Source organism: Rhodovarius lipocyclicus, assembly GCF_009900765.1.
Classification (GTDB): Bacteria; Pseudomonadota; Alphaproteobacteria; order Acetobacterales; family Acetobacteraceae; genus Rhodovarius; species Rhodovarius lipocyclicus.
The window spans coordinates 1-56,575 of the sequence record NZ_JAAABL010000005.1 but is presented as its reverse complement, the minus strand read 5'-3'; the positions used below and the strand labels follow the sequence as shown (position 1 = coordinate 56,575).

General features: G+C 72.0%; 49 protein-coding genes and 1 pseudogene (1 of these 50 cut by a window edge). 19 read left to right on the top strand and 31 right to left on the bottom strand.

The genetic code is table 11. The features are described from left to right. From GT007_RS07475 to GT007_RS07420, 12 genes are all read right to left on the bottom strand, one after another. Nucleotides 1-341 carry the start of an NAD(P)/FAD-dependent oxidoreductase gene (locus tag GT007_RS07475; protein WP_160120977.1) on the bottom strand. The gene continues 901 nt to the left of window position 1, outside the view, so 341 of the gene's 1,242 nt are visible here — the first part of the coding sequence; its start codon is at nt 339-341; the stop codon falls past the left edge of the window. Continuing rightward, on the bottom strand, nt 341-718 hold the full coding sequence (locus GT007_RS07470) for a RidA family protein (RefSeq protein ID WP_160120976.1): 378 nt from the start codon (nt 716-718) through the stop codon (nt 341-343). Before GT007_RS07470 ends, GT007_RS07475 begins: the two co-directional genes overlap by 1 nt. Before the next feature lie 11 nt (nt 719-729). Continuing rightward, entirely contained in the window at nt 730-1,869 is a 1,140-nt protein-coding gene (locus GT007_RS07465) for a M24 family metallopeptidase (protein ID WP_160120975.1), read from the bottom strand. Further along, nucleotides 1,869-3,206 (bottom strand): NAD(P)/FAD-dependent oxidoreductase, encoded by a 1,338-nt coding sequence (locus GT007_RS07460; RefSeq protein WP_160120974.1) that lies wholly within the window; start codon nt 3,204-3,206, stop codon nt 1,869-1,871. Before GT007_RS07460 ends, GT007_RS07465 begins: the two co-directional genes overlap by 1 nt. Before the next feature lie 77 nt (nt 3,207-3,283). Next, entirely contained in the window at nt 3,284-3,871 is a 588-nt protein-coding gene (locus tag GT007_RS07455; RefSeq protein WP_160120973.1) for a nitrile hydratase subunit alpha, read from the bottom strand. Next, entirely contained in the window at nt 3,868-4,152 is a 285-nt protein-coding gene (locus GT007_RS22770) for an SH3-like domain-containing protein (RefSeq protein ID WP_160120972.1), read from the bottom strand. The genes GT007_RS07455 and GT007_RS22770 overlap by 4 nt, the downstream gene beginning before the upstream one ends. After that, nucleotides 4,149-4,490, bottom strand: a complete 342-nt coding sequence (locus tag GT007_RS22765) for an SH3-like domain-containing protein (RefSeq protein ID WP_160120971.1) — start codon at nt 4,488-4,490, stop codon at nt 4,149-4,151. The genes GT007_RS22770 and GT007_RS22765 overlap by 4 nt, the downstream gene beginning before the upstream one ends. Before the next feature lie 41 nt (nt 4,491-4,531). Next, nucleotides 4,532-5,581, bottom strand: coding sequence for a sulfate/molybdate ABC transporter ATP-binding protein (locus GT007_RS07440; RefSeq protein ID WP_160120970.1), 1,050 nt, complete (start codon nt 5,579-5,581; stop codon nt 4,532-4,534). Beyond that, nucleotides 5,578-6,423, bottom strand: coding sequence for a sulfate ABC transporter permease subunit CysW (gene cysW, locus GT007_RS07435; RefSeq protein WP_160120969.1), 846 nt, complete (start codon nt 6,421-6,423; stop codon nt 5,578-5,580). The genes GT007_RS07440 and cysW overlap by 4 nt, the downstream gene beginning before the upstream one ends. Beyond that, on the bottom strand, nt 6,420-7,262 hold the full coding sequence (cysT, locus tag GT007_RS07430) for a sulfate ABC transporter permease subunit CysT (RefSeq protein WP_160120968.1): 843 nt from the start codon (nt 7,260-7,262) through the stop codon (nt 6,420-6,422). The genes cysW and cysT overlap by 4 nt, the downstream gene beginning before the upstream one ends. Then, nucleotides 7,259-8,290, bottom strand: a complete 1,032-nt coding sequence (locus tag GT007_RS07425) for a sulfate ABC transporter substrate-binding protein (protein WP_160120967.1) — start codon at nt 8,288-8,290, stop codon at nt 7,259-7,261. Before GT007_RS07425 ends, cysT begins: the two co-directional genes overlap by 4 nt. Next, complete coding sequence (locus GT007_RS07420; RefSeq protein ID WP_160120966.1) at nt 8,287-9,090, bottom strand: tripartite tricarboxylate transporter substrate-binding protein; 804 nt, start codon at nt 9,088-9,090, stop codon at nt 8,287-8,289. Before GT007_RS07420 ends, GT007_RS07425 begins: the two co-directional genes overlap by 4 nt. 692 nt (nt 9,091-9,782) lie before the next feature. On the opposite strand from GT007_RS07420, the gene GT007_RS07415 reads away from it, so the two are divergent. From GT007_RS07415 to GT007_RS07400, 4 genes are all read left to right on the top strand, one after another. Then, nucleotides 9,783-10,931, top strand: a complete 1,149-nt coding sequence (locus GT007_RS07415; RefSeq protein WP_160120965.1) for an acyl-CoA dehydrogenase family protein — start codon at nt 9,783-9,785, stop codon at nt 10,929-10,931. A gap of 76 nt (nt 10,932-11,007) precedes the next feature. Continuing rightward, entirely contained in the window at nt 11,008-11,466 is a 459-nt protein-coding gene (locus GT007_RS22925) for a Bug family tripartite tricarboxylate transporter substrate binding protein (protein WP_201451827.1), read from the top strand. Next, nucleotides 11,459-11,722, top strand: coding sequence for a hypothetical protein (locus GT007_RS07405; protein ID WP_160120963.1), 264 nt, complete (start codon nt 11,459-11,461; stop codon nt 11,720-11,722). Before GT007_RS22925 ends, GT007_RS07405 begins: the two co-directional genes overlap by 8 nt. Beyond that, entirely contained in the window at nt 11,719-12,552 is an 834-nt protein-coding gene (locus GT007_RS07400; RefSeq protein ID WP_160120962.1) for a TauD/TfdA dioxygenase family protein, read from the top strand. Before GT007_RS07405 ends, GT007_RS07400 begins: the two co-directional genes overlap by 4 nt. 79 nt (nt 12,553-12,631) lie before the next feature. On the opposite strand, the gene ggt is transcribed toward GT007_RS07400, so the two are convergent. Genes ggt through tpiA form a run of 3 tightly spaced genes read right to left on the bottom strand, consistent with a single transcriptional unit; the run spans nt 12,632 to nt 15,441 of the window. Then, a complete protein-coding gene (gene ggt / locus GT007_RS07395; protein ID WP_160120961.1) occupies nt 12,632-14,356 on the bottom strand; it encodes a gamma-glutamyltransferase in 1,725 nt (574 codons plus the stop codon). Between the two features lie 8 nt (nt 14,357-14,364). After that, nucleotides 14,365-14,685 carry a preprotein translocase subunit SecG gene (gene secG, locus GT007_RS07390; RefSeq protein ID WP_160120960.1) on the bottom strand — a complete coding sequence of 107 codons (321 nt, stop codon included), beginning with the start codon at nt 14,683-14,685 and terminating at the stop codon, nt 14,365-14,367. Nucleotides 14,686-14,694: 9 nt separating this feature from the next. Beyond that, nucleotides 14,695-15,441: a triose-phosphate isomerase gene (tpiA, locus tag GT007_RS07385; protein WP_201451829.1), complete on the bottom strand. Its 747-nt coding sequence runs from the start codon at nt 15,439-15,441 to the stop codon at nt 14,695-14,697. A gap of 147 nt (nt 15,442-15,588) precedes the next feature. Between tpiA and GT007_RS07380 the strand changes: the two genes are divergently transcribed. Continuing rightward, a complete protein-coding gene (locus GT007_RS07380; protein WP_160120958.1) occupies nt 15,589-17,505 on the top strand; it encodes a SurA N-terminal domain-containing protein in 1,917 nt (638 codons plus the stop codon). A 14-nt stretch (nt 17,506-17,519) separates the two neighbouring features. After that, nucleotides 17,520-19,001 (top strand): anthranilate synthase component I, encoded by a 1,482-nt coding sequence (trpE, locus tag GT007_RS07375; protein ID WP_160120957.1) that lies wholly within the window; start codon nt 17,520-17,522, stop codon nt 18,999-19,001. Between the two features lie 291 nt (nt 19,002-19,292). Here trpE and GT007_RS07370 read toward each other — a convergent pair whose 3' ends face one another. The 3 genes from GT007_RS07370 to GT007_RS07360 form a co-directional block, all read right to left on the bottom strand. Further along, the gene (locus GT007_RS07370; protein ID WP_160120956.1) at nt 19,293-21,230 is read right to left on the bottom strand and encodes a PhoX family protein; all 1,938 of its coding nucleotides are present in this window, start codon (nt 21,228-21,230) and stop codon (nt 19,293-19,295) included. 338 nt (nt 21,231-21,568) lie between these two features. Then, nucleotides 21,569-22,927: an alkaline phosphatase PhoX gene (locus GT007_RS07365; protein WP_160120955.1), complete on the bottom strand. Its 1,359-nt coding sequence runs from the start codon at nt 22,925-22,927 to the stop codon at nt 21,569-21,571. A 40-nt stretch (nt 22,928-22,967) separates the two neighbouring features. Further along, the gene (locus GT007_RS07360) at nt 22,968-25,247 is read right to left on the bottom strand and encodes a molybdopterin-dependent oxidoreductase (protein ID WP_160120954.1); all 2,280 of its coding nucleotides are present in this window, start codon (nt 25,245-25,247) and stop codon (nt 22,968-22,970) included. A gap of 121 nt (nt 25,248-25,368) precedes the next feature. Here GT007_RS07360 and GT007_RS07355 point away from each other — a divergent pair, with 121 nt between their 5' ends. Next, nucleotides 25,369-27,645 (top strand): heavy metal translocating P-type ATPase, encoded by a 2,277-nt coding sequence (locus tag GT007_RS07355; RefSeq protein WP_160120953.1) that lies wholly within the window; start codon nt 25,369-25,371, stop codon nt 27,643-27,645. Here the strand turns inward: GT007_RS07355 and GT007_RS07350 are convergent. Both GT007_RS07350 and GT007_RS07345 read right to left on the bottom strand, forming a co-directional pair. Next, the gene (locus GT007_RS07350) at nt 27,642-29,372 is read right to left on the bottom strand and encodes a glycosyltransferase family 4 protein (protein ID WP_160120952.1); all 1,731 of its coding nucleotides are present in this window, start codon (nt 29,370-29,372) and stop codon (nt 27,642-27,644) included. The genes GT007_RS07355 and GT007_RS07350 overlap by 4 nt on opposite strands. Nucleotide 29,373: 1 nt before the next feature. After that, a complete protein-coding gene (locus GT007_RS07345) occupies nt 29,374-30,804 on the bottom strand; it encodes a mannose-1-phosphate guanylyltransferase/mannose-6-phosphate isomerase (RefSeq protein ID WP_160120951.1) in 1,431 nt (476 codons plus the stop codon). A gap of 114 nt (nt 30,805-30,918) precedes the next feature. Here GT007_RS07345 and GT007_RS07340 point away from each other — a divergent pair, with 114 nt between their 5' ends. From GT007_RS07340 to GT007_RS07310, 7 genes are all read left to right on the top strand, one after another. Then, the gene (locus GT007_RS07340) at nt 30,919-32,187 is read left to right on the top strand and encodes a glycosyltransferase family 4 protein (RefSeq protein WP_160120950.1); all 1,269 of its coding nucleotides are present in this window, start codon (nt 30,919-30,921) and stop codon (nt 32,185-32,187) included. Between the two features lie 55 nt (nt 32,188-32,242). After that, on the top strand, nt 32,243-32,815 hold the full coding sequence (locus GT007_RS07335) for a DUF4214 domain-containing protein (RefSeq protein ID WP_160120949.1): 573 nt from the start codon (nt 32,243-32,245) through the stop codon (nt 32,813-32,815). Beyond that, nucleotides 32,812-33,876: a hypothetical protein gene (locus GT007_RS07330; protein WP_160120948.1), complete on the top strand. Its 1,065-nt coding sequence runs from the start codon at nt 32,812-32,814 to the stop codon at nt 33,874-33,876. Before GT007_RS07335 ends, GT007_RS07330 begins: the two co-directional genes overlap by 4 nt. A 7-nt stretch (nt 33,877-33,883) precedes the next feature. Continuing rightward, the gene (locus GT007_RS07325) at nt 33,884-34,465 is read left to right on the top strand and encodes a DnaJ domain-containing protein (RefSeq protein WP_160120947.1); all 582 of its coding nucleotides are present in this window, start codon (nt 33,884-33,886) and stop codon (nt 34,463-34,465) included. A 43-nt stretch (nt 34,466-34,508) separates the two neighbouring features. Beyond that, nucleotides 34,509-35,516: a cobaltochelatase subunit CobS gene (gene cobS, locus GT007_RS07320; RefSeq protein WP_160120946.1), complete on the top strand. Its 1,008-nt coding sequence runs from the start codon at nt 34,509-34,511 to the stop codon at nt 35,514-35,516. Nucleotides 35,517-35,617: 101 nt separating this feature from the next. Then, nucleotides 35,618-37,486 (top strand): cobaltochelatase subunit CobT, encoded by a 1,869-nt coding sequence (cobT, locus tag GT007_RS07315; protein WP_160120945.1) that lies wholly within the window; start codon nt 35,618-35,620, stop codon nt 37,484-37,486. Continuing rightward, nucleotides 37,483-38,427 carry an esterase-like activity of phytase family protein gene (locus GT007_RS07310; RefSeq protein ID WP_160120944.1) on the top strand — a complete coding sequence of 315 codons (945 nt, stop codon included), beginning with the start codon at nt 37,483-37,485 and terminating at the stop codon, nt 38,425-38,427. The genes cobT and GT007_RS07310 overlap by 4 nt, the downstream gene beginning before the upstream one ends. Nucleotides 38,428-38,671: 244 nt before the next feature. On the opposite strand, the gene upp is transcribed toward GT007_RS07310, so the two are convergent. From upp to GT007_RS07285, 5 genes are all read right to left on the bottom strand, one after another. Beyond that, nucleotides 38,672-39,289: a uracil phosphoribosyltransferase gene (upp, locus tag GT007_RS07305; RefSeq protein WP_236571552.1), complete on the bottom strand. Its 618-nt coding sequence runs from the start codon at nt 39,287-39,289 to the stop codon at nt 38,672-38,674. 103 nt (nt 39,290-39,392) lie between these two features. Further along, on the bottom strand, nt 39,393-39,821 hold the full coding sequence (locus GT007_RS07300) for a hypothetical protein (protein WP_160120942.1): 429 nt from the start codon (nt 39,819-39,821) through the stop codon (nt 39,393-39,395). Nucleotides 39,822-40,065: 244 nt separating this feature from the next. Then, nucleotides 40,066-41,781, bottom strand: a complete 1,716-nt coding sequence (locus tag GT007_RS07295; protein WP_160120941.1) for a peptidoglycan -binding protein — start codon at nt 41,779-41,781, stop codon at nt 40,066-40,068. Further along, nucleotides 41,781-42,923, bottom strand: coding sequence for a flagellar motor protein MotA (locus GT007_RS07290; protein WP_160120940.1), 1,143 nt, complete (start codon nt 42,921-42,923; stop codon nt 41,781-41,783). The genes GT007_RS07295 and GT007_RS07290 overlap by 1 nt, the downstream gene beginning before the upstream one ends. Before the next feature lie 77 nt (nt 42,924-43,000). Beyond that, the gene (locus GT007_RS07285) at nt 43,001-44,212 is read right to left on the bottom strand and encodes a TMEM43 family protein (RefSeq protein WP_160120939.1); all 1,212 of its coding nucleotides are present in this window, start codon (nt 44,210-44,212) and stop codon (nt 43,001-43,003) included. Between the two features lie 141 nt (nt 44,213-44,353). Here GT007_RS07285 and GT007_RS07280 point away from each other — a divergent pair, with 141 nt between their 5' ends. Both GT007_RS07280 and GT007_RS07275 read left to right on the top strand, forming a co-directional pair. Further along, on the top strand, nt 44,354-45,412 hold the full coding sequence (locus tag GT007_RS07280) for an alcohol dehydrogenase (protein WP_160120938.1): 1,059 nt from the start codon (nt 44,354-44,356) through the stop codon (nt 45,410-45,412). A gap of 136 nt (nt 45,413-45,548) precedes the next feature. Beyond that, nucleotides 45,549-46,706 (top strand): MFS transporter, encoded by a 1,158-nt coding sequence (locus GT007_RS07275; protein ID WP_160120937.1) that lies wholly within the window; start codon nt 45,549-45,551, stop codon nt 46,704-46,706. 26 nt (nt 46,707-46,732) lie between these two features. Here GT007_RS07275 and GT007_RS07270 read toward each other — a convergent pair whose 3' ends face one another. The 3 genes from GT007_RS07270 to secD all read right to left on the bottom strand — a co-directional run bounded on the left by GT007_RS07270 (nt 46,733) and on the right by secD (nt 51,528). Further along, the gene (locus GT007_RS07270) at nt 46,733-47,875 is read right to left on the bottom strand and encodes an EAL domain-containing protein (protein WP_160120936.1); all 1,143 of its coding nucleotides are present in this window, start codon (nt 47,873-47,875) and stop codon (nt 46,733-46,735) included. 135 nt (nt 47,876-48,010) lie between these two features. Beyond that, nucleotides 48,011-48,946: a tripartite tricarboxylate transporter substrate-binding protein gene (locus GT007_RS07265; protein ID WP_160120935.1), complete on the bottom strand. Its 936-nt coding sequence runs from the start codon at nt 48,944-48,946 to the stop codon at nt 48,011-48,013. Continuing rightward, nucleotides 48,943-51,528, bottom strand: a complete 2,586-nt coding sequence (gene secD, locus GT007_RS07260; RefSeq protein WP_160120934.1) for a protein translocase subunit SecD — start codon at nt 51,526-51,528, stop codon at nt 48,943-48,945. The genes GT007_RS07265 and secD overlap by 4 nt, the downstream gene beginning before the upstream one ends. Nucleotides 51,529-51,659: 131 nt before the next feature. Between secD and GT007_RS07255 the strand changes: the two genes are divergently transcribed. Beyond that, nucleotides 51,660-52,586, top strand: coding sequence for a Gfo/Idh/MocA family protein (locus tag GT007_RS07255; RefSeq protein ID WP_236571547.1), 927 nt, complete (start codon nt 51,660-51,662; stop codon nt 52,584-52,586). Here GT007_RS07255 and GT007_RS07250 read toward each other — a convergent pair whose 3' ends face one another. Continuing rightward, nucleotides 52,587-53,444 (bottom strand): metal ABC transporter permease, encoded by an 858-nt coding sequence (locus tag GT007_RS07250; RefSeq protein WP_328798939.1) that lies wholly within the window; start codon nt 53,442-53,444, stop codon nt 52,587-52,589. Between the two features lies 1 nt (nt 53,445). Continuing rightward, complete coding sequence (locus GT007_RS07245) at nt 53,446-54,183, bottom strand: metal ABC transporter ATP-binding protein (RefSeq protein WP_160120932.1); 738 nt, start codon at nt 54,181-54,183, stop codon at nt 53,446-53,448. Between the two features lie 201 nt (nt 54,184-54,384). Between GT007_RS07245 and GT007_RS07240 the strand changes: the two genes are divergently transcribed. Beyond that, nucleotides 54,385-55,653, top strand: coding sequence for a DUF445 domain-containing protein (locus GT007_RS07240; protein WP_160120931.1), 1,269 nt, complete (start codon nt 54,385-54,387; stop codon nt 55,651-55,653). Then, nucleotides 55,653-56,282 (top strand): acetyltransferase, encoded by a 630-nt coding sequence (locus GT007_RS07235; protein ID WP_160120930.1) that lies wholly within the window; start codon nt 55,653-55,655, stop codon nt 56,280-56,282. Before GT007_RS07240 ends, GT007_RS07235 begins: the two co-directional genes overlap by 1 nt. A gap of 155 nt (nt 56,283-56,437) precedes the next feature. On the opposite strand, the pseudogene GT007_RS07230 reads toward GT007_RS07235, so the two are convergent. Next, nucleotides 56,438-56,575 (bottom strand): annotated as a pseudogene (locus tag GT007_RS07230) (IS5/IS1182 family transposase); the annotation flags it as partial.

The window sequence follows — 56,575 nt, the reverse complement described above, 5'->3', positions numbered from 1 at the left end:
TGCAGGGCCCGCATGGCATCCGAGATGGCATGCACCCGGTCCATCCGCCCCGCGCGGATCCAGCGCAGCAGCCAGGGGGCGGCGCGCGGCAGATAGGCGGGGCGCACGGCCAGCGGCCCCAGCGGGTCCGTCAGCCAGCCCGGCACCTGACGCAGCATCCCCGGCAGGGCGATGGGCACCACCGTCTCCGCGCTCAGCAGCCCGGCATTGCCGAAGCTGGCCCCGCCCGCCGGCGGCAGCGGGTCGATCACCGTGACCGGAAGGCCCGCCCGGGCCAGCGGCAGCGCGGCCGACAGCCCCGCCACCCCGGCACCCAGGACGATGACGCGCGGCGCGCCCATCAGCCGAGCTGCGCCTGGGCGATGATCTCGATGCGCATGCCCGGCGCCAGCAGCTCCTTCACCACCACCGTGGCCCGGCAGGGGAAGGGGGCGCTGAAGGTCTCGGCATAGACGCGGTTCATCCCCGCGGCGTCGGCGGCGTCGATCAGGAAGACCTGCACCATCATCACATCGGCCAGCGTGCCGCCCGCCGCCTCGATGGCCAGCTTCAGGTTGGCCAGGGTGCGGCGGGTCTGCACCTCGATATCGCCGGGCACGATGGCGCCCGTTTCCGGGTCCTTCGGGATCTGGGCGGTCAGCACCAGCCCGCCCTTGCGGACCGTGCCGCTGATCGGGCCCTTGGAGGCGGCGAGCGGGGTCTGGACGACATCGAACATGGCGGGCTTCCTCAACAGGGGTTCACGAGCAGGCCGCGCGGCAGATGCGTCAGCAGCTCCGGCCCGGTCTCGGTGATCAGCACGGATTCACTCAGCGCGGCGCCGCCGGCCGAGGCATAGACGTGGAAGACCATGCCCGCCTCGAACCGCCATTCCGCGGCCGGGTGCAGGATGCGGGTGAAGTCGCTGGTGCGCGGCCCCGCATCGCCATACAGGCCGAGCGTATAGGCCGTGATGTTGTCGTAGCTGGGCCGCAGCCCGGCGCGCACCACGCCCTCGCGCAGGATGGCGTCCACCTCGGATGCCACAGCGCCGGGTTTCATGGCGGCGATCTGGGCATCCTGCAGTTCGGCCAGGATCTCGGCGGCGCGCTGGCGTTCGGGCTCGGGCTCACCAAGGACCACGCAGCGCATCACGCGGGAGGAATAGCCATGGATGCGTGGCGTCAGCTCGATATGCACCACATCGCCCCTGGCCAGCGGCGCGTCGCCCAGATGGCCGTGCAGGAAATCCCAGCCGCGCCCGCCGGTGATGGGGCCGGGGCGGTAGGGGTCGCCGCCCATCTCCACGAAGGTCATCTGCGCGCGCTTCGCGGCCTCCCGCTGGGTGCCGCCGGGCACGCACAGCGCCGCCGCGTCCAGCAGCGCCTGGTCGGCGATGGCCGCCGCCCGGCGCAGCAACTCGATCTCGGCCGGGGATTTGATCAGGCGCAGCTCGGCGATGGCCGGGCCCATATCCACGAACTGGGCTTGGGGCATGGCGCGGCGCATGGCCTCGAACCGCGCGACCGACATGCCATAGCTGTCGAAATCCACCCCGATGCGCGCGGCGGACAGGCCCCGCGCGGCCACGGCGCGGGCCAGGACGGGCACCGGGTCCTCCCAATCCGCGAAGGTCGGGATGTCAGTGATCCAGGTGCGCTGGGCGCAGACGCCCGCATCCAGCGCGCGGATCACGAAGAACGGCTCACCCTGGAGCGGGATGCCCACGCAGCGCCAGCGATTGGCCGAACTGCCGAAACCCGAGACCCAGGTCATCGCCTCGATCTCGTCGAACAGCGCCAGCTCCACGCCCGCTTCGCGCATGCGGGCCTGCAGCCGGGCCAAGCGCGCCTGGTATTCGGCCGGGGAGAAATACGGGTGCTGGCCCATCAGGCGGCCCCCCCGCCCAGGCGCCATCCGTCCAGCCGGTCCTTCAGCTGATAGGCGACACCGATGGCCGGCATGAACCAGGGGTTGCCGGTGTAGAAGGGCGCGGTGGGGAAGGGCAGCCGCGCGAAGGCGGAGGCGCTGTTGCTGCCGCCCAGCATCATCCGCGCGGCCACGCCGCCCAGATGCGTCATCGTCACCACGCCGCTGCCGTTGCAGGCCATGGCATAATACACGCCCTGGTCCTGACCCACATGCGGCATCATGTCGATGCCGAAGGCCACATTGCCCTTCCAGCTATGGGTGATGCGCACGCCCGCCAGGTCGGGGATCAGGTCCGTCATGAAGCGGTGCAGGGTGGCGGCGGAACGGCGCGTGTCCGCATCCAGGAAGCTGGCGCGGCCGCCGAACAGGATGCGTTTGTAATCGGGCGAGGGCCGGAAATAATACAGCACCTTCTTGGTGTCCCCGTAGACGCGCAACCGCGGCAGGGCCGCCTTCACCCGCTCCTCGCCGATCTCCTCGGTGGCGATCATGTAGCTGGCCACCGGCACCAGCCGGCGGCGGTGCCAGGGGGTGGCCTTTCCGGTATAGCCGTTGGTGGCGATCATCAGCTTGCCGGCGCGCAGCGGCCCCTGGCTGGTCTGCACCAGGAAGCCGCCATCCAGCGTGCGGGCATAGCCCAGCAGCTCCACCCCGCCCGCCAGCACCGCGCCCTGCGCCTGCGCCGCCCGCGCCAGGGAGCGCACGTATTTCCCCGGATGCAGCGAGCCCGCCCGCAGCATCACCAGCCCGCCATGGAAGCGGTCGGTGGCGATTTCCTCCCGCACGCGGGATTTCGGCAGCAGCCAGGCCTGCTCATCCTGGCTGGCATTGTTGATCATCTCGGCGCGGCGCTTCAGCGCGTCCATGGCCTTGGCGGCATGCGCGCCCACGAAGCGGCCGCAGCGCACATAGTCGCATTCCAGCGCCTCGCGCTTCACCAGCGCCTCGAAATCCTCGAAGGCCTGCTCGCCTTCCTCGGCCAGCTCGGCGAAGAACTTTTCGCCGAAGGCTTCCTTCAGGTCGGAACGGACCTTGCCCAGGCCGCCCGCACCCGACAGCGCGCCCCCGTTGCGGGATGACGCGCCCCAGCCGATCGGCTCGCGGTCCAGCACCAGCGGCTTCACGCCGTTGCGCGCCAGCTCCAGCGCGGTGGACAGCCCCGCGATGCCGCCGCCCACGATCACCACCGGCGCCTCGTCGGGCAAAGGGGTGGAGACGGGGGTGGGGGGCGCGGCCTCCCACCAGAAGGGGCGCTCCTGGAAACCGGGGGCGAAGGGGCTGGTTGTGTCGCTCATGTGACAGTCAGGCTGCCACGGGCGCGCGGGGCTGCCCCATACCAATCGGTTATGGGGTGCTCCGGTGGGTTATGCGTTCAGAGCACTTCTGGCAGCACCGTCACGCCGATCAGGTCGGTTTCGCGCACCAGCCCGGCCAGGCGCTCCTCGCTCCAGCCCTCGGTGCCCCGGGGGCGCTGGGGCAGCACCATCCAGCGGTAGTCGGCGGTGGAATCCAGCACCCGCACCTTCTTTTCGGGCGGGATCACGGTGCCCCATTCCTCCCGCACCAGCCCGCGCGGGTCGCGCACGGCGCGGGAGCGGTAGCCCGCCGATTTGTACCACAGCGGCGGATAGCCCAGCAGCATGCGCGGGTAGCAGCTGCACAGGGTGCAGACGATGATGTTGTGCACCGCCTCCGTATTCTCCAGCACGCCGAGCGGCGGGGAGCCCGTCAGGTAGATGCCCAGCTCCTCGATCGCGCTGGTCGCGTTGTCCAGCAGGCGGGCGCGATAGGCGGCATCCACCCAGGCGCGCGCCACCACCTGTCCCCCGCGCGCGGGCGAGGCCGCGTCCATCGCGGCGCCGCTGCGGGAGAGCTCCTCCTCGTTCAGCACGCCCTTGCCGATCAGCAGGCCGCGGAAGGCCGCCAGCAGCCGGTCGGAATCCAGTTCCGCGAGGTTCATGCCGCCTCCAGCCAATGTTCGTAGATCTCGATCAGGAATTCGTCGCCCGGGGCGTTCTCGGGCCAGATCTCCGCCTGCTCGAAGGCGACGTGATACAGCGGGATGGTCGCGGCCGGGCGGGCGAAGGCCAGGTCCTCCGGGTTGCGGAAGGCACCCAGGCGCCGCAGCACCGTGCCGGTGCGCCCGCGCACGTAATGGGGCGTGCGCACATGGGCGGGGCCTTCGAGTTCCGGCCAGGCGTCGCGCACGCGCACGCGGGTTCCGGGGGCGAAGCCACTCATGCGGCCAGGGCCTGTGCCAGCTCGGCCTCGGTGACGACGCCTTTTTCCAGCATCACCTTCACCATCGAATACAGCCAGCGTTGATAGTAGCTGGAGGCATCGTAGACATCGGGCGCCAGGGATTCGATGCCGCGCCGCATCTCGTCGGTGCTGAACAGGCCGTGCAGGGCCAGCACCTGCCGCAGCGCGTCCACCTGGCGGTCGAAGGGCGTCAGCTCATGCGCTTCCTTGTCGATCGGCGCGCAGAGGAACTGGGTGACCCCGCCCATGTCGTGGTGGGAGCGGCCCCGAGCGTTCTCAGGCAGGGCGTTCTCAGGCAAGGCGGTGTCAGGTGGCATGATCCGTCTCCTTCGCGGCGAGGCTACAGCACAGGCGCGCTTCAGGCCAAGCGCGCCCGGCTGCCATCCTCATGAAAGGCGGTGGCAGCCAGCGCGCGCAGGCCGCAGGGGCCGCCGCGTTCGGGCACCGGCAGGCCGGGCGGCACCACGCCTTCCAGCACATGGCCCTCAAGCTCCAGCACCACGCGCGTGCCGGCCCCCAGGGAGGGATGGACCATGCGCACCAGCCCGGGGCCGGGGCCGGCTTCCACCGCCACCTCATGCGGGCGCAGGAACAGGCGCAGCGCGCCGTCCGGCCAGGCGGGCGGGGCGGCCAGGCCGGGCAGGGGGCTTTCCAGCCGCCCGCCCGAAAGCCGCGCCGGGATGCAGCTCGCCTCCCCCAGGAAGCCCGCGACGAAGGCGGTGGCGGGGGCCTCCAGCAATGTCGCGGGGGGCGCGAACTGCGCCAGCCGGCCGCGGTCCAGCACCGCCACCCGGTCGGCCAGCTCCAGCGCTTCCTCCTGGTCATGGGTGACCAGGATGGTGGTGATGCCCAGCCGGTCATGCAGGCCGCGCACCCAGCGGCGCACATCCTTGCGCACCACGGCATCCAGCGCGGCGAAGGGCTCGTCCAGCAGCAGCAGCAGCGGCTCGATCGCCAGGGCGCGCGCCAGCGCGATGCGCTGGCGTTGCCCGCCCGAGCACTGGTCGGGGAAGCGCCCGGCGAGTTCGGGGATCTGCACCAGCTCCAGCAATTCGCGCACGCGGCGGTCGATCTCGGCGGCGGCGGGCCGTGTCGCGCGCGGGCGCACCCGCAGGCCGAAGGCCACATTCTCCGCCACGCTCATGTGCCGGAACAGGGCATAGTGCTGGAACACCACCCCCACCCGGCGCTCCCGCGCCGGCACCTGGCCCACATCGCGCCCGTCGATCTCCACCAGCCCGGCATCGGGGAAATCGAGCCCCGCCAGCACCCGCAGCAGGGTGGTCTTGCCCGAACCCGAAGGGCCGAGCAGCGCGGTGAATTCGCCCCGCGCGATCTCCAGGGAAACATCGTCCAGCGCGGCCTGCCCGTTGAAGCGGCGGGACAGGCCGGTGATCCGCACGCTCATGCGTGGCTCCCCATACGGCTGCGGGAGAGGATTTCCAGCGCCGTCTTGGCCCCCAGCGTGATCAGCCCCAGCAGCGCCAGCAGGGATGCCACGGCGAAGGCGCCCACGAACATGTATTCATTGTACAAAATCTCGACATGCAGCGGCATGGTGTTGGTCTGCCCCCGGATATGGCCCGACACGACGGCCACCGCGCCGAATTCCCCCATGGCGCGGGCGTTGCACAGAAGAATGCCCGCCAGCAGCGCCCAGCGGATTTTCGGCAGGGTGACGTGCCACAGGATCTGCCACGTGTTGGCGCCGAGCGTCAGCGCCGCTTCCTCCTCCGCCTGGCCCTGTTCCTGCATGAGCGGGATCAGCGTGCGGGCGACGAAGGGGAAGGTGACGAAGATGGTCGCCAGCACCAGCCCCGGCAGCGCGAACAGGATCTGGATGTCATGCGCGGCCAGCCAGGGCCCGAAATACCCCTGCGCGCCGAACAGCAGCACATAGACCAGGCCCGAGATGACCGGGGAGACCGAGAAGGGCAGCTCGATCAGCGTGACCAGCAGGCGCCGGCCGGGGAAGTCGCAGCGCGCGATGGCCCAGGCGGCGGCGATGCCGCCCAGCGTGTTTACCGGCACCGCGATGGCCGCCACCAGCAGCGTCAGTTGCATGGCGGAGACGGCGTCGGGCTCGATGATCGCCTCCCAAGCGACCTCCCAGCCGCGCCGCAAGGACTCAGTGAAGACGGCGGCGAGCGGCAGCACCAGCACCACGCCCGCGACCGCCAGCGCGGCCCCGATCAGCAGCCCCGCCAGCCAGGGCGGGTCGGCGGTGGCGGCGCGCGGGCGGGCCGTCATGGCTGCCCCCGGCGCAGCAGCAATTGCAGCAGGTTCAGCCCCAGCAGGATGACGAAGGCCAGCAGCAGCATGGCCAGCCCGATGGCGGCCGCCCCCGCGTAGTCGAACTGCTCCAGCTTCACCACGATCAGCAGCGGCAGGATCTCGCTGACCATAGGCATGTTGCCGGCGATGAAGATCACGCTGCCGTATTCGCCCACCGCGCGGGCGAAGCCCAGGCCGAAGCCGGTCAGCAGCGCGGGCGCCAGGGCGGGCAGCACCACGCGGGCGATGGTCTGCACCCGGGTGGCGCCGAGGGTGGCCGCCGCTTCCTCCGTCTCACGCGGGAGGTCGCGCAGCACGGGTTCCACGGTGCGGGCGATGAAGGGCAGGGCCACGAAGACCAGCGCCACCACCACCCCCGCGGGGCGGAAGGCGACGGTCCAGCCGAACCAGGCCGCGAGCGGTTCGCCCAGCCAGCCATTGTTGGCGAAGATGGCCGTCATCGCCAGGCCCGCCACCGCCGTGGGCAGGGCGAAGGGCAGGTCGATCAGCGCATCCAGCGCCCGCCGCCCCGGGAATTCATAGCGCGTGATGACCCAGGCCAGCAGCAGCCCCAGCGGCGCCGCGATCAGCGCCGCCAGCGCCGAGGCCCCGAAGGAGAGCCGGAACCCCGCCAGCACGCGCGGTTCCGTCAGCACCGCCCAGATGCCGCCCAGCCCCTTCTCCCACGGGCGCAGCGCGAGCGCCGCCAGCGGGATCAGGATGAAGCCGCCCAGCCAGACGAGCGTGACACCGAGTGCCAGGCCACGCCCGGGCAGGGCCTGCCGCCGGAGCCGGAACAGGGCGGTTCCGCTCATCGTCCGCCGGGGCGGTAGATGCGGTCGAACACGCCGCCATCGTCGAAATGGGTGGCCTGCGCCCGACGCCAGCCGCCGAACACCGTGTCCACCGTGGCGAATTCGATGTTGGGGAAGCGCGAGCCCGCTTCCCGCAGCACATCCGGGTTGCGGGGGCGGTAGAAGTGCTTGGCCGCGATCCGCTGCCCCTGGTCGGAATACAGGTGTTGCAGATAGGCCTCGGCCAGCGGCCGGGTGCCGCGCCGGTCCACATTGGCATCCACCACCGAGACCGGCGGCTCCGCCAGGATGGAGAAGGCGGGGTAGACGATCTCCAGCCCCGCCTGCGGGAATTCCTGCAAGGCCAGATGGGCCTCATTCTCCCAGGCGAGCAGCACATCGCCCTGGCCGCGCTGCACGAAGGTGGTGGTGGAGCCGCGCGCGCCGGTATCCAGCACCGGCACCTGGCGGAACAGTTGGGTCACGGCTTGCTCGGCCGTCGCCTCCGTGCCGCCCGGCTGGCGCAGCGCCCAGGCCCACAGCGCCAGGTAGTTCCAGCGCGCCCCCCCCGAGGTCTTCGGGTTGGGCGTGATGACGGAAACGCCCGCCTTCAGCAGGTCCGGCCAGTCGCGCAGCGCCTTGGGGTTCCCGCGCCGCACCAGGAACACGATAGTGCTGGTGTAGGGGGAGGCATTGTCCGGCAGGCGGGTCTGCCACTCCTTCGCCAGCAGGCCGCGATCGGCGATCGCGTCGATGTCATAGGCCAAAGCGAGGGTGACGACATCGGCCGCCAGCCCGTCGATCACGGCGCGCGCCTGCCGGCCCGAGCCGCCATGGGAGGCGCTGAGCCGCGGGCGCGGATGGCCCTGGCCGGCCCAGAACTCGGCGAAGGCGGTGTGGTATTCGCGGTAGAATTCCCGCGTCGGGTCGTAGCTGACGTTCAGCAGCTGCTGCGGGGCCTGGGGGGCTTGCGCCCGCGCCTGACTGTCGGCCGCGAACAGGGTGAGGCCGGCCAGGCTGGCGCGGCGGGAGATGGCCGAGGTGATCATGCGTCTTCTCTCCTCTGAGGGGGATGGTGGGCGCTGAGGGCGCCTTCGGTCAATCTTTGGTGCCGCGATGCAGCATGCGCGGTCATGCCTCCCCGGCGCATGGCGGTCAGCTCCGCGGCGCGGTGTTGGCCAGGCCGCGCACCACCGGCCCGAAGGCCTCGATGGAGGCGGCGGCGCGGGCGGCGAACTGGTCTGGCGGCAGGGCGGTGATGGCGAAGCCGAGGCCGGTCAGCCGGTCGGTCACCGCCGCGATAGGAGAGGTATTCCACCGGCAGCCCGCCCACGCGGCTCGCCAGCAGCTCATGCACCACCTGCGCGATGCCGCCGAGGGCCGGGATGCCGACATTCAGGCGGCCCGGCTGCGCCTTCACGGCGGCGACATAGCCCTGCACGTCCCGGAAGGGGGTGCCCGGATGGGTGACGAGGATCTGCGCGGCCTTCACCGCCTGCACCACCGGGGCGAAGGCCTCCTTGAAGGTCAGGCCCGGCTGGGGGGTCGCGATCTCGGCCAGCACGATCGCGTCGCCAGTGACGAGCAGCGTGGTGCCGTCGGGCTCGGCGCGGGCGACCTGCTGGGTGGCGATCAGGCCGTTCGCGCCGCCCTGGTTCTCCACCACCACCGGCTGGCCGATGCGGGCGGACACGGCGGGGGCGAGCACGCGGGCCAGCGTGTCGAGGCTGGCGCCCGCCGCCGAGGAGACGACGATGCGGATGGGGCGGCGGAAGGGGGAGGGGCCCTGCGCCCGGCCGGCGGCGGGGATCAGGGCGGGGGCGGCGAGCAGGAGGCGTCTGGTCAGCATGGGGCGAGTCCTTGGAGGGGGATGTTCAGGGGGCGGGCGTCGGGCGGGGACATCGCGTGGGGCGGGGCATGCTGGGGGATTCGGTTGGTCCACGTAGAATTGACGTGAATTACAGGCGTGAAAACCCCATTTTGCGTGCTTTCAGTGCTAATTTTCGGGCTGTCTTATTGAGCGATCTGCTGCGGACCGACAATAAAATCCATAAAATCAATCGACTGTGGTGCGACGATTAAAACTTTTAAAAAACGTATATATATTGACATACAAAAAATTACGTGTGAAACTCCGCCCATGCCGAGCCATCGAGCCCTCTCCCCGCCACCTTCCGCCCCGCGATGTCCGCGCGGGCGCTGAGCCTGGGCACACCCTCGGCCGCCTCCATACATTCCGCGCTATCCGCCGCACCCATCTCCGCTCGTCGCCGGCGGAGCGGCCCCGGGGCACCCCCTTGGCGCCGTTGCATGGCGACACCGTGACTGGCGTTACCTCCCAACACTCGGCCGGAGCTTCGGCTCCGGCCAATTTTTCCGAACTGACAGTGATTAACGATTTCCACGATCAGGATCGCAAGGAGCCTCGCATGCACCTCGCAGCCATCCGTACCCTTGTCCGTCGCATCCGGGGCCGGGGGTGTCGGGCCTGACACGCCCGCTTCCACCCCTTCCCGCCCTCTCCATGCCCGGATGCCCGCCATGCGCCGTTCCATTCCCATCACCGACCATGCCGCCCTGATCGCCATCGCCGCCGAGGCGCCCGCCCATGACCGCGACGGCACCTTCCCCTTCGCGGCGCTGGCGCGGCTGCATGAGGCGGGCGTGCTGGCCCTGACCGTGCCGCGCGCGCTGGGCGGCGGCGGGGCCGGGCTCGCGCAGGCCAGCGAGGCCATCCAGGCCCTGGGCGCCGCCTGCCCGGCGACCGCGCTAGTGGTGGCGATGCAGTTTTCCAAGCACGCGGCGCTGGCGCGCGGCGGCGCGGGCTATACCCCCGCGCTGCGCGAGGCCCTGGGCCGGCTGGCGGTGACCGAGGGCGCGCTGATCAACGCCGCCCGCGCGGAGCCCGAGCTCGGCTCCCCCACCCGGGGCGGGCTGCCCGGCACCATCGCCCGGCGCGGGCCCAAGGGCTGGCTGATCTCCGGCCACAAGCGCTACGTCACCGGCGCGCCCGGCCTGCGCTTCCTGGAGGTCGTGGCCCGCACCGATGAGGAGGAGCCGCGCATCGGCAGCTTCCTGGTGCCCGCCTCCGCCCCGGGGGTCGAGATCCGGGAAGCCTGGAACCATCTGGGCCTGCGCGGTTCCGGCAGCCATGACGTGGTGTTCCGGGATGTGGCGGTGCCGCCCGAGCACGCCGCGGGCCTGGCGCCGGCCGCCGTCTGGGGCGCGCGGGACGAGGTGCAGGCCGCCTGGAACGCCGTGATCGTCTCCGCCGTCTATCTGGGCGTGGCGGAGGCCGCGCGGGACTGGGTGCTGGGCTTCCTCAACAACCGCCAGCCTTCCGGCCTGCCGCAGCCGCTCTCGGCGCTGGCCACCGTGCAGCAGGCGGCGGGCGAGATCGAGTTGCGGCGCATCACCGCGCGCCGGGTCATCCGCTCCCTGGCCACGGACACCGATGCCGGCCGCGCGCCGGGGCCGGAGGAAAGCGGAGCGATCAAGGCGCAGCTGGCGCGGCTGGCGATCGGGATCGTGGACCGCGCGGCGGCGCTGGCGGGCAACCACGCGCTGGACCGCGCCAACCCGCTGGAGCGCCATTGGCGCGACGTGCAATGCGCCCGGGTGCATGTGCCCACCGCCGATGCCGCCGCCCAGGGCGCCGGCCGCGCGGCCCTGGCGAGGGCCGCGGCATGATCGCGCTGGCCTTCCGGGGCGCGCTGGCGCTGGCCCTCATCCTCACCCTCATCTCCCTGCTCGGATTGGTGCAGTCATGATCTTCCCGCGCCGCGCGCTGCTGGGCGCGCCCCTGCTCGCTTTTCCGGCCCTGGGCCCGGCCCTCGCGCAAGAGGGCTACCCGAGCAGGCCCATCCGGTACGTCAGCCCCTATCCGCCCGGGGCCACGAACGACAACACCTCCCGCCTCATGTCCCGCGCGCTGACCCAGCGCCTGGGCGTGCCGGTGGTGGTGGAGAACCGGGCGGGGGCGGGCGGTTCCGTGGGCTCGCGCCTGGTCTCGGGGGCCAACACCACCGCCCTGGTCGGCACGCCGGAGGAGGTGGCCGACGCCCTGGCCGACTATGCGGAGATCGGGGTCTCCACCTTCCTGATCCGCGGCTTCGACCCGCTGGAGGACGCGGTGGAATACGGCCATTCCCTGCTGCGCGCGACCCGGGCGGCCGTGCGGGCGCGCGGGCTGAAGCACGCGCTGGCGGATGCCAGCCATGGTTAGCGCCCGGCTGATCTGCCCCGGCCACATCCGCCCCGATGAGGGCGGGGCCGGCCAGGCCCTGCATCAGGCGCTGGCGGAGGCCGATGCCCGCGTGGCCGCCCTGCTGGCGCGCGAAACCTTGCCCCCCGCGCCGCCGAACCAGGGCCGGTGGCGGCGCCTGCTGACCCAGGCGCTGTTCGTGCTGATCGGCGCCGCGACCCTGTTGCAGGAAGATCCGCTCGACCTGCCGCCGCCCAAGAACGGAGAAACGCCTTGAGCTACACCGCCCTGAACCCCCGCCGGATCTCGCCGCATCTGGGCGCCGAGATCCGGGACATCGACATCACCCGCCCCCTGAGCAACAGCCAGGTGGAGGAGCTGCGTAGGGCGCTGGGCGAATTCGGCGTGCTGTTCTTCCGGGAGCAGCGCTTCGACCATGACAGCCAGAAGCGCTTCGGCCGCTATTTCGGGGAGCTGGACATCCACCCCAACACCCCGGGCCCGGATGGCCATCCGGAGATTCTGCCGATCCACGCCGATGCCAACAGCAAGGTCGTGGCGGGCGAGCGCTGGCACAGCGACGTCTCATGCCACCAGGAACCGCCGCTGGGCTCCGTCCTGCACCTGCATGTCACGCCGCCCCTGGGCGGGGACACGCTGTTCGCCAGCAACTACGCCGCCTATGAGGCGCTGTCGCCGCGCCTGAAGACCTATCTGGAAGGGCTGACCGCGCTGCATGCCGGTGAGCGCAACTATCGCCGCCGCAACGCGCTGAACGGCATCGACGACCGGGGCAAGGTTTTCCCGCGGGCGATCCACCCGGTGGTGATCCGCCACCCGATCTCGGGCCGCAAGGCGCTGTATGTGAACCGCCTGTTCACCTACCGCATCAACGAGGTGAGCGAGGAGGAGAGCGACGCCATCCTCGGCCACCTCTACGCGCATATCGAGAAGCCGGACTGGCAGGTCCGCTTCCAGTGGCAGCCGCAATCCGTGGCGTTCTGGGACAACCGGGCGGTGCAGCACCTGGCGATCTGGGACTACTTCCCGCATGTGCGCCGCGGCAGCCGCGTGACCATCAAGGGCGAGGCCTTGCAGACCGCCTGAACCAGGCATCGCCGGGCGGGCAGCCCGGCGGCGCAGGGGGCACGAAGGGCAATGCGGCACACACCCTTCGTGCTCCCGATCACTCGGTGAGCACCACGCCCTCACGCCGGGGGTCGGCGCCGCCCAGGATGCGCGTCTCGTTCCCCTCCCGCCGCACCCGCAGCAGGTTGAGGCCGGAGGGCATGCCCGTGACATGCAGCGGCAGGCCTCGGCCCTGCAGCGTGGGCGCCAGCCGCGCGATAGCGGTGCCTTCCTCCAGCTCCACCTGGGTGCTGGCCGGGCCCACATGCGGCAGGGCGGCCGCCGCCGCCGGGTCCAGGTTCCAGTCCAGCATCGCCACCAGCGCCTGCGCCACATAGCCTATGATGCGCGAGCCCCCCGGCGAGCCCGCCACCGCCACCAGCCGCCCCTGCCCATCGAAGACCAGCGCGGGCGCCATGGAGGAGCGCGGGCGCTTGCCCCCCGCCACCCGGTTGGCCACGGGCAGGTTGTCGATCTCCGGCCGGAAGGAGAAATCGGTCAGCTCATTGTTCAGTACGAAGCCGCCCACGGAGATGTGCGCGCCGAAGGGCCCCTCCACCGTCGTGGTCATGGCCACGGCATTGCCGTCGCCGTCGATGATGGACAGATGCGCGGTCCCGGCCTCGGGCTGCGGCGGCTGGGGGGCGGCGGGGATGCCGAAGCGCGGGTTGCCGTGGCGCGGATGCGCGATGGCCCGCAGCGGGTCCAGCGCCTGGGCGCGGGCGGTGACATAGGCGCCTTCCAGCAGCCCGGCGACGGGCACGGGCAGGTCCGCCGGGTCCGCCAGCCAGCGGTTGCGGTCGGCGAAGGCCAGCCGTCCGGCATCGGCCAGCAGCAGCGTGGCCTCGGCGCTGGCGGGGGCCAGCTGGGGCAGGGGGGTGTGTTCCAGCAGCGCCAGGATCTGCAGCACCACCAGCCCGCCCGAGGGCGGCGGCGGCACGCAGACGCGGAACTCCCGGTAGGGCCGGCACAGCGCCCCCGCCCGGCGGGGCGCGTAGCCCGCCAGGTCGTCGCCCGTCATCATGCCAGGGTTGGCGTGGCCGCGCACCACGCGGGCGATCTCGGCCGCGATCGGGCCGCGATGCAGGGCGTCCGCACCTTGTTCGGCCACGGCGCGCAGCGTGGCGGCCAAGGCGGGGTTCTTCAGCGTGGCACCCTCGGCCAGGGGCGTGCCGTCGCGGGCGAACAGCATCGCGGCCAGCCCTGGGTCCTGGCGCAGGGGCTCGGCCTCCGCCGCGATGGCCTGGGCGAGGCGGGCGGAGACAGGGAAGCCTTCCTCCGCGCGCTGGATGGCCGGGGCGAACAGCTGGGCCCAGGGCAGGCGGCCGTGCTGGCGGTGGGCGGCCTCCAGCATGCGCATCACGCCGGGCACGCCCACGCTGCGGCCGCCGATCACGGCCTGGCGGAAGGGCATGGGCTCCCCATTCACCAGGAACAGGTCGCCGCGCGCGGCGGCGGGCGCGGTTTCCCGCCCGTCCCAGGCCTGGGTCGTGCGCGTGGCGGCGTCGAAATGCAGCAGGAAGGCGCCGCCGCCGATGCCCGAGGATTGCGGCTCCACCAGCGTCAGCATGGCCTGGATAGCGATGGCCGCGTCTAGTGCGTTGCCACCGGCGCGCAGCATGGCCATGCCGGCCTCGGCGGCCAGCGGGTGCGGGGCGGCGATGGCCGCGGGCGAGCGGCGCGGGGCGTCCTGCGCCGAGGCCGGCGCATGCAGGAAAAGGCATAGCCCCAGCGCCGCCACGGCGCGCCGGAGGATGAACCGGCGCGGGGCGGGGTGGGGCATGGGCAGCCTCAGTTGGTGGCGGGGGCCGGGATGGCGGGGGCGGCCGGCGCCGTGGGTGCGGCGGCGGGGGCCGGGGCATCCAGGATGGAGGCGCGGCGCGCCGTGCCCCGGTCCAGCACCGCCAGCATCAGCGCCAGCACGAAGAAGGCCGTGCCCAGGATGGCGGTGGCGCGCGTCAGCAGGTTGGCCGTGCCGCGCCCGCCCATGAAGGAGCCCATCCCCTGGGAGGAGCCGATGCCGAGGCCGCCACCCTCACTGCGCTGGATCAGCACGAGGCCGATGAGCGCAATGGTGACGAAGATGTGCAGGACGAGCAGAACGGTGGACATGGGCCGCCTTTACTCTTGCGGGACGGCGCGGGCAATGGCCAGGAAGTCGGCCGCGACCAGCGAGGCACCGCCGACCAGCGCGCCATCCACATCCGGCAGGGCCAGGATGGCCGCCGCGTTGGAGGGTTTCACCGACCCGCCATACAGCAGCCGGGTGATCTGCGCCGTGGGGCCCCAGCTGTTCACCAGCGCATGGCGCATGAAGCGATGCATGGCGGCGATGTCGTCCTCGGTGGGGGTGCGGCCGGTGCCGATCGCCCAGACCGGCTCATAGGCCACGATCCCGCCGGAGGTGATGAAGCCCAGCGGCAGGCTTTCCTCCAGCTGGCGGCCGACCACGGCCTCATGCTCGCCGGCCAGGCGCTCGGCCTCCGTCTCACCCACGCAGACCACGGGGGTGAGGCCGGCGGCGAGTGCCGCCTCGGTCTTGGCGCGGACCTGGGCGCTCGACTCCGCGTGGTCCGCCCGGCGCTCGGAATGGCCAAGGATGACATGGGTGGCGCCGGCATCGCGCAGCATGGGGGCTGCGATGTCGCCGGTATGCGCGCCGGAATTCCTCGCGTGGCAATCCTGCCCGCCCACGGCCACGGGGCTGCCCAGCAGGGCGGCGGCCACGGGCTGCACATGCAGGAAGGGGGGGCAGACCAGCAGGGCGGCGTCCAGCCCCGGGGCGGCCGCGCGCAGGGCCTCCGCCAGGTCGCGAGCGCTGCGCCAATCGCCGTTCATCTTCCAATTGCCGGCGATGAGCGGCCGGATGCCTGGCGTCATGTCTCTCTCCTACAGGCCCGTGCCCCGATGCCCCCACGAAAAAGGCGCATCGTCACGGAATACCACCCCTGATCTGCTATTCGGGCCAGATGCCCGGTTTGGCAAGCGGGCTCAGCCGGGCTATGCGGGGCCATCATGCTGACAGCTCTCCGGGCCCTGGCCGGCACCTGGTTCGCCAAGGTGCTCTTTATCCTCCTCATCGCGTCCTTCGGGGCCTGGGGTATCGCCGACATGCTGCGCAGCATGGGGGTGGATACCGCCGTGGCCAGGGTGGACGGCCAGACCGTCGAATTCCTGGAGGCGCAGGACGCCGCCCGGCGCGAATTGCAGCGCCTGACGCGCCTGACCGAGGGGCGCCTGCAGCCCGACGCGCGCATTCGCGCGGCGGTGGCCCAGCAGGCGGTCGAATCGCTGGTGACCGACCGGGTGCTGGCGCGCGAGATCCAGCGCATGCGCGTGGCCGTACCCGACACCGCCGCCCGCGACTATGTCTTCGCCATCCCGGGCTTCCAGGGCACGGATGGCCGCTTCTCCCGCATCCAGTTCGACAGCTTCCTGGCGGGCAATGGCCTGACCGAGGGCCAGTTCCTGGAACTGCTGCGCCGCGACCTGGCGCGCCAGCAGATCGTGAACGCGGTGCGCGCCGGCGCCACCGCCCCCTCTCTGCTGACCGACCGCCTGCTGGCCTGGCAGCGGGAGCAGCGCAGCGTGCGGCTGGTGGAACTGCGCGTGGCCGACGCGCCGGAGCCGGAGGCCCCCACCGACGCCCAACTCGAACGCTTCCATGAGAACAACGCCGACCGTTTCAGCGCTCCGGAATACCGCCAAGTGGCGCTCGGCCTGCTGAACGCCGCCATCCTGACGCCGCAGATGCAGGTGAGCGACGCCGAGATCGAGGAGGCCTACGCCGCCCATCGCGCGCGCTTCGAGACCCCGGAGAAGCGCCAGGTGCAGCAGGCCCTGCTGCAGGATGAGGCCGCCGCCCAGCGCATCGCCGAGGCATGGCGCGCGAACCCCGAGGGCATCGCCGCCGCCGTCGAGGCCGCCCAGGGCATCTACAGCGACCTGGGCGAGGTGGAGCGCGGCGCCCTGCCGGTGCCCGAACTGGCCGAGGCCGCCTTCTCCCTGGCGGACAATGCCGTCTCCGCCCCCGTGCGCAGCCCCTTCGGCTGGCATGTGCTGCGCGCCCACATCACCCAGGCGGGCGCCACCCGCCCGCTGGCGGAGGTGCGCGACGAGCTGCGCGCCGAGGTCGCGGCCGAAAAGGCCGCCGATGAGGCGCTGCGCCGCGTGAACGCCGTGCAGGACGGGCTGTCGGGCGGGGAGAGCGTCGAGGAGACCTCCCGCGCGCACAGCCTGCAATATGTTGCGGTGGAGCTGGACGCGCAGGGCAAGGGCCGCGACGGCCGCGATGTGGCGCTGCCCATCCCTGCCGCCGCCCGCGCCGCCCTGCTGCGGGACATCTTCTCCGCCGAGCGCGCCGCGGCCCCGCACCTGGCCGAGGGCGAATACGGCTTCGCCGCGATCGAGGTGAAGGAAGTGACCCCCGCCGCCCTGCGCCCGCTAGCCGAGGTGCGGGAGCAGGTGCTGCGCGCCTATCTCCAGGACGCGCGCCGCCGCTATCAAGAGCAGCGCGCCGCCGCCCTGATCGCGGCCACCCGCGCCGGCAAGAACCTGACCGACGCGGCGCGTGAGGCCAATATCCCGGTCGAGGAGCTGGGCCCCTTCCCGCGTGAAGCCGGGCCCACCAACCCGATCCCGCGCGAATACCTGGCGCCCATCTTCGAGCTGCGGGTGAACGAGATCACCATGATCCCGTCCCCCGTCGCCTTCGCGGTGGTGGAGTTGGCGGGCGTGACCCACCCCCCCGCCGCCCCGGTGGCCGCCCCCGCCGAGGGCGAGGAAGCCCCCGCCGACCCTGCCGCCACGATCAAGAGCGACACGGACACCGCCATCGCCGAGGATATCGAGGCGCAGTTCATGGCCGCCATCCGCGCCCGCGCGGACGTGCGCATCAACACCCGCCTGCTGAACCAGCTGGCGGCCGAGTAACCCACCCAAAGGATATGACCGTGACCCAGACCGCCACCCAGAGCCCCGCCACCCGCGCCACCGCGCGGGTGCTGTGGCGTGAGCGGGTGAGCGACCTGGAAACCCCCGTCGGCGCCTTCCTGAAGCTGGCGGAGGGCAAGCCCAACGCCTTCCTGCTGGAAAGCGTCGAGGGCGGGGCCGCGCGCGGGCGCTTTTCCGCCATCGGCATGGCGCCCGACCTGATCTGGCGCTGCCGGAACGGCCAGGCGGAGGTGAACCGCCACGCCCTGACGGCCCCCCACGCCTTCGTGCCCGACGAACGCCCGCCGCTGGAAAGCCTGGAGGCGCTGATCGCCGAGGGCCGGATGGAACTGCCCGCCGGCCTGCCGGGCATCTGCGCCGGGCTGTTCGGCTATCTGGGCTATGACATGGTGCGCCAGATCGAGCGCCTGCCCGCCACCAACCCCGACGTGCTGGGCATTCCCGAGGCGGTGCTGATCCGCCCCACGCTGATGGCCGTGTTCGACCATGTGCGCGACGTGCTGATCCTGGCCACCACCTGCTGGCCTGGGGAAAGCGAGGCCGACGCCCAGGCCCGGCTGGACGCCGCCGAGGAAGCGCTGGACCGCCCGCTGCCGCGCCCGGCCCCGTCCGCGCGCCTGCCCGCCCCGGGCGAGCCCAGCAGCAACTTCACCAAGGAAGGCTTCATCGCCGCGGTCGAGCGCGCGAAGGAATACATCCGCGCCGGCGACGTGTTCCAGGTGGTGCCCAGCCAGCGCTTCTCGGTCCCCTTCGCCCTGCCGCCCTTCGCCCTGTACCGCGCGCTGCGGCGGATCAACCCGGCGCCCTACCTGTTCCATTTCGATTTCGGCGGCTTTTCGGCCGTGGGCGCCAGCCCGGAAATCCTGGTGCAGCTGAAGGACAATGTGGTGACCATCCGCCCCCTGGCCGGCACCCGCCGCCGGGGTGCCACGCCCGAGGAAGATCAGGCGCTGGAAGTCGAGCTGCTGGCCGACCCCAAGGAACGCGCCGAGCACCTGATGCTGCTCGACCTCGGCCGCAATGATGTGGGCCGCGTCGCCGCCCCCCGCAGCGTGAAGGTGACGGCGCAGTTCCGCATCGAACGCTACAGCCAGGTGATGCACATCGCCTCCGAAGTGCAGGGCCGCATCGCGGAGGGCAAGGGCGCGCTGGATGCCCTGGCCGCGGGCTTCCCCGCCGGCACGCTGACAGGCGCCCCCAAGGTGCGCGCGATGGAAATCATCGAGGAGCTGGAGCCCTCCCGCCGGGGCATCTACGCCGGCGGCTTCGGCTATTTCGGCGCGGATGGGAACATGGACACCTGCATCGGCCTGCGCACCGCGCTGGTGAAGGATGGGGTGCTGTATGCCCAGGCGGGCGCGGGCGTGGTGGCGGACAGCGACCCGGTGGCGGAATATGAGGAAACCCGGGCCAAGGCACGGGCCCTGTTCCGCGCGGCCGAGGAAGCCGTGAGGTTCGCGGCCGGGCGGCGGTGAGGACGGGGGCGTTGCCCCCGGGCCCCCAGCAAGGGGCGCTGCCCCTTGCATCCCCGCCAGGACCGTAGCGGCCCTGGACCCCGAGGAGTTGGTACCAAGCCTTGGGAACGTGTTCCTTATTGATTTTTAATATAAAATTGGCGCCTCACCTGCGAGGATGAAGCGCCAATTCCTGGGTTCCAAGGGCCTTTCGGCCTTTGGCGGGGAGCCGAGGGGCAGAGCCCCTCGGTCTTTTGCACCCTTGGGGGCAGAGCCCCTCGGTGGGGGCTCCGGGGGCAACGCCCCCGCGCCTCAGCTCCCGACCGCGCCCCCGCCTTTCTTCACGATCGCGATCACCGACGACCTCGCGGGCAGGGCCGGGTCGAAATCCGGCCAGCGCGTCGAGGGGTTCTCATAGGTGCTGCCCTCGGCCGGGTGCTGGATGGCCAGGAACAGCGTCGTGTCGTCGGGCGTGAAGCAGGGGCCGCAGATCTCGGCCCCCACCACCGCCTGGTAGAACAGCTTGGTCAGCCCGCGCCCGGCGCCCGCCGTATCGGCGGCATAGAGGCCGTCGGCCACGCCCGCCGCGCTCGGCGCGCCGTCGGTCGCGATCCAGATGCGGCCCTTGCTGTCGAAGGCGCAATTGTCCGGGCAGGAGAGCCAGCCGCTCTCGCTGGTCGCGCGGTGATAGCGCGCGCCGGCGTCGATGCCGGGCTTGCCGGCCATCAGGAACATCTCCCACCGCGCCTCGGGGGCCGCGTGGTCCACGCCGGGGGTGCCGGCGCCGGGGGGGATGATCTCCACCACATGGCCGTGGATGTTGCGCGGGCGGGGGTTGGCGGCGTTCAGCCGGTCCGCCGCGCGGGCGCTGTTGTTGGTCAGCATCACATAGACGCGGCCGTTGACGGGGTTGGTCTCCACATCCTCCGGCCGGTCCATGGGGGTGGCGCCCAGCAGGTCGGCGGCGCGGCGCGCCTCGATCACCACATCGCCCTGGCTGTGGAAGTTGTTGGCGGGCGTCAGCGGGCCCTCGCCGAAGGTCAGCGGCAGCCAGCGCAGCTTGCCGTCATCCTCGAAGCGGGCGACCGACAGCGTGCCTTCATCCAGCAGGTCGCGGTTCGCGGCCGGGTTCTCGCGGTTCCAGGGGCGGGCGGTGACGAAGCGATAGACGTAGTCGTTCATCTCGTCGTCGCCCATGTAGAACACCACGCGGCCATCGGGCGCGATCGCGTGGGTGCAGCCCTCATGCTTGAAGCGGCCGAGCGCCGTGCGCTTGATAGGCGTGCTGGCGGGGTCGAAGGGGTCGATCTCCACCACCCAGCCGAAGCGGTTGGGCTCGTTCGGCTCGCGGTCCAGGTTGAAGCGTGGCTCGAACCGTTCCCAGGCATAGGCGGATTGCGCCCGGATGCCATAGCGGCGATAGGCCGCGGCCTGCGCACCCGTGGTGGCCGCGCCGCCGCCGAACAGGGTGTTGAAGTTCTCCTCGCAGGTCAGGATGGTGCCCCAGGGGGTGGTGCCGCCCGCGCAGTTGTTCAGCATGCCCAGAACCTGGGTGCCGCTGGGGTCGGCGCTGGTCTTCATGCGCTCATGCCCCGCGGCGGGGCCGGAGATGCGCATGGGCGTCTCGGCCGTGATGCGGCGGTTCATCCGCCCGCCCGGCACCGGGGCCCATTTGCCGTCCTTGCGCTGGATCTCCACCACGCTGCCGCCATGGGCCATCATCTCGGTGCGGGCCTGCAGCTCGGTCTTGGCGGCCAGGATGTTGCGCAGCCCGGCCGGCAGGCCCGGGAACATCGAGGCGGTCGAGACATACTCGTGGTTCACCCACAGCAGCCCGTGGTCGGAGCCGGTGGCGCCGCGCGGCAGCGGCATGAAGGCCAGGAAGTCGTTGTTCTGGCCGAACTGCTTGGCCTGGGCGTCGGGCGTCTGGCGGGCGGGGTCGAAGGCGGGGGCACCGGCCAACACCGCGTCGCCCCAGCGAATCACCACCTGCACCTCATGGCCCTCGGCCACGGCATCGGTCTGGGCGAGCTGATGCGGGATGTCCTGGAAGGCCAGGGTGGAAGGCCCGCCCGTGCGGGGCGTCTGCGCCCCGGCAGGGGAAATGGCAGGGGCGGCGGCCAGGGCCGAGGCGCCCATCAGCGCCGCACGGCGGGAGAAGCGGGCGGCCGCGATCTCCTCGAAGCGCCGGCCGGGGGCCGGGTTGCTGCCAATATCCTCGATTTCGAATTCGATGTCGTCATGCGCCATGGGTCGTGTCCGGCAAAGTCACGGGCGGGTTTTGCCCCCGGGGCGGGCCAGGGAGTGTGACGTTTTGGTGAAGGCGGGATGGGCCGTCCGAGAGGGGCTTTGCCCCCCTCGGGCTCCCCCCACCAGGAGCCGAAAGGCCCCTGGACCCCACCAGTTTGGTGCTGGTCCTGGGAAGGTGTTTCCCATTGAATTTTATAATAAAAATGGCGCCGGCCTTGCCAAGGTAAGGCGCCAAACTCATGGGTTCAAAGGGTTGCTACAACCCTTTGCGGGGATGCAAGGGGCGGCGCCCCTTGCCCGGGGTCCAGGGGGCGGAGCCCCTTGGTGGCGGCCACCACCTACCCCCGCTCGATCGACACCAGCGCGCTGCGCGGCGGCACGCCCGGCGTGAAATCCGGCCAGCGTGTCCCGGGCCGGGCGAAGCTGCGCCCGGGCTCGGAGCCCGGCGTGCGGATGCAGGTGAACAGAGAGGCCCCATCGGGCGACAGGCCCAGCCCGCCGATGCCCGCGCCGCGCGGCGCGACCAGGGCGGGGCGGCCATCGGGCGTCAGCACGGCCGCGCCCTGGCCGGGGGTGGCATCGGTACCCAGCCAGATCTGGCCGCGCTGGTCGGGGGCCAGGGCCGACAGCCCGGCCGCCAGGCTGGCCGGCACCAGGGAGGTGATGCGCGCCGAATCGGCCCCGGTGGCCCGCAGGGCGGCAGCCCCCTGGCCCGGCGCGCCGATCACCAGCGCATCGCCCACCACGGCCAGCACCGCGCCGGGGGAAAGCGGCCGCGCGCCCGCCTGGGTCAGCGCGCCGGGCAGGTTCTGCCAGGCATCGGCGCCCAGCGGCGCCCAGCTGATGTCGGAGCCCGCGAAGCGCGCGGCGGCAAGCTGGCCCGCCGACAGCGCGTCGGGGGAGGTCGCGGCGTCCGCCGAGATGAAGCGGGCGAGGCCGGTGGGATGGGCCAGATAGACCACCAGCCTGCCATCGGCGGCGACCTGCGCCGCGATCGCCTGCGGCGCGCGGCCGAGTGCCGTGCGCTTCACCGGAATGTCGGAGGGCTCGAAGGGGTTGGCCTCCACCACCCAGCCCTGGGCGGGGCCGACCTGGCCGGACAGGCGGTTGGACCAGTCGCTGGCCTGGCTTTCGGCCAGCAGCAGCCGGCCCGCCGCGCCGCAGCCGGCGCCCACGCCGAAGATGCCGGTGATGGCGCCGCCGAGCTGCCCCGCCGCCGGGCCATCCGCCCGGCACAGGGTGCGCGCGCCCAGCTTGCGCGACTGGTAGCCGCCCGAGGACAGCACCCAGGACCGCCCGCGCCGTTCCAGGTTCAGGATCGACACGCCCTGGATGGCGGCCGAGATCTCGGGCCGGTCGCGGCCGTCGGGATAGATCATGGCCGGGTCCACGCCCGGATGGGCCACGGCGACCACGGCGCGGGGCACGCCATCGGTGGCGCGCGGCGGGGTGAAGACGGCCAGCAGCGTGGCATCCCAGCCGAACTGGGCGGCGGCGGCCTCGGCATCGGGGGATTGCGGCGCCCAGGGGGGCGCGTCCGACAGCACGGCATCGCCCCATCGCGCCAGCACATCCATGCGCCAGCCGCTGGCGAGGGTCTCGCCCTGCTGCGCGGGATAGCCCTGGGCGAAGGCGGGGGAGGCCAAAGGGGAGGCCAAAAGGCCGGAGGAAGCGAGGAGGAGGCCGCGTCGGTTCATGGCCCGAATATCGGCCGCTGGCCGCCGCCGGGCAATGGGGTCACTCCACCTCGATGGGGGGCGGGACGTGAACTTTCACCGGCGGCAGCGGGCCTTCCCAGCGTTCCAGCCGCACCAGGCAGGATTGCGCGGACAGGCCCTGGGTCAAGGTGCTGGTGGCGATGTCGGGCGCCAGCACATTGGGGTTGCCGTGCACGCACAGGCTGCCGGGCACGCCGGGCTCCAGCGGGTCGAACCAGGCGCCGGTCGCCATCAGGGCCACGCCCTCCAGCAGGTCGTCGCGCAGTTTCACCCCGCCCAGGCAGGCGCCGCGCGCGTTGAACACGCGCACGATGTCGCCCTCCTTCAGGCCGCGCTTCGCGGCATCGGCGGTGGACAGGGTGATGGGCTCGCGGCCCTGGATCTTCGCCTCGGCGGCCACGCGGCCCATGTCCATCTGGCCATGCAGGCGGGTGGGCGGCTGCAGGGAGAGCAGGTGCAGCTCGTCCTCGGCGGCCGAGAGCAGGGATTCGCGCGGCGGCAGCCAGCTGGGCATCGGCGGGCAATCGGGCAGGGCGAAGCCCGCGATGGTCTCGCTCCACAGCTCCACCTTGCCGGTGGGGGTGTCGAGGGGATGCGCCTCCGGGTCCGCCGCGAAATCGGTGAACTGGGTGAAGGGCTCGTCCTCCCGCGGGACCTGCACATGGCCCTCGGACCAGAACTGCTCGAAATCAGGCGGCTCCCAGCCCATGCGGGTGCAGTTCACGCGCCAGCGCTCATACAGGTGCCGCACCCAGGCCATCTCGTCGCGCTGTTCGGTGAAGCGTTCGCGATAGCCCAGCGCGTCGGCCACATCGGCCAGCGCGTCGTGGTCGTTGCGGGCCAGGCCCTGCGGCGGCACGCATTGGTGCATGGCGCGCACGAAGCGGTCGCGGCCGGAGGCCCCGAGGTCGTTGCGCTCCAGCGTGGTGGTGGCGGGCAGCACGATATCGGCGTGGCGCGCCAGGCTGGTCCACCAGGGCTCGTTCACCACGATGGTCTCGGGCTTCGACCAGGCGCGTAGCAGCCGGTTCAGGTCCTGGTGGTGATGGAAGGGGTTGCCGCCCGCCCACCACACCATGCGGATGTCGGGCAGCGGCAGGTCGCGCCCGTTGAAGGGCAGGGTGCCGCCCGGATTCTCCAGCAGGTCCGCGATGCGCGCCACCGGGATGAAGCGCTGCACCTTGTTGGGCGTCGCGGGCAGGGAGGGGCTGGGCAGGTCGCGGCGCGAGGTGCCCATGCCGTTGATCGAGCCATAGCCGAAGGCCACGCCCTGGCCCGGCTGGCCGATGCTGCCCAGCATGGCGGCCAGCGCCACCAGCATCCAATAGGGCTGCTCCCCGTAATCCGCCCGCTGCACGGACCAGGAGGCGGTGAGCATGGAGGGCAGCCGGGCCAGGTCGCGCGCCAGGGCCTGGATGGTGGCCACCGGCACGCCGGTGATGGCGCTGGCCCATTCGGGCGTGCGGCCGGCCAGTGAGGGCTTCAGCCTGTCCCAGCCCACGCAATGGGTGGCCAGGAAGGCCTCGTCGGCGCGGCCGAGGGCGATCAGCTCATGCGCGATCGCCATCATCAGCGCGGTGTCGGTGCCGGGGCGGATGGGCACCCAGTCGGCGCCCAGATCTTCCTCGGTATCGCCGCGGAAGGGGGAGATGTTGACGATGCGCAGCCCGGCCGCCACGGCGCGGCGCATGGCGGGGATGTAGTCATGCGCCCCGGCGCCGCCGGCGCTGACCAGCCCGTTCTTGGCCGCGAGCCCGCCGAAGCACAGCATGATCTTCGCGTGGGCCTGGATGGCCTCCCAACTCGTGACCTTGCCCAGCAGCACCTCGTTGGTGCCCAGCACATGCGGCAGCAGCGCCTGGGCGGTGGCATAGCTGTAGGCGTTGACGCTGGTGGTATAGCCCCCGCCCAGCGCCAGGAAGCGCTGCAGCTGCGACTTGGCATGGTGGAACCGCCCGGCCGAGGACCAGCCATAGGAACCGCCGAAGATCGCCTCGTCGCCGTGTTCGGCGCGGATGCGGGCGGCTTCCTCGGCGATCAGGCGGGTCGCCTTCTCCCAGCTGACGGGGATGAAGGCGTCGCCGCCGCGCGGCGTCCCGGCGCGCTGGCCGCGCAGCCAACCCTTGCGGACATAGGGCTGGTCGATGCGGCTGGGCGCGTGCACCGCATCCGCCATAGAGCGCAGCAGGGCGGAAGGGGCCGGGTCATGCGCGAAGGGGCGCACCTCCGTCACGCGGCCATCCCGCACCACGGCGTCGAAGAAACCCCAATGGGCGGCGTTGGGCTTGATCAGCGTCATGGGCGCAGGATGGGTGCAGCCGCGCGGGGCCGCAAGCCGGGAATCGGCGTCCTGCGCGCCCCCTCGCCACCCGGGGCGCTTCCGGGGCATGTTGGGCGCGGGGTTGAACAAGGGTCGAGGCATGCACCGTTACCTGCTGCTGCTGTGCGTCCTGGCCGGTCTGCTGGCGGGGGCGGCGCTGGCCCTGCAGGGCGAGGCGCTGGCCGCGCGCATCGTCTGGTCCGTGGTCGCGCTGCCGGTGGCGGCGCATGTGGCGCTGGGCGTCGCGCGCGCGCTGCTGGGCGGCAGGCTGGGCGTGGACATCATCGCGCTCGCGGCCATCCTGGTCGCGGTGGCGCTGGATGAGGCCGCCGCCGCCGCCCTGATCGCCCTGATGGTGGCGGGCGGAGAGGCGCTGGAAGCCTGGGCCGAGGGCCGCGCCACCCGCGCCCTGCATGACCTGATGGCCCGCGCCCCCCGCACCGCGGCCCGGCTGGGCCCCGATGGCCTGGAGGAGATCCCGGCCGACGCCATCCGCCCCGGCGACATGCTGCTGGTCCGCCCCGGCGAGACAGTGGCCGCCGACGGCGAATTGCGGGACGCCGTGGCGACGCTCGATGAAAGCGTGCTGACCGGGGAGCCCCTGCCGGTGCAGATGGCGCTGGGCGCCGCCCTGCGCAGTGGCGCGATGAATGCCGGCGGGGCCTTCCGTATGTGCGCGGCCACGGGGGCGGAGGCCAGCACCTATGCCGCAATCCTGCGCCTGACGCGCGCGGCGGCGCAAAGCCGGCCGCCGCTGGCCCGGCTGGCGGACCAATGGGCGCTGGGCTTCGTGCTGCTGACCGCGCTGCTGGCGGGTGGCGCCTGGCTGCTGACGGGCGATGCCGTGCGGGCGCTGGCGGTGCTGGTGGTGGCCACCCCTTGCCCGCTGATCCTGGCCGCCCCCATCGCGCTGGTGGCGGGCATCGGGCGCGCGGCCCGGCGCGGCGTGGTGGTGAAGGGCGGCGGCGCGCTGGAGCGCCTGGCCCGCATCCGCACCGTGCTGTTCGACAAGACCGGCACGCTGACCCCCGGCCGCCCCCAACTGGCCGCCACCGAGGCCATTCCCGCCCTGGGTAGGCAGGAGGCGCTGCGCCTGGCCGCGAGCCTGGCCCAGGGTTCCACCCACCCGGTCTCCGCCGCGCTGGTCGCGGTGGCGCGGGCGCGCGGCCTGAAGCTGGCCGCCCCCACGGAGGTGGAGGAACGCCCGGGCGGCGGCCTGTTGGGGCTGGTGGAGGGCCAGCACCTGTCGCTCGGCAGCCAGGGCTTCATGGAGGCGCTGGGCGTGGCCCGCACGGAGCAACTGGGCGCGCTGGCCAGTGTCAGCGTCGCGGCGGGTTCCGTCGCGTGGCTCGCCGCCGGCGGGGCCACGATCGCCGCCTTCGTGATGGCGGACGGGCTGCGGCCGGAGGCCCCGCGCGCGGTGCGCCGGCTGCGGGCGCTGGGCATCGGGCGGCTGGTGATGGTCAGCGGCGACCGGGCTGTGGCCGCGGCCTCCATCGGGGCCGCGCTGCGGCTGGACGCGGTGCTGGCCGAATGCACCCCGGCCGAGAAGATCGCCGTGGTCCAGCGCGAACAGGCGCTGGCGCCGACCGCCATGGTGGGGGATGGCGTGAACGACGCGCCGGCGCTGGCCGCCGCCGATGTGGGCATCGCCATGGGCGCGCAGGGCACCGCCGCCGCCGCCGAGGCCGGCGACGTGGTGCTGGTGGTGGACCGGCTGGACCGGGTGGCGGAGGCGGTGGCGATCGCCCGCCGCTCCCGCCGCATCGCCTTCGGCGCCATCGCGCTGGGGATGGGGCTGTCGGGGCTGGCGATGCTGGCCGCCGCCGCCGGGGAACTGCCGCCCCTGGCCGGCGCCCTGCTGCAGGAGGCGATCGATGTCGGCGCCATCCTGTTCGCGCTGACCGCGCTGCGCCCGGGCGCCGATGAGCGCAACCCCGGCGCCGTGCCGGCCGATGCGGGCCTCTCGGAACGCCTGGCCGAGCATGCCGGGCTGAAACGCCTGCTGGAGCGCCTGCGCGAGGCGGGCGAGGCCGTGGATGGCTCCCCGGCCGCCCTGCCGGCGATCCAGGCGCTGGAGAAGGAGATGCTCTCGGCCCTGCTGCCGCATCAGCGGGAGGAGGAGCGGCTGCTCTACCCCGAGGCCGCGCGGCAATTGGGCGGGCAGGACCCGATGGCGGCGCTGGTGCGCATGCACACGGGTATCGAGGCGCTGGTGGGCCGGATCTCCGCCCTGCTGGTGATCGCGGGGCGGGAGGGCGGCTGGGCCCAGGCGGCCCCGGAACTGCGGCGCAGCCTGTTCGCGCTGGAGGCGCTGCTGGCCCTGCACCTGAGCGCGGAGGAGGAGGCGCTGGCCGAATTCTCCCTGCAGGCTTAGCCGAGCAGGCGCTTCCACCAGGGGCGGCGCGGCGGCGGAGCGGGGGGCGGCGGGGGCGCCGCTTCCGGCGCGTCCCGCCGCGCCACCACGGAGAGTTGCCGCAGCCCGAGGCCCAGCAACCGGTGGTCCGGCGGGCAGGGCACGCCCGCGCCCAGGTCCAGCTCCACCCACAGCGGGCCCAAGGCCGGAATGACCGCATCCACCCGCAGCAGCCCGGGGCCCTCGGCGGGCAGATGCCAGCCCTGCCAGGGGCCGTCGCCGGCGCGCGCGCGGCCCTGATGGCCGCCGGGGGGCGGGTTGGCTTCCAGCAGCACACTGACCTCATGCCCGGCCAGGGCCGGGTCCATCGGTAGGCGCAGCGCCACCCGGCCGGGGGCGGTGGCCCAGGCGCCCCAATCCTCCTGCCAGGACCATCCGCTGCCCAGGCGCAGCAGCGGGCCCATGCAGTGCTGCACGGGCGGCAGGGCGGGCAGGGCAGGGGGGGCGGGCAGGCCGCCCGGCAGGGGTTCCGCCAGATGCAGGAAGGCGCGGTCCAGCGGCAGGCCGCCGGATGGTGCGCCCAGGAAGCCCGCGCATTGCGCGGCCAGCTCCGGCCATTCCCGCAGGCGGGTGTGGGCGCGCAGCGCTTCCTGGCGCGCGTGCAGGGCCAAGGGGTCGGCCAGCAATGCGTGGATGGCGCGCGTCAGGGCCGGGACATTCTCGGGCTCCACATACACGGCGTGCGGGCCGCCCGATTCGCGCAGCACCGGCACGTCGGCCAGCACCGGCAGCTTGCCCCAGGCCAGGCTCTCGGTGGCCGGCAGGCCCCAGCCCTCGGCCAGGGAATTGAACACGGTGAACAGGCAGCCGGCATACAGCGCCGCCAGCTCCTGGTCCGTGACGCCGGGGCGGAATTCCACCCGGCGCGCGAGTTCGGGGGCCGCGTCCCGCAACCCCACGACCTGGTCCGAGAGGTAGCCATGCACGCCCACCACCACCAGCAGCGGCGCGTTCTCCTCACCATGGTCGCGGATCAGCTTCAGCCAGGCGCGCAGCAGGCCCAGCTGGTTCTTGCGCGATTCCACCGTGCCCACGGCCAGCACGAAGGGCTCGGCCGGGGCGATGCCGGGTTCGGCCGGCGGGTCGAAGCGCGCGTCCAGCGGCAGCACGCTGGCCGGGATGGCGGTGCCCGGCAGGAATTTCGGCAGCCAGGCCAGGAAATCCCGCCGCACCGCCTCGCTGATGCAGATGGCGTGGTCCGCCAGCAGGCAGAGTGCGGCGAAATGCTGGGTGAAGTTTCGGACCAGCTTCGGCTCGCAGTGCTCGGGCACCAGCAGCGGGATCAGGTCATAGACGAAGCTGGCATAGCGGATGCCGTGCTCCTCCTTGGCGGCCAGGATGCGGCCGCTGTGGCCGGGCAGCCACCAGGCGGTGCCGATGCCCAGCAGCCAGTCGCCCGGGGCCCAGCGATGTTCGGGCGAGGCCGCGAGCACCGCCTCCGCCTCATCCACCAGCGCCTGCCAAGCGGGGGCCTGTACCCCGCCCGTGCCATGGGTGCCGGCCAGCAGGCGGTCGAACATGGCGCGGGGGAATGCGCGCCAGGAATCGCTCGGGCCATGGTGCGCCACCAGGGTGAAATGCCCGCGATCGGCCGCCAGCAGCCGCGTCTGCACGCGCGTGACGCCCGATGGCGCGCGCGCGTGCCGGATGCCCGCCAGATAGTCGGTGATGTCGGCGGCGTGGAGCAAATCAGGTGCGCCCGTAGGTGTCCTCGATGCGCACGATATCGTCCTCGCCCAGATAGGAGCCCACCTGCACCTCGATCAGCGCCAGCGGGATCTTGCCCGGGTTTTCCAGCCGGTGCACGCAGCCCAGCGGCAGGTACACGCTTTCGTTCTCCCGCAGCATGATGCGCTCCCCATCGCGTTCCACGATGGCGGTGCCGTTCACCACCACCCAATGCTCGGCGCGGTGGAAGTGCTTCTGCAGGGACAGCTTGCTGCCCGGGCGCACCGCGATCTGCTTCACCTGGAAGCGGCTGCCCTGGATCAGCCCCTCATACCAGCCCCAGGGGCGGTACATGCGGCGGTGCTCGGTGGCCTGCTTCAGCTTGGCGGCGCGCAGCTTCTCCACCAGCTTCTTCACGTCCTGCGCGCGGTCGCGGTGCATGGCCAGCACGGCGTCGTCGGTCACCACGATCACGGCGTCGTCGAGGCCCACCACGCCGGTCAGCATGCCCTCGCTGCGGACGTAGCAGTTCTTCGCGCCCACCAGATGCGCCGGGCCCTTCACCACATTGCCGTCCGCGTCCTTCTCGCCGATCTCCCACAGCGCGGCCCAGCTGCCGACATCGGACCAGCCGATGGAGCAGGGCACCACCGCGCCGTTCGCCGTGCGCTCCATCACCGCGTAGTCGATCGAGATGTTGGGCGCGCCCGAGAAGGGCGCGGGGTCGAGGCGGATGAAGTCCAGGTCGCGCTTGGCGCCGGACATGGCGCCGCGCACGCTGTTCACCACCTCGGGCGCGAAATCCTGCAACTCGGCCAGCAGGGTGTCCGCGCGGGCGACGAAGGTGCCGCTGTTCCACAGGTGCCGCCCGCCGGCCAGGAAGCCCTCGGCGGTGGCGAGGTCGGGCTTCTCCACGAAGCGGGCGATGGCCTGCACGCCGTCCAGCCCCTCCAGCGCGGCGCCCGATTCGATGTAGCCATAGCCGGTCTCGGGGGCGGTGGGCTGCATGCCGAAGGTGACGATGCGCCCGGCCTGGGCGGCGGTGGCGGCCTTGGCCAGCGCCGCGTGCAGGCCGGGCACATCGGTGATGGCGCTGTCGGCGGGCATGATCCACAGCACGGCGCCGGGGCTGGTTTCCTCGGCCAGGATGGCGGCGGCGGCGATGGCGGGGGCGCTGTTGCGGGCCACGGGCTCCAGCAGGATGCGCGCGCCGGGGACATCGGCCTCGCGCAGCTGCTCGGCCACCAGGAAGCGGTGGGATTCGTTGCAGACCACGATGGGGGGCGCGAAGCCCGGGCCATGGGCGCGCAGGGCGGTATCGGCCAGCAGGGTGCGCTCGCTGACCAGCGGCCAGAACTGCTTGGGATAGGTTTCCCGCGACAGGGGCCACAGGCGGGTGCCCGAGCCGCCGGAAAGGATCACGGGGATGATGGTGGTCACGCTGCTCGGCATCTGGGAAGCTCGCTGTGGCAAAGGTTGGGCGGCATCGGATCCACGGCGGCAGGCATGCGGAAGGACGCGGCAGACAGTGTATAGTGTTGAATTATGACATCAATGCGCTCCCGCGTGGGTGAGAATGCGCCCCTGCACCTGATCGATGGCCACAATCTTGCCCTGCGGCAGGGCACCGGCATCGCGACCTATGGCCGTGGCATGGCCCATGCCCTGAGGGGGCTGGGCTGCGATTTCGGGGTGCTGGGCGGCGAGGACCCGGGGCGCTCCACCCGGCCCGGGCGGCTCGGCGGCGCGCTGCGGCTGGGGCGGCGGCTGGCGCTCAGGGCCGGCATCGCCCTGCGCGGCGGCCTGCAGGTGCGGGAGGGGCTGCCGTCGGAGCGCATCATCCCCGGCCTGCCGGCCGGCACGGCGCGCTTCAACGCGCGGGATTGTTTCGCCCTGGCCCATGTCGGCATGCGCGCGGGCGGCGGCCTGCTGGAGCTGCTGCCGGGCGGGCGGGTTCCGGCGGCCATGCACTGGACCTTCCCGACCGCGCTGCACCTGAAGGGCGTGCCCAACCTCTATTCCGTGCTGGACCTGATCCCGCTGCTGATGCCGGAGACGGTGCTGATGGACGTGGCCATGCACCGCAGGCTGCTCGGCCTGATCGCGGCACGGGCCGACCACATCGTCACGATCAGCGAATGGTCCCGCCGCGACATCATCCGCGAGTTGGGCGTGCCCGAGGATCGCGTGACCAACACCTGGCTGGCGGTGGAGCCCGACGCGGCCGCGCTGGCCCTGTCGCCGGAGGCGCTGGCGGCGGCGCTGGCCCGGCATGGCCTGTCGCCGCAGGGCTACATGTTCTTCTTCGCCGCCATCGAGCCGCGCAAGAATCTGCGCCGCCTGATCGAGGCGCATCTGGCCAGCGGCATCCCCACCCCCCTGATCGTGGCCGGCAAGAAGGCCTGGCTGTGGGAGCGCGAGCTGGAGGCGCTGGCGGGCCGGGAGAACACGCCCGATGGCCGGGTGCGGCTGCTGGGCCATCTGCCGCGCGCGGAGCTGATGGCCCTGGCGCGCGGTGCCAAGGCCGTGTGCTTCCCCAGCCTGTATGAGGGCTTCGGCCTGCCGGCGCTGGAGGCGATGGCCCTGGGCACCCCGGTGCTGACCAGCACCGCCTCCTGCATGCCGGAGGTGGTGGGCGACGCGGCGCTGTGCGTGGACCCGTATTCGACACAGGCGCTGGCCGGGGCGCTACGGGCGATGGATTCGGATGCCGACCTGCGGGCCCGGCTGGCGGCGGCGGGGCCGGCCCGCGCGGCGGTGTTCAGCGCCGCGGCCTATCAGGCCCGGCTCGGCGCCATGCTGGACCGGCTGGGATTGCTGCCCGGCGGCCATTGACCCATGCCGCGCGGACGTCTCATCTGTCCGCGCGGTCAACCCGAGGGGCGTTTCCATGTCCGGCATCAGCGCCGCCGATCTCATCGTGGGCACGGACCATGATTTCGTGGTCAACCTGTACCTGGCGCTGCTGGGCCGCTGGCCGGACAGCGCCGGCTATGAGCATTTCATGGAGCGCATCCGCGACCGGCCGGCCGAGCGCCCCGGCGCCATCCTCTATATGGCGCAGTCGCCGGAGGCGGTGCAGCGCGGCCGCCACATCCCGGTGCCGGACCCGCTTATCGCGTCCGAGCCGATGAAGGCGCTGGCCGCGCAGATGGACCTGCGCAGCGCCTTCCTGTTCCGCGAGATGACGGAGATGGCCAACCGCCCGGCTCCGGCGGCGGCCGAGCCCTCCATCGCGCCGCTGGTGCGGGAATTGCGGGCCGAGATGGCCGTGCTGCGGCGGGAAATGCGCGAGGAACTGGCCGCCTTGGCCGGGAAGCTGGCGGCCTTGCCGGTGGGCGCCTCGGCCGCCGTGGTGTCCCCCATAGGCGCCGATGGGCGTGAGGAATGGGCGGACCTGCTGGCCCTGGCGGAAGCGCGCATGGAATTGCGGCTGCGCGCGCTGGAGCGGCGGCTGCCGTGAACCCGGCCCCGCCGCGGCTGGTGGTGGCGGCCCCGCTCGGCGGGCCCGCGGGCGCGCGGCTGCGGCCCATGCTGCGGACCCTGTCGGGGATGCTGCCCGTGCTGTTCCTGACCGCCCGGCGGATGGACGCCGACCTGGCGCCCGGCCCGGCCCTGACGCTGGATGAATGGCGCGGGCGCGAGGATCTGGCCTTCCTGCCGCATCTGCATGTGCTGGCCGATGACGCGGCGGCGGAGGCCGCGCTGCGGGCCGCGCTGTTCCGCCCCGGCCATGTGCTGCTGGCCGATCCCGGCCTGGCGCGGCTGTACCGCGCCATCACGGCCGGGCAGGGCCGGCCCGCCGCCTGGCGGCGCTCGGCGGCCGAGGCCCATGGCCCGGCGGCCCGCCGGCTGGTGGGCTCGGCGCTGGAACCCGCCGCCCTGCGGCTGATGCCGATGCTGGAGGCCGCGACGGCGGGCGCGCTCTCCCTCTCTCTGCTGCATCCCGGCGCGCTGCCGGGGCTGGCGCCCGGCCATGCCGCGCGGCTGCTGCCCCCGGCCTTCCCCGAGGCGCCCGCGCTGTCCCGTGCCGAGGCCCGGGCGGCGCTGGGCCTGGGGGAGGGGCCGCATGTGCTGCTGCCCATGGCCGGCCCCGCGCGCCTGCGGGCGCTGCGGGCTGCGGTGACGGCCGCCGATGCCAACCCCATCCTGCCCGATTCCCGGGGGGAGGAAGGGAGTCTGAGTCCCATCGCCGCCGATGCGGTGCTGGCGCTGGACCTGCCGCTCTCGGCCTGGGATCAGCCGCTGCTGGAACAGGCGATGGCCGCCGGCACCCCCATCCTGGCCTGGGCCGAGGGGCCCGATGCCGAGCATTGGCCGGAACCCGCGGTGATGCGCCTGGGCTTCGCCCCGGTGGAGACGGCCATCGCCCCGGTGACGGCCGCCCTTCGCGCGCTGCTGGCCAGCCCCGCACCGCGCGGGCTGGCGGCCCGGCAACACGCCGCGGCGCATGGCCCGCATGTGCTGGCGCGGCGGATTCTGGATGGCATTCCGGGTTGTCGGGTGATGTCCCCCGCCCCATAACGGGACGATGCGTAAACCAAGGGGCGGCGCACGCCCCGACCCCTCCCGCCCCGACCGCCCCTGCGAGGCACCGGACTGTCCGCTGCCGGGCGAATACCGCGCACCCCGCGACCGCTTCCAACTCGACAAGTACCGCTGGTTCTGCCTGGACCATGTGCGCGAGTACAATCGCGGCTGGGATTTCTACAAAGGCATGTCCGAGGCGCAGATCGAGGGCGCGCTGCGCCAGGATACCGGCTGGCAGCGCCCGACCTGGCCGCTCGGCCGGCTGGGCGGCGCGCGGCTGGACCCCGAGATCCTGCGCGACCCCTTCCATATCCTGTCCGACCAGGTGGCGATGGCCCAGCGCAAGGCCGCGGCCGAAGCCAGCCGCCCGCCGCCGGAATTGCGCGCGGCGCTCGATCTGCTGGACCTGGGCTGGCCGATCGACAGCCTGGCGCTGAAGACGCGCTACAAGGAACTGGCCAAGCGTTACCACCCCGATACGAACCAGGGCGACCGCTCCGCCGAGGAGCGATTGAAGGATATCAATCGCGCCTATTCGCTGTTGCGCCACAAACTGGCGGGGGCCGAGGCTTCCGCCCGCTGAAACCCTGGCCTAAGTTTCCTGAAACCTGACGTCCGGAGCCGAGATGAGCACCGCTATTTCCATGTCCGAAGCCAAGCCTACCAGCGCGATCAGCGCACCCGACACCACGGTGAGCGCCCGCGAGGTGTTTGGCGTGGATATCGACATGCAGGTGCCGGCCTTCACCACCCGCACCGAACATGTGCCGGACGCCGACCCGACCTATCTGTTCGACCGCGAGACCACCCTGGCGATTCTGGCGGGCTTCGCCTTCAACCGCCGCGTGATGGTCCAGGGCTATCACGGCACCGGCAAGTCCACCCATATCGAGCAGGTGGCGGCCCGGCTGAACTGGCCCTGCATCCGCGTGAACCTGGACAGCCACATCAGCCGTATCGACCTGATCGGCAAGGACGCCATCGTCCTGAAGGACGGCAAGCAGGTCACGGAATTCCGTGAGGGCATCCTGCCCTGGGCCCTGCAGCACCCCTGCGCGCTGGTGTTCGACGAATACGACGCGGGCCGCCCGGACGTGATGTTCGTGATCCAGCGCGTGCTGGAGGTGGAGGGCAAGCTCACGCTGCTCGACCAGAACCGCGTGATCCGGCCGAACCCCTTCTTCCGCCTGTTCGCCACGGCCAACACGGTGGGCCTGGGCGACACGACCGGCCTGTATCACGGCACCCAGCAGATCAACCAGGGCCAGATGGACCGCTGGAACATCGTGACCACGCTGAACTACCTGCCGCATGCGCAGGAAGTGAACATCGTGCTGGCCAAGATGGGCGCCGAGGGCGATGCCGCGAAGAAGAAGCAGATCGAGGCGATGGTGGCACTGGCCGACCTGACGCGCGCCGGCTTCATCGCGGGCGACATCAGCACCGTCATGTCCCCGCGCACGGTCATCACCTGGGCCGACAACGCCAAGATCTTCGGGGATGTGGGCTTCGCCTTCCGCGTCACCTTCCTGAACAAGTGCGATGAGGCCGAGCGCTCCATCGTGGCCGAATACTACCAGCGTTGCTTCAACGAGGAACTGTCGACCGGCACGCTGCTGCGGAAGGCGGGCTGAGCCCCACGGCGCCCCGCCGCAAACGGGGCGCCGACCGCCTTTGTGATGAGTAGCCGCCCCTTTTTTCCTCGGGGGCGGCGATGGCTGATGGAAACGAAGCGATGAGCACCAAGCCCGACCTGACACGTCAGGAAGAATTCAAGCGCGCCACGGCCGGTGTGCTGCGTGCCATCGCCCAGGAATCCGATGTGCAGGTGGCCTTCCAGCCGGGCCCCGCCGGGCTTTCGGGCAAGCGTGCCCGCCTGCCGCTGCCCACCCGCACCCTGCCGCCCGCCGAAATGGCCAAGCTGCGCGGCGCGGCCGACGCGCTCGCCCTGCGCCTGCGCCATCATGATGAGGCGGTGCACGCCGCCCGCATGCCCGCCCGCAAGGAAGCCAAGGAAGTGTTCGACGCGCTGGAGGATGTGCGCGTGCAGCACATCGGCGCGCAGCACATGTCCGGCGTCCGCCACAACCTCCGCGCCAAGCTGGAGGAGGAGTGCGAGGCCGAGGGCTACGACCGCATGACGCGCAAGGACCAGATGCCGATCTCGGCCGCGCTGTCCCTGCTGCTGCGTGAGCGCATGACCGGCGAGGCCACCCCCCCTGCCGCCCGCCGCGTGCTGGATACCTGGCGCGAGGAGCTGGGCGAGAACGCCCAGACCGCGATGGATGAGCTGGTCGCCTCCGCCGGCGACCAGGAGGCCTATGCCAAGGCCGCCCGCAAGCTGCTGACCGCCTTCGACCTGGTGGAGGCCGAGGCCGAGAGCAAGGCCGAGCAGGACGAGGAAGGCGACGAGGGCGGCGACGAGCAGTCCAGCGAGGACCAGTCGAGCGAAGGCGAATCCTCCTCCCAGGAGCAGGAATCCATGACCGGGGCCGACCCCGAGACCATGGAAGGCGAAGCCAGCGAGGAAGACGCCCAGGAATCCGAGGAAGACGGCTCGGCCGCCGATGGCGACGACAAGCCCGGCGGCCCGCAGCAGCGCCGCGAGATCCCGCAGGTGGATGACGGCACCAAGTACCGTGCCTTCACCACCCAGTTCGACGAGGTGGTCGAGGCCGAGGACCTGTGCGACGCCGAGGAACTCTCCCGCCTGCGCCAGCAGCTGGACCAGCAATTGCAGCATCTGCAGGGCGTGGTGTCCAAGCTGGCGAACCGCTTGCAGCGCCGCCTGATGGCGCAGCAGCAGCGCGCCTGGGAATTCGACCTGGAGGAAGGGCTGCTGGACGTGGCCCGGCTGGCCCGCGTCGTGACCAACCCCACCCATTCCCTGACCTACAAGCGGGAACGCGAGGCCGATTTCCGCGACACGGTGGTGTCGCTGCTGATCGACAATTCGGGCTCCATGCGCGGCCGTCCCATCACGGTGGCGGCGATGGCCGCGGACATCCTGGCCCGCACCCTGGAACGCTGCAACGTCAAGGTGGAAATCCTGGGCTTCACCACCCGCGCCTGGAAGGGCGGGCAGTCGCGTGAGCGCTGGGTGCAGGAGGGCAAGCCCCGCAATCCGGGCCGGCTGAACGATCTGCGCCATGTGATCTACAAGGCCGCCGACGCCCCCTGGCGCCGCGCCCGCAAGAACATGGGCCTGATGCTGCGCGAGGGGCTGCTCAAGGAAAACATCGACGGCGAGGCGCTGCTCTGGGCCTATCGCCGCCTGCTGGCGCGCACCGAGCACCGCCGCATCCTGATGGTGATCAGCGACGGCGCGCCGGTGGATGACAGCACGCTGTCGGTGAACCCGGGCAACTACCTGGAGCGCCACCTGCGCGAGACGATCCGCGAGATCGAGGCGCGGGACATCGTGGAGCTTTCGGCCATCGGCATCGGCCACGACGTCACGCGCTATTACCGCCGCGCGGTCACGATCGTGGATGCCGAGGAGCTGGGCGGCACCATGATGAACAAGCTGTCGGAGCTGTTCGATGAAGACGCCGCCGCCGCCTGGCAGCGCGCCGCCGCCGAGCGGGCCCCCGCCATCCTGTGAACCGCGCGGGGGTGGTCTCCCGCCGGGCACTGCTGGGGCTGCTGCCGGCCTCGGCCTGCGCCCAAGGGGGCGCCCAGGACTACGCCACACCCTTCGCGCTGCCGGCGCGGCAGGGGCCGTTGCAGCCCCTGGGCGGGCTGGAATTCAACACCGCCCGGCTGGGGTTGGGCAGTTTCTCCGCGCTGCATCTGGCCCCGGACCTGACGCTGACTGCCGTGAACGACCGCGGCCGCTGGATGCGGGCGCCCCTGTTGATGCGGGATGGCCGCCCGGCGGGGCTGGGCGCACCCGTCACCGGCCGCCTGCAGGATGGCAGCGGCGAGGCCCTGACCCGCCCCCGCAGCATGGATTCCGAATCGCTGGCCCGGCTGCCCGATGGCAGCTGGCTGGTGGGGTTCGAGCGCTGGCACCGCATCCGCCACTTCGCCGCGCTGGACGCGCCGGGCCGCTTCTTCGAGGCCCCGCCGGGGCTGGAGGATGCCCCCGCCAATGGCGGCCTGGAGGCGCTGGCCCTGATGCCCGACGGCCGCCTGCTGGCCATCGCGGAATTCCAGACCGCCCGGGGCGAGGACAGCCTGCGCCGCGCCTGGCTGGGCGGCCCCGGCGCCTGGCGGGAGCGTGCCTATCGCCCCGCCCCCGGCTTTGGCGTGACGGATGCCGCCGCCCTGCCGGATGGCGGCGCGCTGGTGCTGGAACGCTACTACACCCCGCTGGAGGGCGTTTCCGCCCGGCTGGTGCATGTCTCGCGTGAGGCGATCGCGGGCGGTAGCGTGCTGGAAGGCACCCCCTTGCTGCGCATGCCCCCCGATGCCCCGGCCGAGAACTGGGAAGGGGTCGCGGTGCTGCCGCGTGAGGGCGGGCTGTGGATCGCGCTGATCGTGGACGACAACGACAACCCGCTGCAACGCGGGCTGTTCGCGCTGTTCGAGTGGAAGCCGTAGGTCAGGGGCTCCGCCCCCGACACCCCCGCCAGGACCGTGCTCGGTCCTGGACCAAGATCAGTTTGGCGCTGATCCTGGGAAGGTGTTTCTTATTGATATTTATAATATAATTGGCACTAGCCTGTCAGGAGCAGTGCCAATCCGATGGGTTCCAAGGGCCTTTCGGCCTTTCGCGGGGAGCCGAGGGGCAGAGCCCCTCGGTGGGGGTTCGGGGGCGAAGCCCCTGAGTGCCCGCCCACCCCGATCAGGCCACTGTCCCGAAGCAGCGGTCCCCGGCATCGCCCAGCCCGGGCACGATGTATCCGCGCTCGTCCAGCCGCTCATCCAGGGCCACGGCGGTGACGGGCACATCCGGGTGTGCGGCGGTGAAGCGGGCCACGCCCTCGGGTGCCGCGACCACGCAGGCGAAGCGGATGTCCCGCGTGCCGGCTTCCTTCAGGGCCGTGATGGCATGGATCGCGCTGCCGCCGGTGGCCAGCATGGGGTCCATCACCAGCGCACCCCGGGTGGCGATATCGGGCGGCAGGCGCAGCAGATAGCGGCTGGCCTGCAGGGTGTGTTCGTCCCGCACCAGCCCGACATGGCCGATGGGGGCCTCGGGCAGCAGCAGGCGCGCGCCCTCGGTCAGGCCGAGGCCCGCGCGCAGCACCGCCACCAGGCAGGGCACGGGCCCGGCCAAGCAGGGGGCCTGCATGGCGGTCAGCGGGGTGTCGATGGCGCGGGTGCCGGCCGGCAGGTCCCGCAGGGCCTCGATGGCCAGGATCAGCCCCAATTCGCCGATTACGCGGCGGAAGGTGGGGCTGTCCGTCTCGATGCGGCGCAGCGTGGTCAGCTTGTGCTGGGCCAGCGGGTGCCGCAGCAGGTGCAAAGCCCCCCGCGGCCCTGCCGGGTCTTGGGCTGCGGGGCTCTGGTCGCTCGGCGGAGGGGAGGGCATCCCCTCCTATCGCGCGGGTATCAGGGCCGGATCAACCCCCAGGTGTCGCGGCCGCGGCCGGGCGGCGCGGCGTGCGCCGGCGGGCGGGCGTGGCGGTTTCCTCGCCGGGCGGCACATAGGTGACGACCGGGCGGCCTTCGGAGGTGGTGCTGTTGACCACCGGCGTGCCCGGGGGCGACAGGTCGCCGGTGCCCGGGGTGATGCGCTCCACGATCGGCCGGCCCTCGTCGGAACCGATGATGACGGCCCGGCCTTCGGAAACCCCGGCGTTCATGCGGGGCCCGAGGGTGACCAGCTGGTTCAGCCCGCCAATGTTCGCCTGCACGGCGGTCCCCGGCGGAGTGTTGCCAACCACGGATGCCCGCACCATCGCCACGGTCCGGCCAGTGGCGTCCACCAAAGGATACATCGTCTCCTGCTGTACAGTGGCGCAGGCCATCAGGCCCAGCGTAGCCACCATCGCAAGAATTGCCGTCGTTCTGGACATTGTTCGCATCATCCCAACCCTGGAATTGTTCCGAGGGCCACGCCGACTTCAGGGGGAGTATCGGCGGGTCCTTACCGTCCCGGCCATCTATTCATACTCCCAGTTGAGGGATGCGAAACAGCAAAGAATCGATGCTGTTTGAAATACCGGGACAGTATGCCCAAAAATTGACATCACCATTTATTGATGAGGATGGTTCGAATAAAGAACCTCAACATCACCGGTCCGTGAGGCGCAGCTCGATGCGCCGGTTGCGGGCGAAGGCCTCGGGCGTGTCGGCGGTGTCCAGCGGCTGGTGCTCGCCGAAGGCGGCGGCGGCCACGCGGTTGGCCGGCAGCCCTTCCTGGATCAGCAGGTTCGCCACCGCGATGGCGCGCGCCGCCGACAGCTCCCAGTTCGAGGCGAAGCGGGGGGAGCGGATCGGGTTGCGGTCCGCATGGCCGTCCACCCGCAGCACCCAGTTGATCTCGGGCGGGATGCGGCTGGCGATGTCCACCAGCACGCGCGCCAGCCGCCGCAACTCCGCCTCGCCGGCGGGGGAAAGCTCGGCCGAGGCGGGGGGGAACAGCACCTCGGACTGGAAGACGAAGCGGTCGCCCACGATCCGCAGCTCTGGCCGGTCGCCCAGCGCGTCGCGCAGCCGGCCGAAGAATTCGGAGCGGTAGCGGGTCAATTCCTCCACCCGCGCGGCGAGTGCGGCGTTCAGCTGGGTGCGCAGCGTGGAGATCTGCACCTCCTGGTCGCGGTCCCGGGCCTCGGAGGCACCGAGCGCGTCGGCCAGCCGCTGCAACTGGCTGCGCAGCTCGTTCAGCTGCCGGGTCAGCAACGCCACCTGGGCGCGCGCGGCCTCCGACAGGCGGGATTGCTCGGTGGCCGCGGCCTCCGCGCCGCCGCGCCGGTTCTGCTCCTCGGCCAGCTGGCGCTGAAGCTCCTCGCGCAGCGCGGTCAGGCGGCGCACATCGGCGGCCAGCTGGGCCAGCTCGGCCACCCGGGCCTCGATGGTGGCGCGGTCGGCGCGCACGGTGGTGTTCAGCGCCGCGATCTCGGCGCGCATCTGCGCCAGGCGCTGCTCGGCGGCGGCGAGCGCCGCGCTGGCGTCCTCCATCCGGCGGCGCAGGGCCGCCAGCTCCTGGCGCGCGGTTTCCAGCGCGCCACGGGATTCGCGCAGTTCGCGTTCGGAGGCGGCGCGGGTTTCGCGTTCGCGGGCCAGGGCGGCGCCGGCCTCGGCGAGGCGGGCTTCCGCGCCGGTGCGGGCGCCGCGTTCGGTGGCCAGGGCTGTCGCGGCGTCGCGCCCGGCGCGCTCGGCGGCGGCGCGGGCCTCGCGCTCGGCGGCCAGGGCTGCGGCGGTCTCGCGCCCCAGCCGTTCGGCCGTGCCGCGCGCGTCGCGCTCGCTGGCCAGCGCCCGGTTGCTCTCGGTCAGGCGGCGCAGCTGCTCGGCGGCGTCGCCGGTGGCGCTTTCGGCGCGGCGCAGCGCCTCGTTCAGCCGGGATTCCAGCCCATCCAGCCGCCGCCCGCCCACATCGGCGCTGGCCGACAGATCCGTGATGCGGGCGCGCAGGCCCGCGGCCTCGGCCAGGGCCGCGTCGCGGGCGCCGGCGGCGCTCTCGGCCTCGGCCCGCGCCTGGGCGAGCAGGGAGGAGAGATTGTCGCGCGCCGCCTCGGCCTCCCGCAGGCGCCCCTCATTGCGGGTCAGCAGCCCGCGCAGTTCCTGCCCCTGGCTGCGTTCCAGCGCCAGCAGGTCCGCCAGCTCCGCCACCTGGCGGTTCAGCCGTTCCAACGCCTGATCGCGGGAGGACAGGGCGACCGAGAGGAACCCCTGCGCCAGCACGAAGACCAGCAGCACGAAGATGATGACCATGAGCAGCGTGGACAGCGCGTCCACATAGCCCGGCCAGGGGTTCATCCCATTCTCGCCGCGGCGGTTGGAGCGCATCAGGCGCGCCCGTCCTCACCCATGGCGGCGATCGTGCGGGTCAGCATGCGGATCTCGTTGCGCAGCTCGGCGGTGGCGTGGGCGCGGCCTTGGGCCACATCCTCCAGCAGGCGGGCCAGCAGCAGCTCGGTGTTGCGCAGATGGCCGCGCGCGCCGTCATCCAGCAGCGGGCGGCCCGCGCCCTCGGCCAGGCGGGTCAGGGCGGGGGCCATCATGCCGTTCTGCTCGGCAACCCGTTCCAGCAGCAATTGGGTGGCGCGCATCTGGTCGGTCAGCACCGACATGCGCTCCGCCAATTGCCCGATGGCGTGGGAGGTCGCGGCGCGCCCGTCCTCGCCCCGGATCATGATGGCCTGCAGGCCCTCCAGGTTCTCGGCCGTCTGTTCCAGCAGCGCCTGGACATAGGCGGGGATCGACCCGCCCTCCCCATCCGAACCCAGCACGCCCGAGGACAGCCGGGTGAGGGAGGCGAGCCATTCCTCCAGCTCATTGAAGAAGCGGTTCTGCGCCTGCCCGGCCGTGAGGTCGAGGAAGCCCAGCACCAGTGCCCCGGCCAGCCCCAGCATGGAGGAGGAGAAGGCCGTGCTCATGCCCCGCAGCGGCTGGGCGAGGCCCGATTTCAGCTGGTTGAACAGGGCGTTCACATCGCCGCCACCCACATTCATGTCCGCGATCACCCCGGCGACGGAGCTGATGGTCAGCAGCAGCCCCCAGAAGGTGCCGAGCAGGCCGAGGAAGACCAGCAGCCCGGTGGCGTAGCGCGACAGGTCCCGCTGCTCGTCGAGGCGGGAGGAAATGCCGTCGAGCAGGGAGCGCATGGCGCCGGTGGACAGCGACAGCCGGTCGGTCCGGCGTGCCGCGAACATGCTGGCCATGGGCAGCAGCAGGCGCGGGGATTGGGTGGCGGGCGCGCCCTGGCGGGGTTTCTGGAAGGCCTCCAGCCAGGTGACCTCGGGGTTCAGCTGCACCACCTGGCGCAAATTCCAGGCCACCCCCAGCAGCAGCACGGCCAGGATCAGCCCGTTTAGCAGCGGGTTGGAATTGAAGGCGTTCCACAATTCCGCATGCAGCAGCACCGAAAGGCCGACCACCGCGGCCAGGAAGGCGAGCATACGCCAGAGATAGCGGGAAGGGCGGGTCATCGCCCTTTGCTATAGCCCGCATGCCGGGGTTGCGCGACGGGGCAAATCGCCCCCGGGCCACCCCGGGCGCCCAGCATTCACGCAGGCTTCACGACACCCGCCCGCCGCTTGCGCATCAGCCAGGAGACCCCGAAGCCCAGCGCCAGCCCGCCCAGGATCACACCCCCGGCCAGCACCGGCCGCACCGCGAACCAGGAGATGGCGATGGCCAGCGGCGCCACCAGCACCGTCAGCAGCAGCGCGATCAGCCCGGTGCCGAACCCCACCAGCGTGCCCAGGGCCGGGATCACATCCGCCAGCACCTTCAGCGGGTTCAGGATCAGCGCGAAGCCGATATACAGCACCACCGCCAGCACCGCCCGCAGCAGCCAGGTGATGGTGCCGTTCTCCTGCCCGGCGGCCTGGAACATCTCGCTGGCCGGTACGGCGCCGCGCCGCAGCAGCAGGATGCGGCCCCCGGCGCGCGCCTGATAGGGCAGGATGCTGGTGCCCGCCTGCCGGCCGATCACGGAGACCTCGCCGCCGCGCACCACCTCGAAGCGGATGCGCAGGTCGCCCACGCGCGGGTTGGCGGGGTCCTGGCCCAGATACAGCCCGCCCTCCACCACCCGTCCGCCCGGAATGGCGGCCATGGTCGCGGCATCCAGGCGCAGCGGCTCCGCCCCGCCCAGCAGGCTCAGCGTGTCGTGCCCCACCGAGAAGGCGCCCAGGCTGGCCGAGGCCACCATCTCCGTGTTCGCCTGGTGGCGCATCGGCGGGTTGCGGTGGGTGTCGGGCTGGTTGAAGGCCTGGCTGTTGATAGGGTGGTCCGCCCAGCCGCGATTGTAGGTGTAGGTGGTGGTGGTCGTCTGGCCGCCGCCCAGGCGGGTTTCGGTCTGGCTGCGGCTTTCCTCGCGCCACTGGTACATCTCGACGATGCGCCGCAACTGCACCGCGCCGCTGGCCGTGACCGGAAAGGCGGGGTCCGTCAGGCTGCCCGGGGTGCTGAGCGTGCCGGTGATGTGGACCAGCCGGTTGTCCAGCGCGGGGTCCACCCGGCTGGCATCGGCCTGCTGCACGCTGGCCCCGCCTTCGGCCAGGGAGCGCGCGGTGCGCACCGACCGCCCCTCATTCCACCAGATGCCGTAGCAGGAGGCGCCGAGCAGGATCACCCCGATCAGCAGCCCGATCAGCGCCGAGCCCAGGCGCTGGAACCAGGAGCGGCTGTCGGTGGAGGTGCTGGTGTCACCGTCCGAGCCGCCGCCCCAATCACCGGAATCGGAATCACCGCTGGAATCGCCGTCGGACATCGGATGCCTCCCGTGAATTCAGCACGTTATCGCGCCGCCGGGCGGCCGTGTCGATTCGCGCGAATCAATGATCCGGAAGCCTCTGGACCGGGGCCGCCGCCCATGGTCCGATACCCGTCCAAGAAAAACGGGAGAGATGAGATGCGTGCATGGGCTGTGACGGAACACGGCAAGCCGCTCCAGGAAATCGAGCTGCCCACCCCCGAACCCACCGGCGCCCAGGTGCTGCTGGAAGTCACCCATGCCGGGGTGTGCCACAGCGACCTGCATATCTGGGAAGGCGTCTATGACCTGGGCAGCCGCGGAGAGCTGCGCATGGCCGATCGCGGCATGACGCTGCCGCTGGCCATGGGCCATGAGATCGTGGGCCGCGTGGTGAAATGGGGCCCGGAGGCCGAGGGCCATGTGAAGGCCGGCGACCACCGCGTGGTCTTCCCCTGGGTGGGCTGCGGGCAGTGCGCCGTCTGCCTGGATGAGCGCGAGAACATGTGCGCCAACGGCCGCTCGCTGGGCGTGTACCAGAATGGCGGCTACGCCACCCATGTGCTGGCCACCCATTACAAGCACCTTGTGCCCTTCGACGGGCTGGAGCCGGGGCTGGCCTCGACCTACGCCTGCTCTGGCGTCACGGTCTATTCCGCCATCCAGAAGCTGCTGCCGCTGCCGGCGGATGAGGCGATCGTGGTGGTGGGCGCGGGCGGGCTCGGCCTGCAGGCCATCGCGGTGCTGAAGGCGCTGGGCCACCGCAAGATCGTGGCCGTCGATGTCTCGGAGGAGAAGCTGCAGGCCGCGCGCGCCCAGGGTGCCAGCGACGCCGTGCTGGCGGGCGCCGAGGGCACCACCCAGCGCATCATCGAGGCCGCGGGCGGGCCGGTGCTGGGCGTGGTGGATCTGGTGAACGGCACCCAGACCGCGCGCTTCGCCTTCGACGCGCTGCGCAAGGGCGGCAAGCTGGTGCAGGTGGGCCTGTTCGGCGGCGAGATGAGCCTGCCGCTGCCGCTGATCCCCATCAAGGCCGTGACCATCCAGGGCAGCTATGTCGGCAGCCTGGGCGAGTTGAAGGAAGTCGTGAAGCTGGCCCAGCAGGGCAAGATTCCCGCCATTCCCGTCACACCCGTGCCGCAGAACCAAGCCGACGCGGCGCTGAACCGGCTGAAGGACGGCAAGGTGACCGGGCGGCTGGTGCTGGTGGCCGCCTGAAAGGGGGGCGGCCCCCCTTGAGCCAGGGGGGCTACCCCATCCCGCCTGACCGGGCCAAGCTGTTCCGGTCCAGGAAGCCAGGGTCCTACCGGGAATGACCACGCCAAGCCGAGCGCCGCATCCGCGGAACCTGCTGATGCTCGCCTTGGCCGCGATGTTCGTGCAGCAGAGCTTCGCCACGCTGGGCCGTTCCCTGCCGCCCATCCTGGCGCCGGCCATCGTGGCCGATCTGGGGCTCGATCCGGCCTGGCTCGGTGTCTATATCGGCATTTCGGCGGCCGCCGCGCTGGTGTTCCAGCTGGGCTGCGGCAGTTTCATCCTGCGTTATGGCGCGCTGCGCTTCAGCCAGGTGGCGCTGGTGCTGCTGGCTTTGGGGCTGGGGCTGGCGGCGGCGGGGCCGATGCTGTTCTTCCTGTTCTCGGCCATTCTGGGCGGGGGCGGGGCGGCCACCTCCACGCCCGCCAGTTCGCATCTGCTGGGGCGCTATGTCACGCCGCGCCAGGCGCCGCTGATCTATTCCATCAAGCAGACGGCGGTGCCGGCGGGGCTGCTGGCGGCGGGGCTGCTCGGGCCCTTGATGACCGCCTATTGGGGGTGGCGGGGGGCGCTGGTGGCCTCGGCGCTGGCGGCGCTGGTCTTCGCGCTGATGCTGCAGCCGCTGCGGGCGGAATTCGATTCGGACCGCATCCCGGCCAAGAGCTTCCACCTGTCGGATTTCCTGACCGCCATCCAGGTGGTTCTGGGGCCGGGGCTGCGGCCGCTGGCCTTCGGCTGCCTGATGTTCAACGGGCTGCAATCGGTCTTCACCACCTATTTCGTGCTGTTCCTGACGCATCTGGGGCATGGGCTGGCGGCGGCGGGGGCGCTGTTCTCGGTGGCGATGGTGATCGCGGTGCCGGGGCGCATCTTCTGGGGCTGGCTGGGGGCGGGGCGGGTGGAACCGCGCCTGCTGCTGGGCGGCTTGTCGCTGGGCATGGCGGGCAGTGCCGTCCTGATGCCGCTGGTGGGGCCGGGCTGGCCGCTGCTGGGCATCGGCGTGATCGCGACCGGCCTGTCGGCCACCGCCATGTCCTGGCACGGGGTGCTGCTGGCGGAAACCGCGCGGCTGGCGCCGGAGGGCATGCACGGGCATTGCACCGGGGGCGTGCTGTCCTTCGGGCAGGTGGGGGCGCTGGTTCTGCCGCTGGTCTATGCGGGTATCCTGGTCACCACCGGCAGCCACGGGCTGGGCTTTGCCCTGTGCGGGGCGCCGGGCTTCGCGGTGGGGTGGTGGCTGCTGCGCGGCAAGCGCTGACAGCCCCCGGATCAGCCCCCCCCGGATCAGCCCCGGTGCGAACCCGCCCAGCTGCGGCGCCAGGCCGGCAGCACCGCATGCGGCAAGGGCCGCCCCACCCAGAAGCCCTGGGCGCGATGCACGCCCAGCGACGACACGGCATGCCACAGCCGTTCGTCCGCCACGCCCTCGGCGGTGACCATCTGGCCCGCGCGATCGGCGTGGCGCACCACGTTCAGCACGAATTGCCGCGCGCGCGCGCTGTCCGGCAGGGACATCACCAGACCCTTGTCCAGCTTGATACCGGCGAAGGGCAGGCGGGTCAGCGCCAGCCGGCCGTCATCCAGCGTCAGGTCGTCCAGATAGACCTCCTGCCCGGCGTCATTCATGTGCCGGATGGCGCGGTGCAGGGTCGAGAGGTCGCGCACCGGCATGTTCTCGGTCAATTCCACGCCCAGGGCGCGGGCGGGCAGGCCGCCGGTGGCGCGCGCGCGGGCGATCCACAGCGGCAGGTCGCGCTGCAGCAGCTGGTCCAGCGACACGTTCACCGAAACCCGGATGCCGAGCCTTGGCGCCAGCGTGCCGAAATCCTGCGCGGAGCGCGACACCACCGCCACCGCCAGCGCGCGCGACAGGCCCGCGCGTTCCAGCTGCGGCACGAAACTGTCGGGGCCATGCGCCATGGGGCTGCCGCGCCAGCGGGACAGGGCCTCCACCATCACCAGCCGGCGCGTGGCGATATCGACCACGGGCTGATAGCGCACCAGCAGCGCGCCGCGGTCGAGCCCGGCGGCCAGGGCCTCCGGGCTGCGGGGGGGCGAACGTTCCTGGCGCTCCCGCGGGCCGCTCAACGCGCGTTCCAGTTGTGCCGCTTCGGGCGGCAGGGCGGCCACGCCATCGGGCACGGTGCTGCCCTCGGCCGCGACGAACACCATGGCGTCGGTCAGGGACGGGTCGTCGATGGTGGACAGCAGCTCGGTCCAGAGCGGGTCCATGGCGGCCGGCTCCAGCATCACCCGGCGCGGCGGCAGGCCGGGGCGGCTGAGATGTGCCAGCGCTTCCAGCGCGTTGTCGGTGTGGCGCGGCAACTGGCCGGAGACACGCTGCGCGGCCGCGCGCGCGGCCGCGATCACCAACGGGTGGCGCGCCAGGATCAGGACTTCGCCGGACGCTTCCAGGCGCTTCGCCAATGCAAGTGGCCTTTCAGCCAAAGGGAGCCTCCGAAGAGTGCCGGGGGAAGCACCCGCTGATGGGTTCTCATATTTGATACTGTCTTAGCAATTTAAAGCAACTCCATGCGAAATGCCATGATTTCCCACCGGCTTTCAACCTGCTGTTTGCGCCCAGGGGTCTTGACGCCAGCGCAGGGCTAGCTGCTCCAGCGTGGCGCGCACATGGGCGGGCCAGGTGTCCGGGCCCTGATACAGCGGGCGCAGGGCGGAGCTTTCCAGAAAAGCCAGGAATTCCGGGTCCTTGACCATGCCGGACAGGGCCTGGGCGAGGGGTTCCACCGCCTCACGCGGGGTGCCGCCCGGCAGGGCTAGACCCTTGCAGCTCTGCCCCGAGAGCCGGATGCCCTGTTCCAGCAGGGTGGCGGTGTCGGGCAGCAGGGGGGTGCGGGCCTCCCCGCCCACGGCCAGGGCCACGATTCGCCCCTCCCGCAGCAGGGGCATCGCCTCCGGGGCGGCCAGCATGGCGGTGGGCACATGGCCCTGCAGCACGGCCTGGCGCACGGCGCCGGAATTGGCGAAGGGGAAGGGCGAGAGGCCGAGCTGGGCCGCCACCCGCAGCCCCAGCAATTGCGGCGCGCTGCCCGCGGGGGGCATGGCCAGCAGCGCCCCGGGCGGCAGGTGCGACAGCGCCGTCAGGTTGGGCGCGGCCCCGGCGGGGGCGACCAGCAGCAGCGGCTCCTCGGCGACGGAGGCGATGAACAGCAGGGATTCCAGCAGCCGCTCCTGCCCCTTCTCCACCGCGCGCGCGAGCAGGAAGGGCGTGCTGACCACGGCCAGGGTGCGGCCATCGGGGGTGGCGCCGGCCAGGGTGCGGGCGGCGGCCAGCCCGCCGAGCCCCGGGCGGTTCACCACCGTGACCGCGGCATGCGCCCAGTGCCGCTCCAGGAAGGGGGCCAGGCTGCGGGCCCATTGGTCGGCGCTGCTGCCTGAGGCAGCCCCCACCAGCAGCGTCGCCGCGACCCCCGCATGCACCGCCGGCGCCGCCAGGGCGGCCGGGGTGGCGAGCAGCAGGGCGCGGCGCGCGATCACGCCGGGGTGGCGGGCGGGGCGGCCCCCGCCTTGGCATCGGCCTTCTCCGGCCGGCGCAGCCGGTTGCGGCCGCTGTACAGCACGATCGGCGCCGCGATGAACACCGAGGAGCTGGCCGAGACCACGATGCCGAACACCATCACCCAGGCGAAGCCCGACAGCGCGTCGCCGCCGAAGATCGCCAGCGGCAGGGCCGAGAGCAGCAGCGTCATGGACGTGCCGAGCGAGCGGTTCATCGTCTCGTTGATCGACAGGTCCGTCAGCTCCTCCAGCGGCATCTGCTTGAACTTGCGCAGATTTTCCCGCATCCGGTCGAACACCACCACCTTGTCGTTGGCCGAGAAGCCGATGACGGTCAGGATCGCCGCGATGGTGGTCAGGTTGAACTCCAGCTGGAACAGCACCATGAAACCGATGGTCTTGGTGGTGTCCAGCACCAGGGTGGCGATGGCGGCGATGGCGAACTGCCATTCGAAGCGGAACCAGATGTAGAGCAGCATCGCCAGCAGCGAGAGGCCGAGGGCGATCATGCCGCCCAGGAACAGCTCGTCCGACACGCGGTTGCCCACCGCCTCCACCCGCAGCACCCGCAGCCCGGGGGAGGCCGCCTCCAGCGCCGTGCGCACCCGGTTCACCACCGGCTGCACCTGGGCCTCGTCATCCGGGGCGGGCATGCGCAGCAGCACGGTGGAGGCATCGCCGAACTGCTGCACCCCCACATCGCCCAGGTTCAGCCCGCTGGCGGCCCCGCGCAGGGAACCGAGATCGGCCGGCCCCGGGGTGCGCAGCTCCATCACGATGCCGCCCTTGAAGTCGATGCCCTTCTCCAGCCCCGGCCAGAAGGCGCCGGCGATGGAGGCGGAGGACAGGATGGCCGAGGTCAGCAGGCCGATCTTGGCACCCTTCATGAAGCGGATGCGCGTGCCGTCGGGGAAGATGCGGAACAGCGGCCGCGCCAGCCGGCCCAGCAGCGACAGGCCCGGGCGCTGCAGCACCGGCAGCTCCTTCGGCCGCGTCGTGCGGTACCACCACATCATCAGCAGGCGGGTCAGCACGGTGGCCGTCCACATCTGCACGATGGTGCCGATCGCCACCGTCACCGCGAAGCCCTTCACCGGCCCCGACCCGAAGGCATAAAGGCAGCCCATCGCGATCAGGTTGGTCAGGTTCGAATCCATGATGGTGCCGGAGGCGCGGGCATAGCCCGCCTCCATGGCGTTCAGCGGGCTGCGGCCGTTCTGCACTTCCTCGCGGATGCGCTCGTTGATCAGGATGTTCGCGTCGAGTGCCGTGCCCAGCGTCAGCACGATGCCCGCGATGCCCGGCAGGGTCAGCGTGGCCTCCAGCAGCGACAGGCAGGACATCACCAGGATGATGTTGATCAGCAGCGCCACATTGGCGAACCAGCCGAACAGGCCATAGGCCAGGCCCATGTACAGGAACACGAACAGCGCGCCCGCCGTCAGGCTGATGATGCCGGCGCGGATGGCGTCCGCCCCCAGCTCGGGCCCGACGGTGCGTTCCTCGATCACGGTCAGCGGCGCGGGCAGGGCGCCCGCGCGCAGCAGCACCGCCAGGTCATTGGCCGAACGCACGTTGAAATTGCCGCTGATCTGGCCGCGCCCGGCCGTGATCGGCTCCCGGATCACGGGGGCGGTGATCACCTTCTCATCCAGCACGATGGCGAAGGGGCGGCCCACATTCTGGCGCGTGACATCGGCGAAGCGGCGGGTGCCGATCGAATCGAAGGTGAAGTTCACCACCCATTCGCCCGAGCGCCCATCCTGGCCCGCCCGCGCATCCGACAGGTTGGCGCCATCCACCTCCACCCGGCGCCTCACGGCATAGCGCTGGCCCTCCTGCTCCCCGTTCAGGAACATCACGCCCGGCGGCGGGGCGGGGGCGGTCACGTTGGCGGTGTCGTCCAGCAGGTGGAAGGTCATCCGCGCGGTGCGGCCCAGCAGCTGCTTGATGCGGTTGGGGTCTTCCAGGCCCGGCAGCTGCACCAGGATGCGGTTGGCCCCCTGGCGGGCGATCAGGGCATCGGCCACGCCCGTTTCGTCGATGCGGCGGCGCACGATCTCGATGGATTGCTCGACGGCGTTGCCCGCGCGGGCGCGCAGGCCGGGCTCGGTCACGGTCGCGGTCACCAGGCCGTCGGCATTGGCCTGCACATCGAGGTCGGAGGCCGTCTGCCCCGCGCCCAGGCTCACCTCCAGCCCCAGGTCGCGCATGATGCGGATGGCCGCGTCGCGCTGGGCGGGGTTGGTCAGGCGGAAGCTGACGCGGCGCTCGGGCGCCTCGGCGCGCAGGTTGGTGTAGCCGATGCGCGGGTTGGCCTGGGTCAGGCCGCGGCGCGCGCCTTCCACCATGCTCTCCAGCCGCTCACGCAGCAGGGCGGTGGTATCGACTTCCAACAGCAGATAGGAGCCGCCGCGCAGGTCGAGGCCCAGATTCACCTGCCGGGCCGGCAGCCAGGAGGGAAAGGCCGAGCGGGGCAGCAGATTCGGCAGGCAGACCAGGATGCCGAGCAGACAGACGGCAAGGATTCCAGCGGTCTTCCAACGCGAGAAATACATCATAGGCGGCGCTGATCCTTAATTTGCCGGTCCGCTCCGGACTGCCCCAGGGTTGACGAGCCCCCCGGGAGGGTGCCCAAAGCCGCGCGGAACATGCGTTGCGAGGCCCAGGGATGCAAGACGGGAAGCAGGTCTTGAGGATCGGAGTGATTGGTGCGGGCCATTTCGGGCGCTTCCACGCCCTGAAACTGGCCAAGGCGGGCGTGCTGTCGGGCATCGCCGACGCCTCCGCCGAGCGGGCCGGGCAGATCGCGGCCGAAACGAATTCCCGCGTGCTGGATGTGCAGGGCCTGTTGGCCGAAAGCGACGCCATCGTGGTGGCCGCCCCCACGGCCTTTCACTTCGAGCTGGGCATGCGGGTGCTGGCGGCCGGCCGGCACCTGTTCATGGAAAAGCCGATCGCGGCCACGCTCGAACAGGCCGACGCGCTGATCGAGGCCGCGGCCGCGCGCGGGCTGATCCTGCAGGTGGGGCATATCGAGCGGTATTCGGCCGCCATCATCACCCTGCGCCGGGAATTGGCGGGTTTTTCCCCCCGCAGCCTGACGGCGACACGCGTGGCGCCCTTCCGGCCGCGCAGCCTGGATGTCTCGGTGGTGCTGGACCTGATGATCCATGACCTGGACCTGGTGCTGTCCCTGGTGCCGGCCGAGCTGGCCGAGGTGCGCGCCGTGGGCCGCGCCATCATGAGCCCGCATCCCGATTACTCCGTCGCGCAGTTGCTGTTCGCCAACGGCGCCCAGGCGCAGATCACCGCCAGCCGCTGCGCGGTGGCGATGGAGCGCCGGCTGACCCTGCTGGGCGATGCCGGCGAGGTGCGGGTGGATTTCCTGGCGCGCGAGCTGCGCGCCCTGCGCCCCGGCGGCGCCGAGCCGGCCGAGAACATGGAAGGCTGGGGCCGCGACGCCGCGACCTGGACCGAGCATGACAGCCTGGAAGCCGAGCAGGGCGCCTTCATGGCCGCGATCCGCGCCGGCCAGGCGCCGGAGGCGAATGGCGCCGTGGCCCGGGCGGCGCTGAGTGCCGCCCTGCGGGTCGAGGCGGCGATGCGGGCGGGCTGATCAGCCCTCCCGGTGGCGGTGGCGCAGGCGCCCGAGCACCCCATCCACCGGCCCCGCCAGCACCGAGGCCGCCCAGAAGGCCCCCGCCGCCAGCACGATGGCCGGGCCCGCCGGCAGATCGGCGTGATAGCTAAGGATGAGGCCCGCCAGCACCGCGCCCACCGCGATCAGCACGGCGGCATAGGCCATGCCGCTGACCTGCCGTGCCCAGTGCCGGGCCGCGATGGCGGGCAGCATCATCACCCCCACGGCCATCAGCGTGCCGAGCGCGGCGAAGGCCGCGACCAGGTTCAGCACCACCATGGCCAGAAAGCCCAGATGCCACAGCCCGCCCCGCGCGCCCACGGCGGCGGCGAAGGCCGGGTCGAAGCATTCCAGCACCAGCGGCCGCCAGGCCAGCGCCAGGAAGGCCCAGGTGAGGGTCGCGGTGCCCGCCATGATCAGCAGCGCCGCGTCATCCACCCCCAGCACGGAGCCGAACAGCACCTGCGTCAGCTCCACCGCGCTGCCCCGCCAGGAGAGCAGCGCCACCCCCGCCGCCAGCGCCACCAGATAGAGCGCCGCGAGCGAGGCATCCTCCCGCCCGCCGGACAGGCGCGACAGCGCGCCCGCCCCCAGCACCACCAGCAGCCCGGCCACCAGCCCGCCCGTGGCCAGCGCCGGCACCGCGAGCCCGGCCAGGATATAGGCCAGCGCCACCCCGGGCAGCATGCCATGGGCCAGCACATCGGCCGTGAGGGACATGCGCCGCAGCATCAGGAACAGCCCCAGCGGCGGGGCCGACAGCGCCAGCGCCAGCCCGCCGATCAGCGCGCGGCGCAGGAAGCCGAATTCGAGGAAGGGGTCGAGCAGGAACAAGTCAGGCGGCGCGCTGGCAGATCGCGGCGTCCTCGCGCCAGGCCTCCGCCATCCGGCGGGCGCGCAGGCGGTTCTCCGGGGTCAGCACGGCCTCCGTCGGGCCCCAGCCCAGGCAGTCGCGCGCCAGCATCAGCGTGTGCGGGAAATCCCGCCGCACCAGATCCATGTCATGCAGCACGGCGATGATGGTCCGGCCCTCGCCATGCCAGCGGTGGATCAGGGCCAGCATGTCGGCGGCGGTGCGTTCGTCCAGCGCGGTGAAGGGTTCGTCCAGCAGCAGCACCGGGGCATCCTGCAACAGCAGCCGCGCGAACAGCAGCCGCTGGAACTGCCCGGCCGAGAGCGTGCCGACGATGCGCCCGGCGAAGCCGGTCAGGCCCACCGCCTCCAGCGCCTCGGCGGCGCGGGCGCGCTCGGCGCGGGAGATGGCGCGGAAGGCGCCGGCGCAGGGCCACAGGCCGAACAGCACCGCGTCCAGGCAGGTGATGGGGAAGGAACGGTCGAGCCCCGCCGCCTGCGGCAGCAGCGCCACCTGGCCGGCGGCACCCTCGATGCGGCCCTCCAGAGGCGCCTGCAGCCCGGCGATGCCGCGCAGCAGGGTGGATTTGCCCGCGCCGTTCGGCCCGACCACGGCTGTCAGCGAACCGGGCGCGAATTCGCCCGAGACATGATGCACCGCCGGCCGGCCCTCATAGCCGCAGGTGACGTTGTTCAGGGTGATGGGGGCGGCGGTGCTCATGTGGCCAGCGCCCAGGCCACGCCCAGCCACAGCACGGCCAGCACCGCGCCGCCGGCCAGAAGCCGGGCGCCGACACCGCTCGAAAGGGCCAGGGGGTTCGTCATGATGCTACGATATAACAACGCACATGGCTCGGTACCAGTCACCCCCCATTCTTTTGCCCCTCTGGCTTTGGCGCGCGGGAATCCCCACAAAGGAGCCATGACGCCAGACCCCGACGCCGAACTGCGCGCGAGCCTCAACCGCCACCGCGCCTTCGCCACCTTCCTGCTGCTGCTGATGGCCGGGCTGGTCGTGCTGGCCTATCGCCTGCCAGAGGGGCCGGGCACCGCCCTGCTGGCCGCCGCCGCCCAGGCCGGCGTGGTGGGCGGCATTGCCGACTGGTTCGCCATCACCGCCCTGTTCCGCCGCCCGCTCGGCCTGCCCATTCCGCACACCGCGATCATCCCGGCGCAGAAGGAAAGGCTGGGGCGCGGCCTCGGCCGCTTCATCGCGGGGCAGGTCTTCACCGAGGCCGAGATGCGCCGCGCGCTGGAGGGGCTGGACCTGGCCACCATCCTGCGCGGCTTCCTGGCCGACCCGGCCTCCACCCGGCCCGCCGCCCAGGCGCTGTCGGGGGTGATGCCGCGCATCCTGGCCTCGCTGGAGGATGGGCGGGCGCGGCGGCTGCTGCTGCGGCTGCTGCCGCGCCTGGCGGGCGGGCCCGCCACGGCCCAGGTGGTGGCGCGCGCGCTCAGGGCCATGATGGCCTCCGGCCGGCATCAGGCCGTGCTGGATGCCGCCGTCATCGCCCTGCGCCAGGGGCTGCGCGCCAAGGAGGACCAGCTGCGCGAGGCCATTGCCCACCGCGTGCGCAATGAGGGCGGCGCGCTGGTCGGCTGGGTGGCCGGTGCCTATACCGCCCGCAAGATCCTGGCCGTGATCAACACGGAGCTGGACCGGATGGAAGGCCCTGACAGCGCCATCCGCCTGGCCATCGAGGCCTGGATCGAGGCCGAGATCACCCGCCTGGAAACCGACCCCGAGCGCGCGGCCGCCTTCGGCCGGGCCATCGGCGGCGCCCTGCGGCATGAGGCGGTGGCGGGCTGGCTGAGCGATGTGTGGGATCGCCTGCGCGCCGCCCTGCTGGCCGACGCCGCCCGCCCCGATGGCCGCACCGTGCAGATCATCGAGAACGCGCTGACCAATGCCGGCACCCTGTTGAGCGAGGACCAGGGCGCGCGCGACCGCGTGAACCGCGCGCTCTCCAGCGCCCTGATGGCCCTGGTGCCCAGCGCCCAGGGGCGGCTGGCGGGCTTCGTGGAGGATGTGGTCCGCCGCTGGAACACCGAGGAGCTGGTCAGCAAGATCGAGCTGCGCGTGGGCCGGGACCTGCAATATGTGCGGATGAACGGCACGCTGGTGGGTTTCCTGGTCGGCGGCGGGCTGCATCTGCTGATCGGGGCGCTGGCCGGGCGCGTGATGCACTGATGCGCCTGATCATCCTGGGCGCGGGCGGCCACGCCAAGGTGCTGATCGAGCTGTGGCGGGCGCTGGGCACGCATCAGCTGGTGGGCTGCCTGTCGGACGGCCCAGCCCCCGCCCAGTTGCTGGGCCTGCCGGTGCTCGGCGGCACCGCGGAGCTGGAACGCCTGCGCGCCGAGGGCATCGAGGCCGCCTGCATCGCCATCGGCGCCAATGCGGCGCGGCAGCGGCTGGGGCAGCAAGCCCTGGCGCTGGGCTTCGCGCTGCCGCCCGCGCTGCATCCGGCGGCGATCCTTTCGCCCAGCGCGGTTGTCGGCGCGGGCGCCCAGGTGCTGGCCGGCACGATCGTGGCCGCCGAGGCCCGCATCGACCCCCTGGCTCTGCTGAACCACGGCGCCATCCTGGACCATGACGGGGTGCTGGGCCCCGCCGCCCATGCCGCCCCCCACAGCACCATGGCCGGCGGCGTGCGCGTGGGCGCACGCGCGCTGCTGGGGGTGGGCGCGCAAGTGAAGCCGGGGGTGAGCATCGGCGATGACGCCGTAGTGGGGGTGGGGGCCGCCGTGGTGGCGGATGTGGCCCCCGGCGCCACGGTGGCCGGGGTACCGGCGCGGGAACAGGGGCCTTGCCCCTGAAGCCTCAGTCAGGGGCTCCGCCCCCGACACCCCCGCCCAAGCCGTGGGGCGAAGCCCCACACCCCAGGGACCGTGCTCGGTCCTGGACCTAGATCAGTTGGCGCCACACCTTGGAAAGGTGTTTCTTATTTGATTTTTATAGGGCTTGTTGAGATTCATCGTGACCGTATGACGGCTGCGGCGAGATAGATCATGGCGGCGAATGAGCTGTCTGTTTTGTCGCTACGCAGTGCGATCCGTTTGAATTCCTTGAGTTTGGCGAAGAAGTTCTCAATGAGATGACGCCAGCGGTA

Excerpts from the sequence above, each read along its gene's own strand:
- GT007_RS07335 (WP_160120949.1), top strand. The coding sequence starts at position 32,243 with ATGTCCGGCATCAGCGCCGCCGATCTCATCGTGGGCACGGACCATGAT.
- cysW (WP_160120969.1), bottom strand. The coding sequence starts at position 6,423 with ATGACGGCCCGCCCGCGCGCCGCCACCGCCGACCCGCCCTGGCTGGCG.
- GT007_RS07370 (WP_160120956.1), bottom strand. The coding sequence starts at position 21,230 with ATGGCGCATGACGACATCGAATTCGAAATCGAGGATATTGGCAGCAAC.
- GT007_RS07365 (WP_160120955.1), bottom strand. The coding sequence starts at position 22,927 with ATGAACCGACGCGGCCTCCTCCTCGCTTCCTCCGGCCTTTTGGCCTCC.
- GT007_RS07290 (WP_160120940.1), bottom strand. The coding sequence starts at position 42,923 with ATGACCCGCCCTTCCCGCTATCTCTGGCGTATGCTCGCCTTCCTGGCC.
- secG (WP_160120960.1), bottom strand. The coding sequence starts at position 14,685 with ATGTCCACCGTTCTGCTCGTCCTGCACATCTTCGTCACCATTGCGCTC.
- GT007_RS07455 (WP_160120973.1), bottom strand. The coding sequence starts at position 3,871 with ATGAACCTCGCGGAACTGGATTCCGACCGGCTGCTGGCGGCCTTCCGC.
- GT007_RS22925 (WP_201451827.1), top strand. The coding sequence starts at position 11,008 with ATGATCTTCCCGCGCCGCGCGCTGCTGGGCGCGCCCCTGCTCGCTTTT.
- GT007_RS07245 (WP_160120932.1), bottom strand. The coding sequence starts at position 54,183 with ATGAGCACCGCCGCCCCCATCACCCTGAACAACGTCACCTGCGGCTAT.
- GT007_RS07280 (WP_160120938.1), top strand. The coding sequence starts at position 44,354 with ATGCGTGCATGGGCTGTGACGGAACACGGCAAGCCGCTCCAGGAAATC.
- GT007_RS07285 (WP_160120939.1), bottom strand. The coding sequence starts at position 44,212 with ATGTCCGACGGCGATTCCAGCGGTGATTCCGATTCCGGTGATTGGGGC.
- ggt (WP_160120961.1), bottom strand. The coding sequence starts at position 14,356 with ATGCCCCACCCCGCCCCGCGCCGGTTCATCCTCCGGCGCGCCGTGGCG.
- trpE (WP_160120957.1), top strand. The coding sequence starts at position 17,520 with ATGACCGTGACCCAGACCGCCACCCAGAGCCCCGCCACCCGCGCCACC.
- GT007_RS07380 (WP_160120958.1), top strand. The coding sequence starts at position 15,589 with ATGCTGACAGCTCTCCGGGCCCTGGCCGGCACCTGGTTCGCCAAGGTG.
- GT007_RS07300 (WP_160120942.1), bottom strand. The coding sequence starts at position 39,821 with ATGGTGGCTACGCTGGGCCTGATGGCCTGCGCCACTGTACAGCAGGAG.
- GT007_RS22770 (WP_160120972.1), bottom strand. The coding sequence starts at position 4,152 with ATGAGTGGCTTCGCCCCCGGAACCCGCGTGCGCGTGCGCGACGCCTGG.
- GT007_RS07235 (WP_160120930.1), top strand. The coding sequence starts at position 55,653 with ATGCGCCTGATCATCCTGGGCGCGGGCGGCCACGCCAAGGTGCTGATC.
- cobS (WP_160120946.1), top strand. The coding sequence starts at position 34,509 with ATGAGCACCGCTATTTCCATGTCCGAAGCCAAGCCTACCAGCGCGATC.
- GT007_RS07415 (WP_160120965.1), top strand. The coding sequence starts at position 9,783 with ATGCGCCGTTCCATTCCCATCACCGACCATGCCGCCCTGATCGCCATC.
- GT007_RS07405 (WP_160120963.1), top strand. The coding sequence starts at position 11,459 with ATGGTTAGCGCCCGGCTGATCTGCCCCGGCCACATCCGCCCCGATGAG.
- GT007_RS07355 (WP_160120953.1), top strand. The coding sequence starts at position 25,369 with ATGCACCGTTACCTGCTGCTGCTGTGCGTCCTGGCCGGTCTGCTGGCG.
- GT007_RS07240 (WP_160120931.1), top strand. The coding sequence starts at position 54,385 with ATGACGCCAGACCCCGACGCCGAACTGCGCGCGAGCCTCAACCGCCAC.
- GT007_RS07275 (WP_160120937.1), top strand. The coding sequence starts at position 45,549 with ATGCTCGCCTTGGCCGCGATGTTCGTGCAGCAGAGCTTCGCCACGCTG.
- GT007_RS07325 (WP_160120947.1), top strand. The coding sequence starts at position 33,884 with ATGCGTAAACCAAGGGGCGGCGCACGCCCCGACCCCTCCCGCCCCGAC.
- GT007_RS07460 (WP_160120974.1), bottom strand. The coding sequence starts at position 3,206 with ATGAGCGACACAACCAGCCCCTTCGCCCCCGGTTTCCAGGAGCGCCCC.
- GT007_RS07345 (WP_160120951.1), bottom strand. The coding sequence starts at position 30,804 with ATGCCGAGCAGCGTGACCACCATCATCCCCGTGATCCTTTCCGGCGGC.
- cobT (WP_160120945.1), top strand. The coding sequence starts at position 35,618 with ATGAGCACCAAGCCCGACCTGACACGTCAGGAAGAATTCAAGCGCGCC.
- GT007_RS07470 (WP_160120976.1), bottom strand. The coding sequence starts at position 718 with ATGTTCGATGTCGTCCAGACCCCGCTCGCCGCCTCCAAGGGCCCGATC.
- GT007_RS07440 (WP_160120970.1), bottom strand. The coding sequence starts at position 5,581 with ATGAGCGTGCGGATCACCGGCCTGTCCCGCCGCTTCAACGGGCAGGCC.
- GT007_RS07465 (WP_160120975.1), bottom strand. The coding sequence starts at position 1,869 with ATGGGCCAGCACCCGTATTTCTCCCCGGCCGAATACCAGGCGCGCTTG.
- GT007_RS07425 (WP_160120967.1), bottom strand. The coding sequence starts at position 8,290 with ATGATCACCTCGGCCATCTCCCGCCGCGCCAGCCTGGCCGGCCTCACC.
- cysT (WP_160120968.1), bottom strand. The coding sequence starts at position 7,262 with ATGAGCGGAACCGCCCTGTTCCGGCTCCGGCGGCAGGCCCTGCCCGGG.
- GT007_RS07295 (WP_160120941.1), bottom strand. The coding sequence starts at position 41,781 with ATGCGCTCCAACCGCCGCGGCGAGAATGGGATGAACCCCTGGCCGGGC.
- GT007_RS22765 (WP_160120971.1), bottom strand. The coding sequence starts at position 4,490 with ATGCCACCTGACACCGCCTTGCCTGAGAACGCCCTGCCTGAGAACGCT.
- GT007_RS07420 (WP_160120966.1), bottom strand. The coding sequence starts at position 9,090 with ATGCTGACCAGACGCCTCCTGCTCGCCGCCCCCGCCCTGATCCCCGCC.
- GT007_RS07360 (WP_160120954.1), bottom strand. The coding sequence starts at position 25,247 with ATGACGCTGATCAAGCCCAACGCCGCCCATTGGGGTTTCTTCGACGCC.
- secD (WP_160120934.1), bottom strand. The coding sequence starts at position 51,528 with ATGATGTATTTCTCGCGTTGGAAGACCGCTGGAATCCTTGCCGTCTGT.